We start from the raw sequence: 57,671 nt of genomic DNA on the forward strand, positions 1-57,671 counted from the left end.
TATTAATACTTTTGAAATAGCTGATGATTTCACTGATACCAAAGGAGACCGGCGGCTTTTCTTCATGTTCCAAAAACAATTTAAAACGGATACGAAACTCAGAATATCCGTCGCAATCCATTTTCTTGCAAAAACGCAGAACCGTGGTGGTGGAGACCCCGGCGGCATCCGCCAGCTCACGGATGGTCATGTACATCACTTTGTCGCCATTCTTGACGATGTAGTTATAGACCGTCAGTTCCAGTTCGTTTAACGCTGAAATGGCTTTGTGTGTGAACATGAGATGCCTGTTTTTTAATGGATTGCGAAAAGGATATCAGAGGTATTTTAACATCGTCACTTCGCAATCGACATGGCCGGTGTTCCCCATTGGTCCCTCAATATGCTGAAAACCCAGACGCTCATACAGCGCAATCGCCTGCGTCAGGCTGGCGGTTGTTTCCAGATAGCAGCGCCCAAAACCCTGTGTACGCGCGTGTTCAATCGCCTGTAATGCCAGCTTTTTCGCCAGCCCCTGTCCGCGCAGTGAAGGCATAAAATACATTTTCTGCAATTCGCATACATCGTCTTCGGCCCCTGAGAGTGGCGCTACGCCACCGCCTCCGGCAACGACACCATTCAGTTCGACTACCCAATACGCGCAGTGCGGTTGGCTGTAAGTCTCGTACAGATGATCCAGATTCGGATCGGCCACGGTATAACCTTTATCGGCGGTCAGGCCAAACTCGGCGGAAACACGACGGATCACGTTTGCGATCGCGGCATTATCTTCGGGGCGAATTGGCCGAACCAATACGCTGACAGGAAGGGGGGTCGTCATATTGCTCACTCAGTATCGAATAATAAGATAAATAAACAGAACGTTTTAATACCATCTAAGAATGGGTAGGTGCAACGTTGATGCCGGTTATCCGGTGTTTCTTATCCGGATAAACAGCAAAAAGGCCGCTTGTGCGGCCTTTGTTATTTCATCTGCCCGTCAAAATTACAGCGCAGCGATTGTCGCTTTCTGTTCTGCAATCTTGATTTTGGCTTCACCGCAGGCTGCCAGACGTTCGCGCTCTTTTGCGACAACGGCTTCCGGTGCACGCGCCACAAAACCTTCGTTAGACAGTTTGCCTTCGATAGACGCAATCTCGCCATCCAGCTTCGCCATCTCTTTGTCCAGACGCGCAAGCTCTGCATCTTTGTCAATCAGACCGGCCATCGGGATCAGCAATTCAGCACCTTCAACCAGTTTGGTGACAGACACAGGGCCTTTGTGGCCAGCAGGCAGAATGGTGATGGATTCCAGACGCGCCAGAGACTGAATGAAGCTCTGGTTCTGTTCCACACGACGCTGTGCATCGGCACTTGCGCCGCGGAGCAGCAGTTCCAGCGGCTTGGCCGGAGACAGGTTCATCTCGGCACGCACGTTACGGATAGCGATGATCGCCTGCTTGATCCACTCGAGATCGGCCAACGCCAGTTCGTCTGCTTTCGCTGCGTCAAATTCCGGGAACGGCTGCAGCATGATGGTTTCAGCTGTGATGCCTTTCAGGGATTTCACGCGCTGCCAGATGGTTTCGGTGATGAACGGAATAATCGGATGCGCAAGACGCAGCAGACCTTCCAGCACTTCAACCAGCGTATGACGGGTGCCGCGCAGTTGTGCTTCGCTGCCGCCGTTCATCACAGGTTTAGTCAGCTCCAGATACCAGTCGCAGAACTGGTTCCAGGTAAACTCATAAAGAATACCGGCGGCCAGATCGAAGCGGTAGCTGTCCATCGCTTCGCGGTACGCTTTCACCGTGCGGTTATATTCCGCGAGGATCCAGCGGTCAGCCAGAGACAGCTCAAGTTCGCCGCCGTTCAGGCCACAATCCTGGTCTTCTGTGTTCATCAGCACGAAGCGGCTGGCGTTCCACAGCTTGTTACAGAAGTTGCGGTAACCTTCCAGGCGTTTCATGTCCCAGTTGATGTCACGGCCGGTCGAAGCCAGCGCCGCCAGCGTGAAGCGCAGGGCGTCAGTGCCGTGTGGTTCGATGCCGTTCGGGAATTGCTTCTCGGTACGCTTGCGGATTTTCTCTGCCAGCTGTGGCTGCATCATGTTGCCGGTACGTTTTTCCAGCAGGTCTTCCAGGGAGATACCGTCGATCATATCCAGCGGATCGATAACGTTACCTTTGGACTTGGACATTTTCTGCCCTTCGTCGTCGCGGATAAGACCGGTCATGTAAACGGTGTGGAACGGAACCTGTGGCTTGCCGTCCTCATCTTTCACAAAGTGCATGGTCATCATGATCATGCGCGCGATCCAGAAGAAGATGATGTCGAAGCCGCTGACAACCACGCTTGACGGGTGGAAGGCTTTGAGATCAGGCGTCTGCTCAGGCCAGCCCAGCGTGGAGAATGTCCACAGGCCGGAAGAGAACCAGGTATCGAGCACGTCTTCATCCTGAGTCAGAACCACGTCTGCACCCAGATTATTTTCACTGCGTACTTCCGCTTCGTCGCGGCCAACAAATACGTTGCCTTCGGCGTCATACCACGCCGGAATGCGGTGTCCCCACCACAGCTGACGGGAAATACACCAGTCCTGAATGTCACGCATCCAGCTGAAATACATGTTTTCGTACTGTTTCGGTACGAACTGGATATCACCCTGTTCAACAGCTTCCACCGCGACTTTCGCCAGCGGTGCGGTACGGACGTACCATTGGTCGGTCAGCATGGGCTCAATAACCACGCCGCCACGGTCGCCGTAAGGAACGGTCAGGTCGTGAGGTTTGATTTCTTCCAGCAGGCCGGCTTCGTCAAACGCAGCAACCACGGCTTTACGTGCGGCAAAGCGCTCGAGGCCACGAAATTGCTCAGGGATATCGTTGCAGCATTCATCGCTTTCTTCGCCGTTGGTGTCGAACACTTCAGCGCTCTGGCGGATATCGCCATCGAAAGTCAGGATGTTGATCATCGGCAGGCCGTGACGTTTACCGACTTCGTAGTCGTTAAAGTCATGCGCAGGCGTGATCTTCACGCAACCGGTGCCTTTTTGCATATCGGCGTGTTCATCGGCCACGATAGGGATACGGCGGCCAACCAGCGGCAGAATGATGTCTTTGCCGATCAGATCTCTGTAACGCGGGTCTTCCGGGTTAACGGCCACGCCGGTATCGCCGAGGACGGTTTCCGGACGGGTGGTTGCAACAACCAGATAATCTTTGCCTTCAGCGGTTTTCGCGCCGTCAGCCAGCGGATAGCGCAGGTGCCACATGGAACCTTTGGATTCGCGGTTTTCAACTTCGAGGTCGGAAATCGCGGTGCGCAGTTTCGGATCCCAGTTCACCAGGCGTTTGCCACGGTAAATAAGATCTTCTTTGTACAGACGTACGAAGACTTCGCGCACGGCGTTGGACAGGCCTTCGTCCATGGTAAAGCGCTCACGCTCCCAGTCTACGGAATCGCCCAGACGGCGCATCTGACGGGTGATCGTGCCGCCGGATTCTGCTTTCCAGTCCCAGATTTTGTCGATAAACGCTTCACGGCCGTAGTCGTGACGGGTTTTGCCTTCTTCGGCTGCGATTTTACGCTCAACCACCATCTGCGTTGCGATGCCCGCATGGTCAGTCCCCGCCTGCCACAGAGTATTTTTACCCTGCATGCGCTGATAGCGGATCATGGCGTCCATGATGGTTTGCTGGAAAGCATGACCCATGTGCAAGCTGCCGGTAACGTTCGGCGGCGGGATCATGATGGCAAAGCTTTCTTTACTGGTATCACCATGTGGCTTGAAATAGCCCTGTTGTTCCCAGTGCTCGTAAAGCGGCTGCTCGATGTCTTGCGGGTTATATGTCTTATCCATTTCGCTTCGTATTTTCGTCGGTCGATGTGGTGACTGAGGGCGGCGTGGCCGTCGTCAAAGAGAAACCCACGCTGCGATAGGCTTTGTAGCGTTCGCGCGCAAGCTGTTTAAGGGAATCTTCGTAAGGAACGAAGTCTACCACTTCATGGAAAGCAGTAGCAAAATCTGCAAATTCAGGCAGGAGGCTTATCAGCAGGTCGCGTGGCGCATTGCCGCGCTTACCCGGCCAGCAAAGCTCCACCGGCGCACCAAATCTCGGGCCTTCGCCTGCCAGATTGTGCGGCACGAAGTGGTTTGGATCGCGCTTCCACAGCGCTTCATCCAGACGCTCGGCCTGTTTTTGATCTTCACAGGCCAGCAGAACACGTTTGCCCATCCGGTAACGTTCAGCGGCGACCTGACAGGCCAACGCTTCGTGTGAGCTGAGCTCGCCACTTGCATCCGGCGCATCGAGAAGAAAGAAGGTTGCCTGTTTCATGATGAGTTCACTGTGCTGCTGAGAAAAAACAGGGGCGCAACTGGGTGCGCCCGCCTGTGAAGGGCCTGAGGATGTTTCCAGACCCTGATTGGGGAATTATACCTTATTTAGCGAATGAATCATTCATCGCCATCAAGGCCAGCGCGGTTCAGCAGGAACTGCGCCAGAAGTGCGACCGGACGACCGGTTGCGCCTTTGTTTTTACCTGAACGCCATGCGGTACCGGCGATGTCCAGATGTGCCCAGCTGTATTTGCGGGTGAAGCGCGACAGGAAACAACCTGCGGTGATTGCACCACCCGGACGGCCACCGATGTTCGCCATATCAGCAAAATTGGAATCCAGCTGTTCCTGATATTCATCCGCCAGCGGCAGACGCCACGCGCGGTCACCGGCCTGTTCGGACGCGCCGATCAGTTCGTGTGCCAGCGGATTGTGGTTCGACAGCAGACCGGTGATGTGATGGCCAAGGGCAATCACGCAGGCGCCGGTCAGCGTGGCGACGTCAATCACCAGCTCAGGATCAAAACGTTCGACGTAAGTCAGCGCATCGCACAGCACCAGACGGCCTTCGGCATCGGTGTTGAGCACTTCAACGGTCTGGCCGGACATGGTCGTCAGAATATCGCCCGGACGGAACGCCTGTCCGCCTGGCATGTTTTCACAGCCCGCGAGCACGCCAATCACGTTGAGCGGCAGATTCAGTTCAGCCACCACACGCATCGCGCCGTAAACCGCTGCGGCACCGCACATGTCGTACTTCATTTCGTCCATATCAGCGGCTGGCTTAATGGAAATACCGCCGGAATCGAAGGTCAGACCTTTGCCGACGAGCACGATAGGCTTAGCGTCCGGATTAGGATTACCCTTATATTCCATAACTGACATCAATGATTCGTTCTTCGAACCCTGACCGACGGCCAGATACGCATTCATCCCCAGCTCTTTCATCTGCTGCTCACCAATAACGCGTGTGGTGATATTGGTGCTGAATGCATCGGCAAGCTGGCGTGCCTGCGACGCCAGATATGCGGCGTTACAGATGTTCGGTGGCATATTGCCGAGATCTTTTGCGGCTTTGATACCGGCAGAAACCGCCAGACCATGGGAAATTGCGCGCTCGCCGCTGGTCAGTTCACGGCGGGTCGGCACGTTGAAGACCATTTTACGCAGCGGACGGCGGGGTTCGGTTTTATTGCTTTTCAACTGATCGAAGGTGTAAAGCGATTCTTTGGAGGTCTCGACCGCCTGACGCACTTTCCAGTATGTATTGCGCCCTTTAACGTGCAGCTCGGTGAGGAAGCAAACGGCTTCCATAGAACCGGTGTCGTTCAGGGTGTTAATCGTTTTCTGGATCACCTGTTTGTACTGGCGCTCATCCAGCTCGCGTTCTTTGCCGCAACCAATCAGCAAAATGCGTTCTGAAAGGATATTCGGTACATGATGCAGCAACAGGGTCTGGCCCACTTTGCCTTCAAGTTCGCCACGGCGAAGCAGGGCGCTGATGTAGCCATCACTGATTTTATCGAGCTGCTCGGCAATCGGTGACAGGCGGCGAGGTTCGAAAACGCCGACTACAATACAGGCACTGCGTTGTTTTTCCGGGCTACCGCTTTTTACGCTGAACTCCATGCACTCTCCTGAATCTTAAAGACAAGGGCGGGAGGTACGGCTAGAATGAGTCGCCGGAGACACTCTCCCGTCATTGTGTTAACGACCTGTGTTAACCTTAAACGGCGTTAGTTTTTATTTTGGCGGCTATAAGCAAGTTCCTATAGGACACCCCAATTCTCGGTGTTGTAATACTATTTTAGCTGCGAAGGCTGCCATATGATGAGAATAAATGACGGATTAGCGATGAAACTAGCGATTTTCCTTCAAAAAGACAAGTTTTCACAGGCGTATTAAGCGTGATCATCATTAGATATCTGGTTAGGGAAACCTTCAAGAGCCAATTTGCCATTCTGTTCATTTTGCTTCTCATCTTCTTCTGTCAGAAGCTGGTCAGAGTGCTTGGAGCGGCGGTCGATGGCGATATCCCAACAAATTTAGTTCTCTCTCTTCTGGGGCTTGGCGTTCCGGAAATGGCGCAGCTTATTCTGCCGCTCAGCCTGTTCCTCGGTTTGCTGATGACGCTGGGTAAACTCTACACTGACAGCGAAATTACGGTCATGCACGCCTGCGGCCTGGGAAAACGCTCTCTGGTTATCGCCGCACTGGTTCTCGCGCTGTTTACGTCAATCTTTGCCGGGGCGAATGCCATCTGGCTCAGCCCGTGGTCATCTAAGCATCAGGACGAAGTGCTGGCGGAAGCGAAGGCTAACCCGAGTATGGCGGCGATGGTTGAAGGCCAGTTCCAGCAGGCCCAAAATGGCAACGCGGTTCTTTTTGTTGGCAGCGTGAAAGGCAAAGAATTCCATAACGTATTTCTGGCGCAGTTGCGCCCGAATGGCAACCAGCGTCCTTCTGTTGTTGTCGCTGATAAAGGCCACATGTTGCAGCGTGCTGATGGTTCCCAGCAGGTGATCCTCGATAGAGGCACCCGTTATGAAGGCACTGCGTTATTGCGTGATTTTCGCGTGACGGACTTCACCGATTATCTGGCAGTGATCGGGCATCAGACGGTACAGCTTGATCCCAATCAGTCTGATCAGATGACCATGACGCAACTCTGGCATTCTAACGAACCTGAGGCGCGGGCAGAGCTGAACTGGCGTTTAACGTTGATCGTCTCCGTCTTTATTATGGCACTGCTGGTGGTTCCGCTCAGTGTGGTGAACCCGCGACAGGGTCGTGTGCTCAGCATGTTGCCAGCGATTTTGCTGTATCTGATTTTCTTCCTGCTACAAACCTCCCTGCGTTCCAACGGTGCGAAAGGCAAGTTGGATCCGATGGTCTGGATGTGGGGGACGAACCTGCTCTATTTCGCACTGGCATTGGTGCTTAATGCATGGGATACCTTGCCGGTCCGTAAGGTTCGCGCGCGTCTGAGAGGAGTTGCCTGATGTTTGGCGTATTAGACCGTTACATTGGTCGCACTATCTTCAATACCATCATGATGACGTTGTTCATGCTGGTATCACTCTCCGGCATCATCAAATTTGTCGACCAGTTGCGTAAAGTCGGGCAGGGCGGGTATTCTGCCGCAGGTGCAGGGTTATACACTTTGCTGAGCGTGCCGAAGGATATTGAGATCTTCTTTCCGATGGCGGCACTTTTGGGTGCATTGCTTGGTTTGGGTACGCTGGCAACCCGCAGTGAGCTGGTGGTCATGCAGGCTTCCGGCTTTACCCGTATGCAGATCGCCGCTTCAGTGATGAAGACGGCAATCCCGCTGGTGCTTCTGACGATGGCGATTGGTGAATGGGTTGCCCCGCAGGGCGAACAGATGGCCCGTAACTATCGTGCGCAGCAGATGTACGGCGGTTCGCTGCTTTCCACACAAAACGGTTTGTGGGCGAAAGACGGCCACGACTTCATCTACATTGAACGCGTGGCGGGCGAGAAAGAGCTGACGGGCGTCAACATCTACCATTTCAATCAGGATAATAAGCTGCAGTCCGTCCGTTACGCTTCCTCTGCCACCTTTGATGGCGGTGAGTGGAAGCTCTCTCAGGTGGATGAATCTGACCTGACGGACAATCTGCAGATCACGGGTTCGCAGACCCTGACGGGTGTGTGGAAAACCAATCTGACGCCGGACAAACTGGGCGTTGTGGCCCTCGACCCGGACGCGTTATCGATAAGCGGTCTGCATAATTACGTGAAGTATCTGAAGCAGAGCGGCCAGGAAGCAAAACGGTACCAGCTGAACATGTGGAGTAAAATCTTCTCTCCATTATCAGTTGCGGTAATGATGCTGATGGCGCTGTCATTCATTTTCGGGCCTTTGCGAAGCGTCCCAATGGGGGGGCGCGTGGTGACGGGTATTTGCTTCGGCTTCCTGTTCTACGTGCTCGATCAGATATTCGGCCCGTTAAGCCTGGTATATAACATTCCGCCGATCCTGGGCGCGTTGTTGCCAAGCGGGCTGTTCTTCGTCATCAGTATGTTCTTACTGCTGAGAAAGCGTTAACTCACTGAAACAGATAAATAAAAAGCAGGCAATGCCTGCTTTTTTTACGTCGGCAATCTGGCCTTTCGCCATCAGATTTCGTTATTGCGCACCAGATCGGCGACAAGGTCATTCACGCCGTCACTCATGTTTTTGAACTTGGTCAGCTCAGATCGGGTGACAACAATAAACACACCCACACCACGCTGTGGCACCATTGCGACATACGTAATAAAACCACCGCCGCCGCCGGTTTTCTGGATGATGCGTGGCAGTAACGGTGTCGGAGCCATTGTCACCCAGCCCATTCCCAGCGAATCCGCCATGCCCGGAACGTCCATCCCTTTCAGCGAGACTAAATCCGTGCGCTTGTAATACATTTTCTGCGCCATATCGGCAGTGCTGGTGCGTTGCCCAAGGAACTGGCGCATCCAGCGGCCCATATCGGCAGGCGTGGAATAAATCCCGCCGCTGCCGGCTGCCGCAGTGGTGTTAAGGCACGGGCTTGGCCGCAACCCTTCCATCAGGCGCGAGCACTGGCTGGCGTTGGGGGTCAGTGTGGTATCGACCATTCCCAGCGGCTGGGTTATCTGATCGCGTAGCAACTGTGTATATGGCTGATTAGCGGCTTTTGATAGTGCATCGGAAAGCAGGTCAAACGCCAGATTGGAGTAAGACGCCCTGGCTCCCGGCGGCACAGTCAGTTTGGCGATGCTCAGCCAGCTCCAGCGGTCACTTTTGGTCGGCCAGGTGAAGACCGCGCGATGTGCTGCACCGCCGGGTTGTTCACGCGGCAGGCCGCTGGTGTGCGTTGCCAGATTTAGCAGGGTGATCGGATTCGTGCCGCTGTAAGAAGGAACCCGCGCACCGGCTGGCGCATATTTACGCAACGGATCGTTAATGCTGACTTTGCCCTGCTGCGCCATTTTGACCAGCACTTCGCTGGTGATGAGTTTGGTCAGCGAGGCTATGCGGACTACGGAGTCTTCACGCGGGCGCACATCAGACCCTGGTTTGGTCTCCCCAAAGCTGCGGAAAACCTGCTGATTATTATCAACGACCACCAGCGCCATTCCCATTGCACCGCTGCCGTAAAAGATGTGTTCTGCATGGTCATCCACGACCTGCGACGCCAGACGCGCAGTGGGCTGCGCGTGGCTCCATAAAGGCGCACCGGCGAAAGCCAGCGCGAGGAGCGAAAGTGAGAGTTTTTTCAACAAACCGGTATCCATAACAGGGCAAGATCTATTCGTGATTTGTATACTAATGCGAAGTTTAAAAATCGGCATTGGAAAAACGAGCACAAACCGAAGATTTTTGTCAGCAAAATCCCGCCGCCCTGCGGCTGATGTCTGTTTTTTCAACACTTAAACCGGACAACGCCGGATAACTATTGCGTGACCGGCTGGGCTGGGTATAATGCCCACGTTTTCCGCATACTACTTTCAGTGCCGAAGTGGCGAAATCGGTAGACGCAGTTGATTCAAAATCAACCATCGAAAGATGTGCCGGTTCGATTCCGGCCTTCGGCACCAATAGTATGAAAATCAAGTCACCCACGGGTGGCTTTTTTTATGCCTTAAATTCGGTATTTACATACGTTTCTTTTATTAACTCCCTCAAAATCATCTGCTGCAACTAACTGATGCTGGTGTTTTCGATTCAATAATGCTTTTCAACATCGGAATAGCCAAGCTAACCCTCGGAGAAATGGTGTTTTTTTGAAATGTCTAACTCATTAATCCAATGTGGATCCGTGTTAGATGCCAAAATCGTAATTGTGAGCTTGGTTCCGGTAATCAAGGGTTTTACACTATGAGGTCTTAAAAGAGCATGTAACTAAGTTATTAACCGAGTAATGAGGTTAAGTTTAAGGGCAGGAGCCATGACAAGTCGTCCCCAAATGATTATCAACGTATTGCAGGCTAATCCTGGTAAGCAGTTCTCAGCTCGCCAACTGGCACAAAAAATCATCGAAACATATGCTGATGAGCTGGCTGAAAAACGAAAAAATACACGTTTTGCCTGTGATGAGGATTTCCTATGCCAAATGGCCGCTGAGATTGGCGCTGATTTGCCTCGGGCTAAATCCAAAAGCCTACAAGTAATGACACGGGACAAACCCCGACCACGATTATTCTATTGGGGAGGTGAACTTTCAGATAGCGTTCTGGAAAAACCGCTGGCTAATGTTCCCTCTGTGCCTTCGCCAGAAACAGCGCATTTCACTGAGCATGCCCTTTACCCGCTTTTGATTGAGTACCTTTCAGAGGAAGAGGAACTGCTTTGCCGCCGTATCGATGAAAAGCGCTCAAGCAACAACAAAGGCCTTGGTGCAAACCACTGGCTTTATCCTGATATTGTTGCATTGCAACCTCTCGATAAAGGCTGGGATAGCGTTGTGCAAAACTGTGTACGGTATAGCGAAGGGCGTTTAACCCGTCTGTGGTCGTTTGAAGTAAAACGCCAGCTAAACCGTAGCAATGTTCGGGAATGTTTCTTCCAGGCAGTGAGTAATTCCAGTTGGGCTCACTTTGGTTATCTGGTTGCCACCGAGATTAACGAAGACAAACAGCGTGGTGTAGAAAGAGAGCTGCAGATGCTGTGTGCATTGCACGGTATCGGCGTGATCCTGCTTAACCCGCATGATCCGAGTAATAGCCAGACTCTGATCCCAGCGCGCGAGCGAACCAGTATTGACTGGCAATCCGTCAACCGCCTGGTGGTCGAGAATACGGATTTTAAAGAGTTTATCGATCTGGTGTCTGATTATCACCAGACAGGTAAAATACATAAGGCGTTGTGGAATCGATAAGTTGATTCAGTTTATCCAAGGTAAATAAAGAAGCATAAGGTGTTGCCGACAAATGACGCGGTGCATAAAGTGATTTAAATTGCGATCCAGTCGGCATCGAAAAAATGGAGTATGCCGATCCAGAACTGGTGATGAGTCGTTTTATTATTGAGCCTGGCGGCCGCTTTAACGGCCACCATTAACTAATAGATCGGTAGTTGCAAAGAGTGAACACCAGATTGCCATTTTGATAACCCCCCACGCTGAGAGTTATTCCAATATTTCACCTGGTAAGCCGACAACATCACTGTCGCTTAAGAAATCATCTGTTTGTGCAAAAATAAACTGTTTTAAAAACTGTTCAATACGAACATTCAGTTTAAACAGAGGGATGGTTACGCCGTCTTGTTTTTCGAAATAGATCTTGGCTTTCACTTTATCTACCGAATCTTTTAACGCGTCGAAGCGACCAAAGTCATTGAGATTCTTATCCTTAACACTATCAGACATTAATGCCACGAGCAGTCCTTTATCTAAACCAAGAGCATTAACAACTGCGTTTAATTGTGCATTTTCAGCGTTATCTTTGTAGGTGTTGATGTAGTCTCTGAAAGTATGGCCTTCAATTAACTGCGCATCGCCGCGCTGCAAGTCGTGCAAGAAGAGTTTGGCGTACTTTTGCTCGTTTTGGGTGAGCGATGCAAACGACTTGTGTAGCTCATTTAATGTGATTTCAATGCTCGCAGCGTCCTGGTGTTGGTTCAGCTCTTTTAAAAATTTATCAAAGCGGCTGTTCATATAGTCGGCATCGATTTTGCCGGTATCTATTTCAGTTAAATAACCACTGATATCAAAAGGCACATCGTCGCCACCTTCGCCACCGCCATCACTTTTACCGACCAACTCTTTATAGCGCAGGACCAGGCTCAGGTAAGTTTGTTCATCTATAGCCAGCGTTACCTCATGTTCTACATCATTCTCAGTAAAGGAATATACCAACTCTTCCCAATGCAAACCTTGTACTTTAGCCGCTTCCAGATGCTGGCTAAAGGTGTTAAATAATTTGGCGAATTGAGCACAGGCTTCTATATCGTCTGGCAGCTTTTCAAAGTTCTCAACACCCGTACTGACAAACAGCTCGGTAATTTCTACGACTAATTCATTCATGGCTTTTAGATTGCTTTCTAACCTATCAACAAATAAGCCGATAGGTCTGTCGCCGGAATAGAGTTTTACCGCGTCATTGATATGCTGCTCCATGGTGTGTGGGTAGCGGTAATAACGAATGATACCGTGAGGTTTGTCCGGGCCAAATAAGCGATTGGTGCGTGAGAACGCCTGAATAATGTTTTGGTATCTAATCACCTTGTCTAAATACAAGGTATTAAGCCATTTAGAGTCAAAGCCCGTAAGCATTTGATCCACCACGATCAGTAAATCTAATTGCTTTGAAGGCTCGGTATGAATGCGCTCGTAGGGCTTTTTATGGGCAAGGCGTGCCGCCAAATCTTTTTTGAAGGCCGCATGGCGGGCAAAATCAAAATCCTGGCCGTAACGCTTATTGTAGTCGTCCATAATCTCGTCCAGACCATCACCTTTAAAGGTGGGGCCACGGTCACCGCTGCCATCGTTATCAATGTTCGGGTCAAACAGGGCTGATACTTTAAGTTCAGGTTTCGCAGCTTTTAAATGACGGTAATAGTCAATGGCTTCGGCAATGCTGTTAGTGGCAAAAATAGCGTGGAATTTATTGCCCTGGCTGAGTACATCCCATTTATGCAGAATATCTTCCACCACCTTGGCTTGGTGAGTTTCGCTTAAATATTGGCTTTTCGGCACATGGTCTTCAATGCCTTTGTGGTACTTGCCTGTGCCGTCTTTATGACCAGCCATAGGTACATCTTTCATAAAGTGGTTAAACTTTTTCTTTTTGGCCGGGTTATCCATGGCCTCCATCACCGTGTTGGCTTTGGCTTGTTCTAACGCCACCGCTTGTCTTAGGTCACTGTCTCTAAAAGTAGGCACTTTGTAAGGGTCAAAACCGAGTACGTTGCCATCGCGTATGCCATCGGCAATGCTATAGCGGTGCAGCTCGTTGCCAAATACGGTACTGGTGGTATTGCCGTTTTTTTCGTTTTCTTCTTGAATGGGCGTACCGGTAAAACCAAAAAATAAGGCGCGCGGAAAGGTATGTTTAATGATAATCAGCATATCGCCAAAGGTAGAGCGGTGTGCCTCATCGACAATAAACACCAAACGCTTAGCGCGAATTTTTTCAATATCCGCAGAGTTTGTGGCCGTGCCTTGATCGTCCGCTGTTTCAAAAATATTACTCATTTTTTGAATAGAGCTAACAATTAACGTCTCGGCGGGGGCGGTGCTTTTTAATTTGGTAATGAGTACGTGCGTATTTTCGGTGGCTTGAACGTCTTCACCATCACCAGCAAAATTGCGATATTCCGCGAGCGACTGGGTGCCCAGCTCAATTCTGTCCATTAGAAAAATCACTTTATCGGCATCTTTGGATTGTGCAATCAATTGCGCCGATTTAAAGCTGGTCATGGTTTTACCCGAACCCGTGGTATGCCATACGTAACCTCCAAGGCGGTCGGGATTATTGGCCATGCTACCCAGTTGTTGCCAGTTGGTTTTGGCCACTTTGTCAGATATCGCATTGGCGGCGTAATACTGATAACTGCGCATGACCTTAAGTACGCCGTCGGTATCGTCGGCGACGGTATAAAAGCCAATCAACTGGTGCGCCATAGGGATAGAAAGCAAGGTAGAGGCAATGTCTTTCCAGTGGTTCATGGGCTCGTTATTAAAATCGGCCCAGTTAAATTGATAGTCGGGGTTAAACTTGCCGTCTAACCCGGGGTTGGCAAAGTATTTGGCCTCGTTGGGCTCCATGGCCACAAACACCTGAATGAGAGAAAACAGGCCGCTAAATACACCCTCTTTGCTGTACTTTTCAATTTGGTTTACTGCCTGGCTAACCGGAATGCCGCTGCGCTTTAGCTCTGCATGGATTACCGGCATCCCGTTAATCAGTAGCAGCACATCCCCGCGTCTGTCGTTACGCAAAGGGCTGCCGCGTTCAAATTTGGGTTGCTGCACAATTTGGTAACGGCTTTGGCCTGCGGCGATTTCCTGGCGGTCGTATATTTTTAGGCTGACTTCTTTGCCCATATGCAAGGTATCGGCTGGGTTGTCGCGCTTAATCGCTACAGTTTTACCGTTAATTAAACCGTTGAGCTTGAGCGGGGTTTTAAGTTCTTTGATTTGCTCAATAATTTGCTGCATTTCAGTCGCGGTAAGCGGGACATCGTTTAAACGGTCCCGCTGGCGATTGTTTTCAAACAAAATGTTTGCCCAGTTTTGCAGTAAATCGGCTTCGGTTTTATTTTTGAGTATTTCCGGCTCCCAACCTTTGTTGGTGAGTACCTCAATAAAGGCCTGCTCAAACTGCGCTTCAGTTGTAAAGGTGGTCATGATAGCACTCCCTGTTAGACAAACATTTTACTTAAGCAGGCCTGCTTGATGTTATTGAGTTTGGTAATTTGTTGTTGGTGTTGATTGATCAGGTTGTCGAGTTTTTCGAAGTAGTTTCCGATGGCGGTTTGTTCTTTAAAACTGGGAATCATGATTTTAAATTTCTCAACATCGCCTTTAGATATTGATGGAATATTTGCTGCCTGCTGAAAATCAGTAAACAAATGCTGTATACGCTTAATTGAAAAATACACAAAAATAGTGTGATACTCTGACTTTTCATTAATCTCAATAGAGTAACAGCTATTTCCAGCCCAAAATCTAGTTTTTTGATAGTTCACAAAACCTGCGTTTGCACCTCTAGCACTAACTAATATTTTGTCACCTTCATTATTGTAATCGTCGTAATGCCCCGTAAAAGACTTCCCACCGTTGAAGACTGGATAAGGACTATTAGGATTTTGTCTCGTTTGTTTAACGAATTCACCTATTGTCGTTTTTGCAATATCACCAACCTGAACCGCCTCCCACTCTCCACTAAACCCTTTAAAGCGGATTTCTGGTATGGTTTCACCTTGTTTGGGGAACATCTTTTCCAGCATGGCTTTTTTAATGCTGTTGAGCTTGTCATGCTTTTGTTGGTGTTGGTTGATTAGCGCGTCTATCTTTTGGAAGTAGTTGCCGATGGCAGTTTGTTCTAATTCATTGGTTGCATAAACTGGCACATTATTAATTGCGATCTTCGATAGACTTGGTACCCCTGTAGATTCATTATGTTTTTTCCATTCAATTTTTTGAAAAAGACAAAATAAAAAATCCAGATTGAAACCAGGTAAAGGCACTGCATAAAAAAGAGTATCTACTGTCCAAAAGGGGGCTCGTAAAATACAAGGTTTATCAATAGTTCCTTTTCTACCAATTCCGATAGCATCTTCATCATTTGACAACGCACTATCTACACTAAGCATATAGCCGCCTGTTCCATAAACGGGTATGTTGCCTTTACCTAAATGCTTGTAGTCTTTTCCGCTTCGAACATCAATAACACTGGATAAAGCGACCTCATACCACTTCCCACTAAAATTTTTGATACGAATCTCTGGCACCTTGTTATCCACACTCATCTTATTCACCCTTCAATAAGTTGGTGAGTTCAGACAAGCCCTGTAAATCAAAATCATTACCTGTGAGCTCGCTCATCATCTGCGCCAGTTCTTGCTCGGTGGTTTTGATCTCATTGGCCACTTGCGAATAGGTGACGGCGTATTTATCAGCAAGGGCTTGTACCTGGCTGGTAAGTTGGCTAATCACGGCGTTTGGCATGGCGGAGAGTTCGGTGCTTAATGGCGCAATCCATTTAAAGTGCAGCAGGTTGTTCACTTGCTCATCGTTTAATGCTTGGATTGTCATTTTGGTTTTTAAGTGCAGGGCAGTGGCGGCATCTTTGACCGTTTTTTTCAGGGCTTTTTCTTCATCGATTAATTTGTTCGCACGAATGATTTTGGCTTCATAGCTTTCTTCAGCAAATTTAACTTTGCTGTCTTTTTGTTCTTTCAGGAAGACTTTGGCCGCCTTACCAACTTCGGCATTGGCAAAGCCGTCTTGGCTTTCTTTGACCGTATCTTGTTCTTTTTCTTCTTCAGTCAGGGATTCTAAAATTTCTTCCAGCGTGCTGGCGATTTCTGCCAGGCGGTTTTCTTTAGCTGCCAGGGCTTGTAAGTCATCACTTAGGTAAGTTTGTTGCACTAAATCGAAGGGCAATATGTGGCCTTTCCAACCATCTTGCACTTCGGTGTCTTTGCCGTCTTTCTTCTTGATGACGATATTAGGGTCAACTTGTCTGGTGGCGGCAAAGCCTTCGGTTTGCATCATTTCTAAATCGGCATTGATGATTTGCCATTGATTGTTTAGAAATTGATAGGCTTGATATTTGTCGATTAAGGCAATGGGGGCTAAGCGAGTAAATAGCTCGGCACTCAATGCCGACTCTTGTTGGTTACGCTTTACGCTTTGCCAGTTTTGTATTAATTGGGTGTTCAGGTGGTCATCAAAGCCATTAAAGGCCTGGTTGTAGGCACTGATAAACGCTAACACTAGCGGGTGCCCACTGATGCTTGCGTTAACGTCTTGTTTGGCAATAGCCAGCTCACTGTAAGCGGCGGATTTTGGCGTAAACAGAGTGTCGTGCAATGGCGGGAAAGCTTGCCAAAAATTGTCTAACTCGGCAATTTCGCTGTTGGGAATACCGCCGAGCATGGTGGCGTGTAAATCCCAGATTTGTGCCGCTGCAGAGGAATCCACATAGCGCGGTATATTGAGATTGTAGCCGTTGTCGACCAGGGTTTGTTTGCTCACCAGCCGCGAGAACGTGTCGATATTTTCGCGGTTAATCACCGCATCAGTAATGCGCTTGATGTCACTGGCTTGTAGTTTGTTGCTTTTGCCTTCTTTCATAAAGTGCTTGGAGGCATCTACCACCAATACATCGGTGTTTTGGCGTTTTTGTTTGAGCACTAAAATCACCGTGGGAATGCCGGTGCCAAAAAAGATATTGGCCGGTAAACCGATCACAGTATCAATGTGATTCTGCTCAATGAGCTGCTCACGAATTTTACCTTCTTCACCGCCACGGAACAGGACACCATGCGGCAGTACGATAGCCATAATGCCATCGGGTTTTAGGTGGTAGAGGTCGTGCAGTAAAAAAGCAAAATCGGCTTTGGTTTTAGGTGCCAGGCCAAAACGCGAATAGCGTGGATCGCTGCCCTTAAAGCTGGGGTCCCAGTTTTGTGAGTAAGGCGGGTTGGACACTACGGCATCGACATGTAAGGCGTAGTATGAGCCCTGAGGATCGCTGTCATCAAAATACGGCCAATCCTCTTCGAGGGTGTCGCCATTGCGGGTTTTAATATTGCTGGTTTTGATACCGCGCATGATGAGGTTCATACGGGTCAGGTTGTAGGTGTTGGCTTTTAACTCTTGTGCGTAATAAGTGATGCTGTCTTTGTTTTTAGCGTATTTTTCGAACGCTTCACCGATATTGATCAGCAACGAACCAGAGCCGGAGGTAGGGTCGTAAATTTTGATGGTATCTTTGTGTTTTAACTCGTGGGCGATGATGTTCGACATGAGTACCGAGACTTCATGAGGCGTGTAAAACTCACCGGCTTTTTTACCCGCATTGGCTGCAAATTTCTCAAGCAGGTATTCGTAAATGTAGCCCAGTACGTCATACCCCTGATTACCATTCATGGGGATACTTTTGATCAGGTGTAGCAAGTCGCTGATGGCTTTGGTGCGTTTGCCCGCACTTTCCCCCAGCTTGCTCAAACCTGTTTCTAATGTGGTAAAAATGCCTTCAAACAGTTTTTTGTAGGTTGGCGAAATCAAACGGCTAAAGGCCGAGAGCGCATCTCGCACGTTAGATTCATCAAATTCGGATGTTGGATCAACCCATGTAGAAAACAGATTGTTGTAGGCAATAAAATAACCCAGGTTGCCTTGCACGTATTTAACGTTTTCGGCGTCATCTTCATTGAGGGCTTTGATGTCTTCGGAGGTCATACCTTGTCTGGTGACAAACTGCACCAGCTGGTCGCTTAGATACTTGTAGAAGATAAAGCCGAGTATGTAATCTTTGTATTCGTTGGCTTCAATTTTAGAACGCATCTGGTTGGCGGATTCCCAGATTTTTGCTGCAAGCTGCTGTTTATTCACTATGAGTCCTGTTAAAGCAATTCTTTTTCGAAAAGGGCTATTTTAGGATTTTGATTGTACGTTCGATAGGGGCTTCTTGCTAGTGGGGAGTCTTGACCATATCCTGAGAAATTACACTTCTGCTAAGCCGTGTTGTAGCATTTTTCAAAAGAACCTCACGTATCCATTCACTTTTCAATCTTCTGAAGAAACGCTCTATCGGACTATCCCACCAGTTTCTGCGTTGGGTCGTACTGTGTTTTATCCGGTAACACCACAGCAACTAATGAAACTGCCTGCTTGTGTAGTGGCATAGCCTGATCAATGCTGAACATCAGCTCTGGTGGCCTGCCGAGGTTTCCAAAAGCCGTTTCAAATATCCTAGACGTCAACCTGTCGTAGGGCGAGAACGATATTGCCCAGCCTCCGGCTTTCTGGTGAGCAGGTCAAGAACCGCAGCATGCTATTCGCGATAAAGTGAATCGCCTCTATAACCTGACTTTTGATAAAAATCATGTTGGTTCAGGCTAAAATATAATCCTACTTGTAGGTACAGTGTTTTTCTAAGAATAACCAAGTTTGCGCCATCTATAGCATGCTTATTATGAACTTGCTAATGTTAATGAGTCGGAGTTTCATTGTTTTTTTGAAGAAATTCGGGATAGAGTTTCATCACGAAATTTATCTATTTTTGAAAAGCATCGTTGATGCAACAGATGAATTATTGTCTAATCTTCATCGGAAAGAAAATTCCATGCCCTATAAAGAGTTACAGGAGAAATTATGAACCCCAGGTTACTATTTGCTTTTGCAATATTCCTAGGATCATATTTACCTTTAAGTACTATTTTACTGGTGCAAGATATAGATGATAAGAAAAAAAATGGTGGTCTTTGCTGGGACTTCCTTACATCTGCTACATGCAGTATCCCACTTCAGAAGCCATTTCTTTCAATCGGTTTTTTTCTTGTCTGTCTGACGTGTTTTTTAGTATCTTGGATTGCATTAAAATTTGCTGGTTCTGAGGGGCAAAAGATAAAAATCATAGATTCTAAATACTGTCCTTCTGATTTAATGAATTATGTTCTTCCTTATATTGTTTCATTTATGAGTATAGATTATTTACAAACCAACAAGTTTTTGGGGTTTATTATATTCCTCCTCTGGCTTTTTTGGTTGTCATATAAATCTGGACAGATAATATTGAACCCAGTGCTTATGGTATTTAACTGGAAAATGTATGAAGTCACGTATCGATTTCCAGGAAGTCAGGATGTATTTTCTGGCGTTGTTTTATCCAGTCTAAGTATTGATCCGAACTCTGACTATGAGTACGAAACTGTACAGTCTGTCATTGTAATTGATAAAGGATGAGAATTATGCTTGAAACACTCAAGAACTTTAATATTCAAGAAGCAGAACTATCAGTTTGGATTTTTAAGAAGAGGGTTTCTGAAGGGAATCCAATATTCACAGGGAAATGGATTACTGTTGATCAAAGGTTGAAGCAAGAACTTATAGGCTTTATCGACGATGAGAGAGAAAACTATACTGAAGTAGTTAATTATTCTTTATTAGCTCAAAATAATGAAAATAGCCTTATGCAAATAGGTACGGGAGAAACGTCAGCGGTCTCAGTGGCAGTTGTCTCTGCGAACCAAACACCTGAAAAGAAAGTCACTGACATTAAAGAGCTTTCAAACTGTGAGTTCTATTCAGTAAAATTAGTCATAGAAGATGTTGTTCTACATTGTGTTAAAAAGACTGATTCATCTTGGAGCACTAAAAAAAGCAAAGGATTTAAGAATATTGTTTACAAAAATAACAAGCTTTCTATTGATGATACGCCTAAATTTAATATTTCTAGGGATTTTGATTTTTTTGTTTTGGAAGAGAATGTTTTTATTAAGAACAAAAAAATATTTGAGTCAGTTCTTAGCTATAAAAATGCACACATTTCTGATTTCGGTGAATTAGTGGATGAGGCCGAATTCAGTCAAGCTTTTACTGATGCGGAACCTTTGAAAAGATATGTTGGTAATAATGCCATGCAGTTAAGACGTGCCTCTGCGATTAAACAAAAGGGTTATTATAAAAACCCTGACTTTATGAGGAGTCTACAGGGTAATGCAAATCGCCTTAGACTTAATTTGCAATTTGATGCAAATGGAAAGATCATTGTGAATGATGAGTGTTGTGCGGATATCTTTCAGGCATTACTCGATCATCGACTACAATCCCACTTTGCTGCTCATATTTATGATGTGCCAAATGCTTCGATGGTTAGTTAAAGTCAATTTTTATTTATATAAATATATATTTTGGGATGGTGAAATTATCCATCCCATATATTTATAACTTAATTATTCTTAAGTCTTTCTTCAGGCGTTTGCCACTTTATCAAGCGCTCAATCGCTGACGTACCCGACAAGAATTGCCGTGCAAGTGAAAGCCGTTCGAGAACACTCTGTGAGCACACCCATTCCAGCTCCCCTCACTTTTTGATATTTCCAGGTTTTCAGCTGTAAGCATCCTGGCAGAAACAAAATTCACAATTTGATTATTAGTAACGGCACATGCCTGAAAGCCTTCAGGCTACTTTATCAGTCAAATAATTGCGGCCTTCTTTTTTGATTCAGGGGAGAAAAGTTTGGTGCAGCATCAATCACCGACTGCATATCTTCCCGGTTCCCGGCATTGTCCTGAAGCGTGCTGACTGAGAAGGGGTTGCCATGTAATTGCGCACGAAGGTTATCCCAACGTTGGTTGAGAACTTGCCAGTTCTGCTCGTCGTAAGTGCCTTTGAAGATCACCGGCATAAAATCTATGGTCGGTAATTCATCGCCGCGTTTACCCGCGCTCAGTGCTTCCTCAAGCTTTTTCTGCCAGAGGCTGTTCAACCGATCGACCCGGCCAATCTGTTGCTCTGCCACGCCAGGGTTCCATTCCGGATGCAGCATGATTACCGTTCTGCAGGCCAGGTGCAGGTTCAGTCCCTCTCTGGCGACCAGCGACTGAGCGACCAGAACAGAAGGGCGGCTGTGCTGGCGGTTGAAGGCCAGATTAATCAGGTTGCGGCTGGCTGCCGAGGTTTGTCCGTTCATCAGGCGCGCATAGTCACTCTCGCGACGGCTGTATTCTTCATTGAGCCAGCCCACAACGGTTTGCCAGCGTTGCTCCGCAAATTGACTCTCCCCGTCAACTTCTTCGTCACTGTCGGGGTTATCCCGGTCACGCGTGGCATTAACGATATCGGTAAAGACGTCTGCCAGGCGCGCAGGGGATCGCCGTTCTTCAGCGGTTCCGGTCAGCGAATAAATGGCCCTGGCAACGACGATCAAATCTTCATTATCATCGCGACGGGAGGCTCGTTGCTTAAAGACGTTAAACAGTGTTTTCACACTGTGGCTTTCGCAGGCCGATAATCCCTCATCAAGCCGTGAAATCAGGCTATTACGAAATGCGACACGGCTGTTATCAAGCTCTTTATATTGACTGGCAAGCTGTGCATTGATGGCCTCCTGGCTGGCCTCGCCGTCATATAATTGGCGCCAGGCACATTGAACGGCCTGCCACTCGGATGCAGGCAGCTGTTCATGTGGCCAGTAATCCTGTTTTGACTCCAGCGTTCGCAGCATTTCCCGTGCATTAAGTAACTTCACCAGTGCGGCCATCGGTCGGGTAAACCGGCCAAAAACCAACACTTTTTCATCGCGAGAGCAAACTTCCTCCACGGCTTCAACCGCAGCCAGGATCGCAGGATGGGTAAAGAGGGGTGTTTCTTCATCCGTGCTCAGAATGGGAGTGAGCAGGCTCTGCCACCATTTAGCACGTTGCAGGCGCTTATCCGGGCGCGTGTTGGTTTCTGGTTCAGTGACGTCCCGCTGCTCCGCTTCGGGCGTCGTCGTCGCGCCTTCTTCCGGAGTATTCAACAGCGTGGCGATACCATGACCGTTGCCAACCGTCAGTCGCAGTCGTTGCGCTGCGCTGTCTTCGTGCATCCGGGAAACAAACGAGAGCGCTTCGGCGGCGCAAATCGCCTGTATCCAGTTCATCGGCAGTGCGAAGGTATCCACCACGATCTCTTTTTTACGACGATAGGGACGCGTTGAGTGCTGATGGAATTTCTGCACAGACTCGTCTTCACGTTTGTCACGACGTAACAGATACGGGGAAAGTGCCTGCTCAAACGCAGCGGAAGCCTGGTAATACTTCTGTTGTGACAGGCTGCTGGCATAGTTTTCCCTGATGTCTGCGACGGCGGCCTGGTAATGTTCTATAGCCTGAATAGCTTCGGGAGAACTGACCTCAATCCGAGCCAGCATTTGTGCCCATTGCTGGCTGTCGAGTTCAATGGGCGTGGCGCTGACGGCCAGTCGTCGGGTTTCACTCGCAGGCTGAATGATATTTTCCAGCAAGCGATTCAGGCTGCTGCTTTGTCCCCGGCTTTTGTGCGCTTCATCGACGATAACAAGTTCAAACGTCCCGAGCCCAAGGCCCACACTGGTTTCAAGCTGTTCGCGTTGTGTTGAATACACACCAAAATCTTTATCCGACAGGGCTTTATCCCAGTCGATTTTACGCGTCAGCGATTTGATCTGTTTTCTGGCTGGATGTACGGCGGGCAGACGACGTATCGCTGCGCTGATTTTTTTAGCCGCAAGCTTGAGGTAAGGCTCGGTTAATGAAGGGCAATCACACCTTTCAGACCACTGCCAGCAGAGTTCCGGGAGTAATCCCCAGCGCCACGGATGACTATTTTCGCCCAACCGCCAGTTAGCCATAGCGTGGGAAACAATCAGACAATCTTCCTCAAACCAGGAGGCGGGCGGCGTCTCCGTTCCCCAGGCACTCATATATTGCCTGAGGCTAAGCAGCGGTGCTGAAGGGGTGACCCCTGCCGTTTTCAGCTCCTCGCGCCAGTTGGCCGCCAGCCCACCCGGAATCAAAACGGCGACTCGGCCGCCTGCCGCAATAACGCAGCGGGAAAGCACCGCGGCGATGCGGGTTTTTCCCATACCCACTTCGTCTGCCAGGATAATGCCATGATGTTCAATGCGATCGGCAATCGCCAGCAAGGCGGCTTTTTGCCCGGCATTAAGCGCTACCTGTTCCTGCGCAACCCGTTCGCGCAGTAACTTAGTAACGACAGGCCAGCCCTGAAAGTTATTCTTCATTTACGCTCCCCTGAAATGGTCCAGTGAATCAACACCCCATGCTTGTTCAATACGCATCAGCATCTGCAGATAATCCTGTCCTTTATCGCTCTGATCGTCCTCGGCGTACTCCGGCCGGAAAGGGGCTTCTCTCAGCGGGCTGAGTGGATTGATACCAAGATCAATAAAGCGGCTGATATCGCCGTTGTCGCTTGCCTGAATCAGCGCCTGCTCGAGGCTGCGGCACCAGTAAAGCCACTGGCTTTCAGGAAGCGTGGTCTGACGCCCGGCAATACCTTCGATTAACGCCATTACCTGCCTGACCGGTTGTGAGGAGACCGGCTGGTCGTCAGAATTTACCGCAAAAGAACCGGCGGCTGAGGTTGCCGACATGCTGGTTGTTTCGGCGAAATCCACGTCGGGTGTGTGAGGAAACCGGGAGAGCTGCCAAAGCACCTCTTCCAGATCGAGCGGCCGCAAAGGCGTTGCCGCAATGCGGCCAAGCGCATCAATAACGGGGATTTTTGCACTCTGCGCCCCGTTATCTGACGGCCAGGTAATGTCCACCCAGCGCGGCATTTCGCCCTGCCATAGAAAACCCTGCAAAACCAGGGCACAGGAAGTTCCGCCAGTTGCGAGAACGGTGATGTGATCCCCGGGAAATCCGGGGTAATGAAGGGTACCCTGACCGTCTGCAAGTGGGGTCCATTTGAGCCAGGTTATGGACGGTGCAAATTGGGGAGCGCGTTCCTCCATCTCCTGTCCCGCCTGAATGGGCGTTTGCAGAGCATCACAATCAATCTCTGACTGGATGGGTAGCAGCCATGTCAGGGTTTCTTCGGGTGCCTGGTTCCCTGCAGGGGTTCTCGCCAGCCGTTCCGGTGAAAAGAACACACCGGCTTCCAGGTTGCCCGTGCCGGTTTTCATTCGCTGCATAAAGCCAGGTCCGGTAAGGTTTCCGGAGCCCATATAAAGCCAGCACTGGGTCAGCGTGTCGCTGACATTGCGGTAGTTAGCACTGAATATAAATTTGGCATGCAGGGTGCGTTCAGTTTTTGCCAACTGAGAGGGGGGTCTGACAGTGATATGTTGCTCTCTGAGCGTTGCCACATTACTGGCAACCGCCTGACAAGCCTCAGGATTAACATAGAGATCAATTTCCGGTTTTTTTGTTAATAAATTGTCGTCCTGTAAAAGCTGGACAATTTTTTGTGGCACCAATGGTTTATCGCCTTTTCCCCCTTCATAGAAACCGGATCCCATCGCAAGATAATTTCTCTTTCCAGCGACATCAGGCTGTTCCAGCCAGGATTTCAACTGATTAAAGAGTGACCTTTTACGGTTGTCGACCAGACGGGGTTTGCCGCGGGCATATTGTCGGCATAGGTTGAGCCAGGCGCTGACATCCAACCGCGCCAGTCCTCCGGTCGTTAGCCGGTCGTTTATTTCTAATGACAATAGGCTGGTGTCACACCAGGAGGCGATCTCCTCAAATAAATTTTGCGCGGCACGAAAATCCGCACAACTTTGTTGAATATCCCCGGTGACGTTATCCAGCGCATCACTGGAGAGATCCAGACACCAGACCAAATCAAGGCTTTCCGTCAGTGTCTCTTTTGTCCAGTTTCCGGTGCTGACGACCAGCCGTAATCGCCATGCATCTTCCGGTTGGTCAGGCTTAAATCCCAGGAGAGCGACTTTCGCATGAAGTAAATTCAACGGTGGTGCTGACTTCATCTGGCAATGTAATACGCCGGGGACATCAACGGTGGTGATGGGTTTATTTCCGGCATCAAGAAAGAGAGCCAGTTTTATCTGCCCGTGATGAGCCCGCGTAGCCTGATTAAGGCAGCTAAAGCGATCCACTGCATTTTCCAGAAAGTCATCCGTTGCTGAATAACCACACAGCCAGCCAAAATGCCCCTTATAACCCTCAGGTGCATCAAAATAGTCGGCCAGGGAAGGGGGCAGTTTTGAGAAATCAGCCATTATTCATCGCCTTTTTAAGCCAGTCCGCCAGTTTTCCATGTAGATCAAGGTTGAGCAGGAACAGGTTGTGGATCCGCCACGATATTTCTGCAGGCCAGAAATCAGAGGCTCCTGCGGCATGTTGTTCTTCATCCTCGGTGTTCTGAGCGGACTGAGAGACCCCGCTATTAAAGGCCGGGCCCGGTTCAATCAGGTCGCCCTTTAGCTTGAGAATATGACCGTCACGGCTGACCAGTGCGCGCAATAGCGCCACAGGTTCCAGGGTACATTCGCTGCAAAACTGGTTTGCAGCTGCATCACTGTGCTGCAGATCCAAAAACGCTTGCGCGTAAAGCCTCAGCTTTTCAGCCGCGTCACCGATCGCCAGTGGAATTTCCTGATGCAAGGAGAGAACAGGGCCAGGACCACGCTGAGACATGTCATATTCGAGAAGATCCAGCAATCCCAGTGCCGCGTTTTGTGCTTTAAAGAAACAGGCACCTGCCTGCAAATCGTGCCAGTGAACGGATGAAATTTCGTCAGGGCGATCTTTCCAGCTCAATGGTTCAGGCGGGGACTGGCGCAGGCGATCCATCCAGAGCAGGGCGTCCCTGCGACGCTTGCTATCCTCGTCGTTGCCGGCATTTTCCAGCTGATTTCGTATCAGCAAACAGGCATCTTGCGATAAGGGGATTAATGGCGAATTGATGGTTTTTGGCGGCTTTCTGTCAGGTGAGCTGATCCATTTTTTCAGCTCAGCCATTTGCGGCGCTTCAAGCCTGACAAGTTGTTCGCCCGCCTGGCTACACTGAAAGGCGTTAAAGTTACGCTGAGCGTGAACAAATCCCAGGGCGGGCAGTGCTTCAATCGTACTCATGCGCATCGGTATGGTGACGTAGAAAGCGCGCCTTCTGGCGGCGCTGAAGGTCAAACTGTTAAATTTTAATGCGCGGATCTTTCGGATGCCACGCAGGCGACGATCCCCGTTCTTCCCCTCATCCTCCTGAAAGCCCTGCCAGCAGCAAAGCGCTTCAATGGCATTTGCGGCTTCGATATTGCTGACGTCCTTACCCATCTGGCAGGCTATCGCCACACCCTGTAACGCCATCATCAGCTGGCGCCCAAACCAGACGCCGCCCAAACCCGGCACAGCCCGATGATGGAAGCGTGCAACAATTTCGCTAAGTTGCAAGGTGCGCGTTCTTCTGACGGAAGGGACGGTTGCAGGTGCGCAAAGACCCCAGGTAATGTTGTTCAGACTCATTCTGTGGCATTCCCTTCCACAACCGGCTGCCGTTGAACGTTACTGACGGCTTCCCCAAAGGCGGCTAAAAACCACTTCAGCATGGCGCTGTCTACTACTGTGGCAGAGAATTCCAGGCGTTGATTGCCTATTTCCCGATGGGTTTGATCCAACGAAAGCGGTGATTCAATCAGATGGAATCCGGCGGTGCGGTCAATTTCAAACGTCAGATATACCTGATGACCCTCACCAAAGCCGAAGCGACCATCATCATCATACTTTTTCAGGTTAAATTCGGCGGGGCGCACAAAAGTGAATGTGCTGATGCTGGCTGCCAGAATACGATTTAGCGCCAGACTCCGTTCGTTGTTATACCCTTCAAAGCGGCAGACCAGATACAGGCGGGGGCCCTGCTGGGCCAGGCCCAGCGGCATCACCGAGTTTTCACTCTCTTTACCACTCGCATTACGGTAGGTGATCTTCAGCCAGCGGTTGAGATAGAGCGCTTCGCTTACCGATTCAAAAATACCTTCTGCTATAGGTGGCGGCAGCAAAGGCTGGCTGGTTGCCACGACCCTGACCTTGTCCGGCCACTCTGCTTCGAGCCGGCCGGTTGCGCTGTCGTGGAGATTACGATGAGCCTGAGTAAAAAAGCCCGTCATTGATCTTATCAACCGGCTGGGCAGAATCGGCTTAAGGTGTGCCTCGGCCATGGCCAGAATCAGAGATTCCTGCGGCGTTAGCATGGGAAGGGAAACGCCTTTTGATCCCTCTAGCCAGCGATATCCATAGGGGCGACTGCGTAAGTCGCACTCAATATCAAAATGAGTGCAGAGCATTTCCAGATGACGCTGGATGGTGCGTAAATCGCGCTCAATTCCCGCATGAAGTAGTTGTTCATGCAATTCTTTGGCGGTGGTTTTCCTGCCGCGCGGAATTCGTCGTAATAACTCAAGAGCGAGCAGTGTTGTTTCTATTGTTTCTGGTCGTTTGGCCATGATTTATTCCCTTTTCGGTCCACACGAAACTGATTAATGCATAAACCCAATTGCGACATCTTCTCGTTTTTTTACACGGCATTCCGCTTTCAAAGCGTTCACAAATGCGTTCGCGGATGTCAGTGGTTTAAATGTATGTTGGCGTGATACGACGAAAAAATCCCCAGGCGTCAGCAATGACAATCTCGCTAGTTCATTGATAGCCGAAGGTGAAGGTTCTCCGAGTTTCAGTTGTTTGCAATAAAGATTCAGCAGCGCAACTGCCTGATCATCGGCCATAAAATTAAAACGAACTTTCAGGTCGAAACGGCGTAATGCCGCTGCATCCAGCACATCGAACCGGTTCGTTGTGGTAATGAAAATCCCGTCGAAATGTTCCATCTGGCTGAGCATTTCATTGACGCAGCTGACCTCCCAACTTTGCCGGCACTCTTCCCGTGCGGTGAGAAAACTGTCCACCTCATCAATGAGCAGCACGGCGTTATCCCGCCAGGCCTGCTCAAAAGCCGCAGCAATATTCTGCTCGCTTTCACCGACATACCGGCCGAAAAGCTGCGATGCTTTTTTTTCAATCACAGGGAGCTTCAACTGTTCGGCCAGCCAGTAAGCCCAGGCGGTTTTACCTGTACCCGGGGGGCCATAAAGACAAAAGCGGGCTGAATCAGCGGGCGACAAGGTAGCGGCAATTTCACCCAGCGGGCAGTCACTGTTAATGAATGCCATGTCATAAAATCCAGGTGATTTGACTTTAGTTTTTAGCTTTATCGGCAAATGTCCCTGTGCCTTTAGAGTGCTGTTAATTAAAAACATTAAATAGTGAGCATGCTTCTCTTCATCCAGTTTATCTTTGAGGGAGTGCAAAATGGTTCCGGCCCGTTTTACAACGGCAGGGGCCAGATATGGGATGTTGGCAAGTTGTGAAATGTCATTATTCGAGAGTGTTGCACCACAAGCCTCAAGCAGAATAGTTTCCCGCTGTGCCCGGGGAGGGGCGGTTAATTCTAAAACGATATCAAACCGGCGGATGTAAGCAGGGTCCATTTCGCGGATCTCATTAGAGACCCACAGGGTAGGAACCCTGTTTTCTTCAAGCAGGCGGTTAACCCACGCTTTTGGCACGGGCTGGGGGAGGGTTGTCAGCGATCCCGGGCATTCATTAAAAACGTCTTCCGCTTCGTCGAGCAGGATGAGTGTTTTTTCCCCGCCAAAAAATCGTTGCGCCGCCCGCCATGCGCGCAGGCGACGGCTGCCACCGATGGGCCTCGCGGCTTCATTTTCGCTGGTAACTTCATAAATCTCGCTGTTTAACTCTTCGGCCAGCAGCCGGCAGAGCTGGCTTTTACCCGTTCCCGGTTGCCCATAAATCAGGATATTCACACCGACGCGGCTGGATTGAAAAGCATAATGAAGCCACTGCCTCATCATATTGACTGCCGGAATATGCTGGTAATCTTCTAATTTGAGATGTGCAGGTTCGCACCGGGAAATCATCCCCCCCAGTAGCCTGGCTGGATCGGTTTCACCCGCAGACAGACGCTCAGAAAATGTCGGAGAAAATGGCTCGAGCTTATTGCGTAACGTATAAGCGCCATTAGTTTCCAGATTCACGAGACCGGTTTTTGTTAATACACTCAACGGCCCTAATGCGAAGCGGACATCGTCCTCCGTGAGATCCAGTATTGCAGCCAGAGCCCTGTAAACTCTGGCTGAAGTCATTGCGCCAAGGTAATCAGCGGCATCATCTAGCAGTTGCTCCTGATGAAGCTGCAAAGTGAATTCCAGAATTAAGCTTTCAGCCGGGCTGAGCCCAATTCGTCGGGCCAGGCTCTCTAATGCTTGTTGAAATTCAGAAGGTTTCGCCATCGGGGTTTGCCGTTCAAGCTCCGCATGACGCAAACGCAATACCCCCAGTATCGACTGCTGTAACTGATGATTGAACTCCTCATCTTCATATTTTGTCAGATTAAGATATCCGGCCAGAGGCTGATTATTGAATCCATGCTGAGTCATGAACTGTTTATGCGCACCTAGCCGGAAAAAAAGACGTAATATCCACAGTTGCAGAGTGTTATCACGTTCGCATGATTGAATAAGTTCAGCTGTTTGAGTATTTTTCATTTTATCCCTCCTAAAAATCTTATTTTCTCCATGAGCGTGACAAGTTGTGTCGCAATGTATTTTCATTGGTTTTATTTAATTCATGAACATGGTGCGACACACTCTGTCACAGGCTCGTGTTATAGCAGGAGAGTGATAAAGAGGAGTGATAAAATATAATTTCACTGGCTTATTCTCTGTGGAATTAAATCTGGTATGACTTTTATTTCATAATAATAAAATTACTCAATATGGCACGCATCTCCTGGTATATCGTCACAGCGGAAAGCGATCCGCTGTGCGGCAGGGGGAAAATGCTGTTTTCCCATGCAGGATATCGCTGGCTGTATCAGTTCATCGGATAAGCTGTAATTTTCTTTCCTCTGGTCAGGCCCTGATTAGCCTGTTCATTTAATTCAAACAATACCGGGAGCAGGTGCGCTGAGGCTTTCAGATAGGCGCTGACCTGCCGGATCCCTTCTGGCGGTAATATCTCGCAGTTTTCTAACCCTTCGCTTAAGCATAACAAACCCTGGCATAACCCTCCGGCAGACTCTGACGTCAGGGCGATGAGATCGTAAAGCTGAGCTTCTTCAAAATGACTGAAATCCAGCCCGGCAATGAGTGAGCAAAAAGTGGTAATTGAGTTCTCGGTGAAAGCAGTGTTGTTATCGGTATCGGTCATGAAGAGCATTCCATTGTCAGTGAGTCGAGGCCCCCATTACTGGCGGGGTGATTGCCGCTGCCAGATGACTTTATGCCAGTTCGTGAATCAAAGAAATAACCTGTTTTTATTTACAGTGGTTTGTTGTCAGAACTGGAATGCGTCTCGCAATTTTACCTAAGGTGCCCGGTGTTTTACCTGATAGAAAGTGATTAATAAGATAAAAAATGAAATTGGTTAATTAGTAACACGCTTTACGGAATATTATTCTGAGGCCGGTAAATTGCCCCGGATCCTAAATAATGAAACCGGATGTTTGTCACGTAATGTAATTGTCACGCTGGTGTGATTTACTTATTGATGCTATTTTTGAGAGCTAATTGTTATAAAATATTTCAAATAATTCGGCGTGCAAATTTACAATTGATTGCATTATCACCATAGTGATAGGTATTTAATCAATAATACATAAAGTATTTCACTGAGTTACATTTTGGAGTATTTTTGTTTAGTCCTTGGGCTAAATATATTTTTCTCTTATAGGGAACTTTCTTAATTTTCACTTTGTCGCCCGTCATACCTATGTTAATTATTTATACGCGGCGCAAGACCGCACACACATCACATAAATAATAAAGACAGGGTAATAATGAGCAATTTAAAAGCGTCAATGTTAATTGGCGGTGTCGTGCTGTCGGCATTATCGGCAGGCGCGCACGCCGAGATTACTGTTTTAGATAAAAATCCTCAGAGCAACTCTTTGCTCGCGCCGTTAAGTTTACAAGTCGGTGGTAGCATCCGTCCGGAGTGGATTTTCAATAACGGCGAAGAGCCGGGTTATTATAAGAATGGCCATGACGGCGGCACGCGTTTCCGTTTCCGTGGTGATTATAAACTGACGCAAGACACCTCCATCATCGCTTACTACGAGCTGGGTGTGGACATGGCGCACCTGCTGGGCATGGACGGACACTATGAAGAAGGCTCACGCCGCGATACTCAGCGTCAGTTATATGCCGGGTTTAAAGACGACCGTTACGGCACATTAACCTACGGCCACCAGTACGGGATTTATTATTCCGTCGTCGGGATTAAAAGCGACGTCTGGGATAACGATGGTCACGCAGGCGGTACGGGCATTGGTATTAACGGTAACTACGATGGTGCCAATAAACCTAAAAACAGTATTAAATATACCAATGACTTTGGTCCTCTGACGTTATATGCAAACTATTTGCTGCCGGAAGACGAAATTCAGGCGGGTGAAGGTCAGCATTACCGTCGCAATAATGGTGGTGGTTTAGGTTTCGATTATAAGCTTACCAAGGATTTAGTCTGGAGTGCGGCATACAGCCTGACCGATGCGACGGTTAAAGATAGTCAATACAATGAAAAAGATTATCACCAGCAGTTGTCTGGTACTGCATTAACCTGGCAGCCAAATAACTGGTACATCGTGGGTACCGGCAGTTATTACAAAGATTTCGTGCCAAGCACGCGCACAAATCCGGTTGATCACTACTTTGCCGGCAGCGGTTACGGTGTGGAAGGTTTTGTCGGTTATACCTTTAATATCGATAAGCCATTCCTGAAATCTATTCAACCTTACGTTGCAGCCGATTCCCTGCAACTGAAAGGCGGCGAAGATTTCCATGCAAACCACACCTATTTCGGTGCGGGCACCACGATCGGTTACGGCCTGTCAGTTTATGTAGAACGCACACTGGCGCATTCTACCGACGGCGAACCGGATCAGACCTGGGTTACCGTGTTCTACGATTTCTAATTACCGATTGCCTCGTGTTTTCAATTGCCAGCGCCGAAATGCGCTGGCTTTTTTATGCCCTGAACCTCAGCGTTATGCCGCCAGCGTTGCTTCCTCTGCGACGATGTCATCATCGGTAAACGGCAGTTCCAATGCCAGATTCAGCACCTCTAATCGCTCACAGAGAATAAAGCCCAGTAAGTCTTTGGCCTGCACGTTATCCAGCGTCACGATGGCATAAGCCAGTGCACGGCATTGATCGACGATCTCTTCGAGTTCCAGCTGTGTATTGTCATAAAGATCAGACATGGGCTGCCTCCGGTGCGGAGGTGTTGAGCAGAGCGGTAGTATAAAATTCCATTTCGGTGACTCCAGAAAATAGTGAGTTTGCTACCACTGGAGACGCTAAACCCATGGTGGTAGCTCAAACAGCGTTAGCGTTACCGGTTTTCTGGATCCGGTGCTTTCGAAAAAGCCACTGCCTGAGCCACCATAATTTGGGTGAGTGCAGACCGTACCACATTTACCCTATTTTCATAGAGTTGGCGGTACCAGAAAATGACAGAACGCTAATTCTGACTGCGGGTTTTGCCGCAGTGAGGAGAGACTACATCATGGGGATTTATACAGTAAGAGGAATTTTTAGGCAGTTTTCGTTCTTGCGAGATGTCTTGGAAAAACATGAAATCTCGCTATTTGTTGCATTATTCAGCAACGGATGGAAACGACTCTTCGTCAATGAGGAGTAAGTCATTTTCAATATCGAAAGGAATCGCACTAAGTTTAAGCGTGTCACTAAATGAAAATGGGGGCAGCGGCCTCTTGAAAGAAGAGGTTAAAGGATAAACCAAAAACATATGTCCCTGGCCATTTAGATACTTGTGCCCATAAGCGAATAGCTGATAAAAATCGCTTTGGCTGAGACCGTATTTACTTGCTCTATCATCACTATTTAAGCGTTTCCATTTTGTATCCAATAGCCATTTTTCACCCTCAAACTCGATGAAAATATCCGGTTCAAGGCGAAATATCGGGGACTCCAGCTGTGAGCAAAGGTATTTGTTTTTTATCGGAGCATAGAGAATTGCGTCACTTTGAAGATTTTTTCTAAGCCACTTAACAACGTAGCGTTCGAAAAGTTTTTCCATTGGGTAAAGCAAGCTAATGCCTCTCCATTCGCCTAAGATCGACGTCGGCATATGCTCACCTAACACTAGCTCACACCATGGTTTAACATCTTTATAGTCATTCATTAGGCGATCATTACGCCATGCGCTGAGATCTCTATTTATTGCTGAACTCGTTGGCACTTCGTTCAATAGTGAAAGTAAATCCTGACTCAAGCGCCACGTGGTCGATTGTCTAGTTGTTTTAGATACACGTAATAAAGCTAATTTCAAAAGGCGGTTTTCTGCACGATCAAAAGTAAATATGTCGTGACGGATTTGAAATTTATGCTGTTGGCTTGGAGATTGTCTCATTTGAGCTGAGAAATTAATCTGCCCTTTAAGGTAAAACTGTTCCTCATCTATCCGCTGGTAATGAGCACGTAATCCTCTTTTAATCAGCGAATTAAAGGAATCTACAAACCTCTCCATTACCCACTCAGTAAGTGGTGCATTAAAAATCTCCAACGAGGTTTCACCAACTTGGCGAGTAGGAAGATCGAAAGATGCTTCAATCATTTTACGTAGGAGCTTTCTCGCCTTATAAATGCAGTCTTCATCCATAAAGCTTTTAGGTAAAATTTCAATACGCGTTCCACAAGGGGTTTCGATTACACCCACGTAATTATCGAGCTTTAACCATGCTCGGTCTTCGACTTGTAACAAGGCTGTACCGGTATTAAACGAAGATGCGAGTTTACATAAATAGTCAAAAGCACTTGACGGTATTTGGGCGCGATCTAGAGTTGATACAATACTAGATGTCGTTAGCCTGGCAAATTCTCTAACGGTAATGGCTAGCATTATTCGCCACTCTCTTGTAAAAGTGTTTCACTTTCTTTTGCTGGCGCAAGATTAACATCAATAATGCCGAGATAACTTTCAACGTGAGAGAAATTCAATTCATTAATTTTATAGACATTCCCCTTCATCGGTTCAGTGACATCTGGGCCAAATAGTGAGTCGTCCCATTGCGAAGGGGAAATAAAGCAAAAATTATTCTTCTTGCGGTGATCATTGAGGATCCAACGAATTTTTTGCCAGTCTTCAAAGAAGTATTCTTGCAAGAGAGGAATTATTTGGTCACGAAAAATAGAGGCTAAATGTGTAAGTGTTGGTTTTTTCTTTAAAGGTAAAAAGTAAGCATGGCCTAAGCAATGATCAGCATTAAGCAGTACTTCAATACGACTGTTCATTGTTCTTAGAATTGTGCCGATATTAATACCTTCAATGCTAATTTCATCGAGTAAATCAGGATTCGGCGGGGTTTCTCGAAAAATAAACCTGCGCCTTAACGCAATATCCAAACCGGAAAGAGAACGGTCTGCAGTGTTCATTGTGCCGATAATATAAACATTATTGGGAACACTAAATTCTTCCTTTGAATACGGAAGTTTAGTGACAAGTTCTTCTTCTTCCCCCTTCCTTTTAGAAACTTCGATTAAAGTAATCAGCTCACCAAAAATGCGAGAAACATTTCCTCTGTTGATTTCATCTATGATTAAAACAAAGGGTTGTGAAGGTTTTTTTGCTGCGTTTATGCAAATGCTTTTAAAAATACCAGGTTCAACGTGATACTCCAGTTGTTTCGCTTCCCCAATTGATGGTCTTAGCCCTTCAACAAAGTCTTCATAAGTAAAACTTTGATGAAAGGTAACAAAACTAATATACCCATTCTCTCTAAGATTTTCAAAATGCGTTTTTTGAGCGACTCTATCATCTCGATTTAATTCTAAAAATTTCTCATCCAGGATGTTAAGTGCTGTACCAATAGTTGCATAAGTTTTACCCGTGCCCGGAGGGCCAAAGAGAATTTGATTCAACATTGGGGTATCCTCCAAGGGCTTGATTATCTGAATATCTTTACTCTCTTTTTTAAGCTCTAAAGTGAGTTGGTAATTTTGAAGTACTTTACCTAAATCGCTGTAGAGTTGAGTATCAAATGACGGTGAGCCAACTACCTTAGAAATATTTTCATAAACTGCTGCTACATAAGATGAACCATAGCGTTTTATGGTAAATCCTTTTTCTTTCATATGTGCAGATACAGTTCCGTTTTTTATTATTTCTTCATGCCAATTATTTTTAGGATGATTGGTTTCACTCACGCCATAGCTCAGAACTAGATAATCGTGTGCTTTGTAATAAAGGAAAACTGGATAAATGCCATTTGAAACTTCCTGCCCTTTACCCAGAAACGCTATCCAAGGTACTTCCGCTTGGTTGCCCTGCCCGAAACTTACTTTCAATTTAAAAGAGCAAACCAGATCAGAATAAAGATCCTTGATTTTCAAGCTTCCAGTTTTGGCTTGTTCAATAAATTTTCGGACTTCTTCTGCAAAATTAATTTCTTTTAGCGCTTCTTCAAAATTTGTGCTCATTTAGTGGCACCACAGTTTAAGTCAGCATAGTGCTGAGTAATTTATCGTAATGCCTACCAATTTACATGTACCACTTACGTCATTTCAATGTTTTAGGCGCATTTCTGCGCCTTACCATCGTAAGAATTACCCCCTAAAACATCGCCCCCATCTCCAACTGCCCCATCAGCAACGCATTGTCACTGTAGTCCACGGGGACGGCGACGACGGCGGGGCCTTGTACGTCCATCGCGGCGCGGAGGGTGCTTTCCAGGGTTTCGGCGGAGGTGACGGAGAAACCTTTCGCGCCGAACGCGTCAGCGTAGGCTTTGAAATCTATCGGGCCGAACTGGATGCCGGAGGTGCGTTGATATTTTTTCTCCTCCTGGATGGCGACCATGTTGTAAGCCTCATCGACCCAGATGATGTGCAGCAAATTCACGCCCAGCCGGACGGCGGTTTCCAGTTCCATGCTTGACTGCATAAAACCGCCGTCGCCGGAAACGGACACCACTTTGCGGCCGGGATTGACCAGCGCGGCGCCAATCGCCCACGGCAACGCGACGCCCATGGTCTGCTGGCCGTTGGAGATCAGCACCTGACGCGCGCGGAAGCTGTAAAGGTAACGGGCGATCCAGATGTGGAAACTGCCCATGTCAACGCATAACGTGACGTCGCTGTTGACGATGTCCTGCATCGCGCGCACCAGGCGCAGCGGGTGGATGGCGAACTGGTTCAGGCTCCGGCCTTTTTGATCCAGCAGCTCGCGTTGCTGGCGGCGGTCTTCCAGGATCGCGATGGACGACGTGCTCAGCACAAAATGCTGCTGGATTTGTTCCGTCAGCAGGTCGAGCGTGTCGGCGATGTCGCCCACCAGCTCGACATCCGGCAGGTATTCGCTGTCCGTTTCGGCGGGCATCACGTCGATATGCACCAGCTCGGCATTTTCGTTATACCACTGCGCCGGTTCGTACTCGACCGGGCTGTAGCCGATGGTGATCACTAAATCGGCATTGCGCAGCAGGCGGTCACCGGCCTGATTATTGAACAAACCCACGCGCCCGGCGAACCGGTGGAACGATGCCTGATCGATAACCCCGGCGGCCTGATAGGTGCTGGTGACCGGCAAATCACTTTTATGCAGCAGCCGGCGGATGGCCTCGGCGTTACGCGGCTGGCTGGCCATCAGGCCGAGCAGCAATACCGGGTTTTTGGCCTGTTTTAACAGACGCGCGACCTGCAAAATGGCGTCGTGCGGCGCGCTGCCCAGCACGGGGGGCTGCGATGTCAGCAGTTTGCCGCTGGCGGGGTCATTGACGATATCCATCGGCAGGCTGATGAACGCCGCGCCCGGACGCCCGAACTCGGCGGCGCGAAAGCCGTTTGCCAGCACTTCGGCCAGCGCGGAAGACGAGGTCACTTCCGCAGAATATTTGGTTACCGGGCGGAACATCGCGACGGTGTCCATCGTCTGGTGAACCTGCTTTACATGGTCGGCACGTTTTACCGCACCACCGAGAGCAACCAGCGGATCGCCTTCTGATGTCGCCGTGGCGACGCCGGTGATGAGGTTCGAGCAGCCGGGGCCGGACGTCACCAGCGCGACGCCCGCTTTGCCGGTCAGGCGGCCGACGGCACCGGCCATAAAGGCGGCGTTGGCTTCGTGGCGGACAGGAATAGTGGTGATGGTGGAGTCGATCAGCGAATCAAATACGCGGTCGATTTTCGCGCCGGGAATGCCGAATACGTGTTTTACGCCCTGCGCTTCAAGCTGAGCGACCACCAGATCTGCACCGCATTTCCATTCAATTTTAGGGTCTGAGTTTTTCATGGTGTTTTCCTTTTACCTGCGGGCGGTTAACTCTCAACAGACTGAATAGCATCGTTTAAATCGTCGGGATTTAAATTAGCGTGCAGGAAGTCGCTGTCCTGCGGGAAGTCGATCAGCAGCTTTTCAACGGTGCCGAAGGTCAGCACGCCGCTCTCAACCTGATAATCCAGAACGTGGCCGCCACTGCTGCGTTCCTGATTGATAAAATGCTCGTGATAACCCGCTACATTGATGCCCTGCATATACGCCGGAGTCAGGAATCCAATCAGCACGCCCTGGCTGTGCTCGATGTGAAAGGTCGGCTGGGCTTCGATGGCTTCCAGCATCGGCTTATACGGACGCTGTTGTTCCGGCACGGTACGCGTCTCAACGCGGCTAAACTCACCGTCGATGCGCAGTGCGCAGAAGGTGTTTTGGCTGGCAACGGCGCGGTCTATCACATTGTGGATCTGCTCGCGGGAATGCGGTTTGCTGATGGCATATTCATTAGTCGGGTTAAAGAATGTCATTACCGCGAACGGGGTTTTTTGTTCCGGACGGGCGCGTCGTGCACTGCCATCGCCGCGCAACTGGAAGATATTGCTGTTAAAAGCAATCAGCTCTCCGTCGAGATGGTTGAAGGTTCCGAGGCCAAAATCGCCGTGCTCCAGCAGGTCGGCCATGGTGGTTTCGCCTTCATACACGCCGCTCAGCAGCGCACTCATCAGCGATGACTGATACAGAACGCGGTCTGGATGCTGTTGTTTAAACACCGATGCACTGCGGGCGAGTTCCGCGACGCAGGAGCAGGAATCAGAATGGTTTTTCATGCAGGGATCTCCGGTCGAATCGTTAACTTTTCTAACTAAAGGTTGACGCGATTCAGCCTGAAGTTCCAATATGAGGAGGTGTTCACTTTGAGACGTTTTTGATATGGAACTTCGTCATCTGCGCTATTTTGTCGCGGTAGCAGAGACGGGCCACTTCACCCGTGCTGCCGAACAACTGGGGATTTCCCAGCCTCCTCTGAGCCAGCAAATCCAGCGGCTCGAACATGAAATCGGAACCCCTTTACTCAAACGACTCACCCGCAGTGTGGAACTGACCGAGGCCGGGAAAGTGCTGTACGGCGATGCCCTGACCATTATCAAACTCACCGACGCCGCCCTTGAGCGAACCCGCGCCGTGGCGCGCGGCATGAACGGAACGCTGCGAATTGGCTTTGCCACATCAACGGCGTTTAACCCGCAGGTTTTTGCGCTGTTACATCGTTTTAGGGATAAATATCCGGGTATGGTGCTTGAACCGCAGGAAAAGGATATGGCAGGGCTGATGACTGCCATGGGCGAGGGCGCAATGGACGCCGCGTTTATCCGTCTGCCTTGCGAACGCAGCAAAGACTTCAGTTTCAAGGTGCTGGATATTGAAGAAATGATGGTGGCGTTACCGAAAAAGCATCCGCTCAGCCAGGGTAAAGAGGTCCGGCTGGCGGCGCTGCGTCACGATACGATGATTACCTTCCCGCGGGATTTATCGCCGGGGTTGTACGACGCGGTGACGCAAGCGTGTGAAGAAGCCGGATTTACGCCGCGCTACGGGCAGCAATGCCCGCAAATTACGTCGGCGCTGAGCATGGTGGCGACAGGGTTTGGTTATGCGCTGGTGCCGGCGTCACTGAGTAAGATTGACGAAACGAATGTGCGCTGCCTGCCCCTGGCAGGGCAGACGTTAACGACGCAGATAGCGCTGGCCTGGCGACGAACGGATAACTGCAAGGCCGCGCTGCATCTGGTGGGATTACTCTAAATTACACCACAATAATCACAGAGACCCGGCGGTTCTGTGCGCGTCCGGCCTGCGTTTTATTGCTGGCAACCGGCTGGCTCTGGCCTAATCCACGCGTCTGGATATTGGCGCGTGGCATTCCGGCGTCGGCAAAGGCGGCGGCGACAGTATTGGCGCGGCGCAGCGACAGATCTTTGTTGTAGCTGGCATCACCGTAATTGTCGGTGTGACCATCGAGGTTCACTTTATTCAGGCCGACATGCAGCAGTTCGCCCGCCAGTTTTTCCACTGACTGCTTACTTTCGGTGGAAAGTTTATCCTGATTATTGCCAAACAAAACTTTGGCATCCAGCCCTAACTCCCAACCGGCATCGGTCTGCGTAAAGCCATTCTTTTGCAAGACTGTAATTTGTTCAGGCGTTAATCCTGCGACCGGTTTAGCCTGGCAGGCAGCCAGCAACAGGATGCAAAACCCCATCGCGGCAAACTGATACCAACGTTTGAAAAGACCGGCGTTGAAATGATTATGCGGGTTCATAGCTAATAGCTCCTTTTAGTCTTTTATCACGGCAGGCAGCGGCATTCCGGTAGAAACATGCCAGCAGCTGCCGGAGATTTTTTTCGAGCGGAACATGGCCTCGTCAGCCTTTTCCAGCAGTTCTTTCGCGCTGTTGGCTTGTGAAGGCGATAACGCAATGCCAATGCTGAGTGAAACATCCAGCGTCTTATTGTTGAGTAATATGATCGGTGTTTTCATGATCTCAACAATACGTTCGGCAAAGGCCACGGCTTCTGCGGTAGAGATCATCGGTTCGAGCAGTACGGCAAATTCATCGCCGCCCAGACGGGCCAGCACATCACCCTGACGCAGCGTTTTCGCCAGCCGTTCACCAATCACCATCAGCACCCTGTCCCCGGCTGCATGGCCGAGAGAATCGTTGATATCTTTAAAGTTATCGACATCAATAAACAGCAGAGCAAGGGACAGTGGAGGACGCATTGGGTTGAAGCATTGATTCAGCGTATCAATAAAGAACGCGCGATTATGCAGACCAGTCAATCCATCGTGCAACGCTTTTTGTGTCAGCGAGACGTTCTCGTTTCGCATGTGATTTTCCCAGGCTTCCAGCTCGGTCAGCAGGCTGTTGAAGTCCTGGCTCAGCGTGTGTAACTCGACAATCGGGGCAGAAGGTACGCGCAGATAAAATGAGCGGCTGGCGGTGACTTCATGGGTGACGCGTGTGATATGGCCGAGTGCATCCACGATGCCTTTTTGCATCCGTCGGGAAAAATACAGCGCAACCAGCGCGGTCAGGATCAGGCAACCCAACAGGCTGAGTATGGTTTCCAGCAAAAAGCCAATCAGGCTGCTTCCGTTACCGGCGAGCCAGACGGTGCCGATCAGTGAACCGGAGTGGATCACCGGAAGGGTAATCGGCTCCGGAAACGCGACATGCCCGACGAGCTGGCCGAGTTTGTCCCAGTTGCTGTTCACCGGGCGCTGCCACTCGGTAAACGTTGCGCCCGCAGGGGTCAGAATTTTCGCCTGGATGAAATCGCCTCTTTTGGCGATAAATTCCAGTGAGTCATGCGCCGCCGAGGGATCGTTAAACACCAGTGCGGCTTCCGTTGTGTAACTGATAGCACGCGCCGTCAGTTCAAGATTGCTTTGGGCGTGAGAGCGCAAAGCGATCAACGCCAGCAGGGTCAGCAAAAAACCCGCCAGACCAATGGCAGTTAAAATCACAATCACATGGATTCTGTTCAGCGCTGCGCTCAACGTCGGGCGCTGGCGGGGCTGTTCTACGTCAGGAACAGGAATTTTATTTTCCATGGTCACTCCTTTTCCCTGGCAAGTTGTAATACAGCAGGATTAACCCGCACGCCGCTTCGGGACAGCGTGTCCAGATTCAGTTTGAAACTGGTATGAAGGGGGGTGATCACCAGACAAAATGCGTTCAGCAGTGCGCAGGCATCATCCTGTTCACCAATAGTTAAAATCGCATGGCCTTCCAGCCGCTGGTGTAAATCAGTTTGCTGATCCACCGTCGTGCTGCCGGAGTAAATCGCATCACATTGTGAAGTGAGCAGCGGGCTGTCTAATGGAAGGGTCATGACTTTTAGCGATCTGCCGGTAAATGCGCTGCCATCGGGCGTTAACTGCGCGGAATATTTCACCGGAGGGATGATGCAAAGGGTTAAAGCCGAAGAAGCGGTCCCGGCTGGCCAGCGTGAATAGCTGAGGATGCCGTTAACGGTTTGAGCAACCGCCTCATCAGTCGGTGCATCACCGGTCTGCGCGACGCTTTGGGTCAGAGGCGTGGTCAGAAGCAACATCAGCAGCACGAAACCATACGCGGCCTTAAAAAAACGGCGTACGTGGGTATTCAGTGACTGGCAAAAAGGTGATCGGGCTTTTCCCATTGTGTCGCTCTGTGTTTCTTCCGTTGAAATTATTTCACCGGAATAAGAATAACTTTATCGGCAATACTTCTGAAAGCGTCAATGAAATTTTTTTCATCTTGTAACCACGCCAGCTTTGTTTCGATTTTTTTACACAAAGTCAGCAAAACTGCGCACCCTGAAGGGGCGTTAATGAATTTGTTATTTGTTTTGTTTGTTTTTTGAACAGTCATGGCGATGTTGGTAGCCCATAAAAAATACGAATTGATGATATTTCAATCGTTATTTAAATAATAATCACGGTGATAACAAAATAGGACAAAAATAGATGTTGCTGTAATGCCAGTTTGATGAATTTAAATTAGAGGAAATGTTAATGGTTTGGAATTTAAAGGAATATTAGGCGGTGTTTTCCGGGTATTCGTGACCATGATCTCAAAGCTATGCTATTAACCAGATTTTTATGCTGCTGATAGGTATCATACCCGCATTAATGGTATGTTTTAGCCGTCAGGATGGTTTTTTCGATGACGGGTGCAGTAAAAAAACATCAACCATACCTGGGAAAAACGGAATTATTTATATAATTAAGTACAGAGGAATCATGGATAATACAACAATCGGGACGCTGTCTAAAAAATCGGTAAGTTCCTGGCGTAAAACTGACACCATGTGGATGTTAGGTCTCTACGGAACGGCAATTGGTGCAGGCGTTTTATTTCTTCCTATTAATGCAGGGATTGGCGGTTTAATTCCTTTAATCATTATGGCAATTCTTGCCTTCCCAATGACTTTTTTCGCTCATCGCGGATTAACGCGCTTTGTATTATCCGGTAAGAATGCGGGTGAAGATATTACGGAAGTCGTTGAGGAACACTTTGGTATTTCAGCCGGTAAGTTAATTACCCTGCTTTATTTTTTCGCTATTTATCCCATCCTTTTAGTTTACAGCGTGGCGATTACCAATACCGTTGAGAGTTTTATTACTCATCAGATGCATATGAATGCACCCCCGCGCGCGTTACTGTCATTGATACTGATCCTTGGCTTAATGACACTGGTGCATTTCGGGCAGGACATGATCGTGAAAGCGATGAGCATTCTGGTCTTCCCGTTTGTTGCGGTGCTGATGGCGCTGGCGCTGTACCTGATCCCTAACTGGAATACGTCAGTGTTTGAAAACGTGTCTATGTCCGGCAACGGCGTGGGTCACGGCATGCTGATGACGTTGTGGCTGGTCATTCCGGTGATGGTGTTCTCCTTCAACCATTCCCCGATCATCTCCTCTTTTGCTGTTGCAAAGCGCAAAGAATACGGCGAAGACGCAGAGAAAAAATGTTCCCGCATTCTGGCATTTAGCCACATCATGATGGTGCTGACGGTGATGTTCTTCGTCTTCAGCTGCGTCCTGAGCCTGTCTCCGGAAAACCTGATGGAAGCTAAAGCACAGAACGTTTCAATTCTGTCTTATTTAGCCAATCATTTCTCTAACCCGGTGATTGCTTATATCGCGCCATTTATTGCCTTTATCGCAATTACCAAATCCTTCCTTGGCCATTATCTGGGCGCGCGTGAAGGTTTCAACGGTATGGTGATTAAATCACTGCGCAGTAAAGGAAAAACAATTGCCCTGCCAGCGCTGAACCGTTATACCGGCATCTTCATGTTATTAACTACCTGGTTAGTGGCAACGCTGAATCCAAGTATTTTAGGAATGATTGAAACGCTGGGCGGCCCGATTATTGCGATGTTGTTATTCCTGATGCCAATGTATGCCATCCGCAAAGTCCCTGCGATGAAAAAATACAGCGGCCATATCAGTAACGTGTTTGTGGTGATTATGGGTCTGATTGCCATGTCTGCGATTGTCTTTAGCCTGATCGGTTAATTTATTAAATATAGATACAAAGGAGTGGGAATATCCCGCTCCTTTCTCTTCTGTTTATTATTTTATTCCGCCCGTCATATCATTTACATGGAGTGTTCACCATGATCAGCGTCTTCGATATTTTCAAAATCGGTATTGGCCCTTCCAGTTCGCATACTGTTGGCCCGATGAAAGCCGGGAAAATATTTACTGATGAACTTATTGCTTCAGGTCATATTTCCCGAACCACCCGCGTGGTGGTCGATGTTTACGGGTCTTTATCGTTGACCGGTAAAGGCCACCATACCGATCTGGCTATTATCATGGGCCTGGCGGGCAACATGCCAGATGATGTGGATATCGATGCGATCCCCGGTTTTATACAGCAGGTGGAAACTTCCGGTCGTCTCATGCTGGGGAAAGGGGCGAAAGAAGTGGATTTTCCGGCCGGTTCTGGCATGAATTTCCACACCAGTAATCTGCCGCTGCATGAAAACGGCATGTCCATCAGCGCGTTTAACGGCGATGATTTGCTGTATACCCAAACCTATTACTCCATTGGCGGCGGTTTTATTGTCGAAGCCAGCAAATTTGGCATGCAGGATGAAAACCCGGTAGTGCGCCCGTATCCGTTCCGTTCTGCCAGTGACTTGCAAAAACATTGTACGGAAACCGGCCTGTCGTTGTCGGCGCTGATGCTGAAAAACGAACTGGCGGGGCATACCCGTAACGAAATCAGCGATCACTTTGCGGCCATCTGGAATGTGATGAGCGAAGGGATCACCCGCGGTATTCATACGGAAGGGCTATTGCCCGGGCCGATGAAAATCAACCGTCGTGCGGCGGCTTTGCGTCGCATTCTGGTGACGCAGGATAAAAATAACGTCGATCCGATGGGCGTCGTTGACTGGATCAACATGTACGCGATGGCAGTGAATGAAGAAAATGCCGCAGGTGGCCGCGTGGTGACTGCGCCGACCAATGGCGCATGCGGGATTATTCCGGCCGTGCTGACGTACTACGATCAGTTCATCCGCCCGATCAGTCCCGATTCCTACAGCCGTTTCTTCCTCGCGTCGGGTGCCGTCGGCATCCTGTTCAAAATGAATGCGTCGATTTCCGGTGCCGAAGTCGGTTGTCAGGGCGAAGTCGGCGTGGCCTGTTCCATGGCGGCGGCGGGTCTGACCGAGCTTCTGGGTGGCAGCACCGCGCAGGTCTTTATGGCGGCAGAAATCGCGATGGAACACCATCTCGGGCTGACCTGCGATCCGCTGGCCGGACAGGTTCAGGTGCCGTGCATTGAGCGAAATGCGATTTCAGCGGTGAAAGCCGTTAACGCCTCGCGCATGGCGCTGCGCCGCACCAGCGAGCCGCGCGTTTGCCTCGATAAAGTCATCGAAACCATGTACGAAACCGGCAAAGACATGAACTCGAAGTACCGTGAAACCTCAACTGGCGGTCTGGCGATTAAAGTTTTAGCTTGTAACTAAATACCTGTCGCCCTTCGCACTGCCTCTGCGTTGGCTGCCTTCTTTCACCCCGGTCACTGACCCATGTCAGCTCCCGGGGATTCAATCAGTTGCTGCCTTGATGCAATCCGAACGGCTTAAGGTATTTCCCGGCTTTACCTCATTTCTGAAAAGGCGGGAAACCGCCTTTCCCGCTCCCTTCGCGCATTTTCCCTGTGTTATGTTTTTGGTTATCTATACTTTTTCATTACCTCTACACACCTGGAAAACAGTTAAAAGGAAAAGCTCTGCATGTCTAAATTTTTTATGAATGACCGCAAGACTCTGATTAACGATGTGATCGAAGGGGTGATCCTGACCTCTCCCTACAAAAATCTGGCGAAGCTGGACGTTGATCCGGCAATCCGCGTGGTCGTGCGTCGCGACTGGGATAAGAAAAAAGTCGCGCTCATTTCCGGCGGCGGTTCCGGACATGAACCGGCGCACGTTGGTTTTGTCGGTAAAGGGATGCTGACGGCGGCGGTGTGCGGTGAAGTGTTTGCTTCCCCGAGCGTTGATGCGGTACTCAACGCCATTGTTGCGGTGACCGGGAAATCGGGCTGCCTGCTGATTGTCAAAAACTACACCGGCGACCGCCTCAACTTTGGTCTGGCAGCAGAAAAAGCCAAAAGCATGGGATACAACGTCGAACTGGTGATGGTGTCTGATGACATTTCCCTGCCGGATAACAAACAGCCGCGCGGCATCGCGGGCACGGCGCTGGTCCACAAGATTGCCGGTTATGCGGCTGAACAGGGCAAATCCCTGAAAGAAGTGACCAAAATTGCCCAACAGGCCATTGATGCGACAGCCAGTATCGGCGTCGCGGCAGCCGGTTGTAACCTGCCCGGTGGCGGGGAGGATGAAGAAGAACAGCGCATCGAGTCCGGTCACGTTGAGCTGGGTTTGGGCATTCACGGCGAGCCGGGCGTGTCGACCATGAAAACCCAGAACAGCAAAAAAGTGATTGATACGCTGGTTGGAAAGCTTCAGGAACATGTGAAGAAAAGCGACAAACTTGCGGTGCTGGTTAACAACCTCGGTGGCGTTTCGCCGCTGGAGATGAATCAGCTGACCAAAGAGCTGGTGCATTCCGCGCTCGGCGGTTCAATCCGTTATCTGATTGGCCCGGCGTCACTGGTCAGCGCGCTGGATATGAAAGGTTTCTCGCTTTCGGTGATTGCGCTGAAAGGTGGCATCGAAGAAGCATTACTGGCAGAGGTTGAAGCGTCCGGCTGGCAGCCGCTGGTGAAACTGGAAAAACTGGCGACCAAAAAAGGTAAGAAGATCAGCGAGAAGAAAGTCGCGAAAGCCTCGTCTAACGCCGCGGTTGGCAAAATTGTCGAAACCATCACGCAGACGCTTTCTGACCTCGAAGATGAACTGAATAAGCTGGATGCGAAAGTGGGCGACGGCGATACCGGTTCAACGTTTGCCAGCGGCGCGCGGGATATTCAGAAACAGAACAAAGGTAAAAAACTGCCGCTTAACAATGTGGCCGATCTTCTCGGCGTCATCGGCGATCGTCTGGCCGTGGTGATGGGCGGATCCAGTGGCGTACTGATGTCGATCTTCTTTACGGCGGCGGGAAAAAAAGTGGCGGAAGGCGAGAAGTTGCCGAAAGCGCTGCTGTTTGGCCTGGAGCGGATGAAACATTATGGCGGCGCCGATCTTGGCGATCGCACCATGATCGACGCGCTGCAACCTGCGCTGGAAGCATTAGGCAAAAAAGATGCGCTGAAAGGCGCCGCCAAAGCTGCGGCCAAAGGCGCAAAAGACACCGCCAGCATGAAGAAAGCCAATGCCGGTCGCTCTTCATATCTCAGCAGCAACAACCTGAAAGGCGTGAAAGATCCGGGCGCGGTCGCCGTCGAAAAAGTGTTCGAGGCACTGGCGAAGAAATAACGTTGCCATTGCGTTGAGAAGTCATAAAAACGAAAGGCCTGCGGGGAAACCGGCAGGCTTTTTTATGGTCATTATTGTGACCTTTAAGTGGCTATTTATAACGTTAGGAACATTCAGGTGTCCCTTATAAAAAACAGTTGTGACTGGTTTTAAGGTGATAATAATGACCTTTACGTGCTATAACTGTTCATTAAGGTCTCTTTAATGTCCCCTAAGTGAAGTGAGTGAAAAATGGCGAAAGTAAACTTTTACGCGATGACGGATACAGCGATTGCCAGTGAAATCGGGAAGCGTCTTGAACAGGTTCGTCTGGAAGCCAATATCCCTCAGCGCGTTATCCTTGAAGAGTTGGGTATCTCAAAAGGAAGCTACCGCAATGCACTGAAAGGAAAAGCTAAATTTGAAGTGATCATCGGAATCTTGCGCATACTGGGTAAGCTGGAAAATTTGGAAAATTTCCTGCCCCCGACACCCTTTAGCCCAATCGAGTTGCTGAAGTTAGAAGGAAAAAAAAGGCAACGCGCGGTGGCTAAAAAGTCGAACAAAACATCTGAAAATGGAGATTTAGGATGGTGAATCACTCCGTTGCCCGCGTCGAAATGTGGGGAGAACTGGTTGGCGCGTTGTCATACGACGTCGCATCTGGCCTGTGTGCTTTTCAGTTCGATGAAAGGTGGATCCGGCGAGGCATTGAAATCAGCCCGGTAAAAATGCCTCTTTCTTCTCAGGTTTATCAATTTCAGGCATTGGCTCGTGAAACCTACAAAGGTTTGCCCGGCGCATTTGCGGATACTTTACCCGATGACTTTGGGAATGCGGTTATTGATGACTGGCTGGCGAGAACCGGAAAAGATAAGGCGAGTTTTTCCGCGCTTGAGCGGCTGCTTTATACCGGGATCCGTGGCATGGGTGCGCTGGAATATCTTCCTGTCATTGAACGTGAATTAAATGAAGCCGACAGGCTGGATCTCAACAGCCTGGTTGCGATGGCGCAATCGGTGGTAAACCAACGGGCAGGGCTCGATGAGCAGCTAAATGATGACGCAGATAATGACGCGTTTACCCACATTTTGCAGGTCGGAACCTCTGCGGGCGGTGCCCGGCCAAAAGCAGTTATTGGCATCAACAAAGATCGTTCTGAAATCCGTAGCGGTCAGGTCAAACTCCCCGAAGGTTTTGAACACTATTTGCTGAAATTTGACGGTGTTGTCGAATCTTCACAGTCGAAAGAGACTTTCGGTGATCCTCAGGGATTTGGGCGTATGGAGTTTGCTTATTATCTTATGGCAAAAGCGGCCGGGATTGCGATGTCGGATTGTGAGTTGCTGCCTGACGGGGAGCGTGCGCATTTTATGACGAAACGCTTCGACAGGGACGGCAACCGTAAAATTCATTATCAGTCGCTTTGCGCAATGGATCATGCGGATTATAAGCAGCCGGGTCATTACAGCTACGAGCAATTGTTCTCACTCATGCGGGTGCTGCGTCAAAGCAAAAGTGATGCTTTAGAGTTGTATCGTCGGATGGTATTTAACATCGTCGCCCGAAATCATGATGACCACACAAAGAACTTCGGTTTTATTTTGAATGAAGATTTTCAATGGAAACTTGCTCCGGCTTTTGACATCGCTTACAGCTACAAACCGGGTTCGCCATGGGTGAATTCCCATCAGTTATCGCTGAATGGCAAGCGTGATCATTTTACGCGTGAGGATCTCCTGATCCCCGCCGCTTCTTTCAAGAAAGAAGCCAATCTGATTATTGATGAAGTCATCGAGGTTGTGAGTCAGTGGCCTGAATTCGCTAAAACAGCGGGTGTTTTTCCGGCATTTACCGCTGAAATTCAGAAAAACTTACGACTCAAAATATAGTTTCCGCATTTGAACGATGAAGGCCTGTCGGTTCCACGCAGGCCTTTTTTACACCCAAAACAAAACTGATCTAAATCAAAACTGATCTAAATCAAAACTGAGTGATTTGCCCGCCCGTCGAAATTTTAGCCCCCGTATAATTTGCGGCCAATTATTTGCCGTCGAACGAAGAACCTCACATGCCAATCAGCCTGATCCAACCCGATCGCACATTGTTTTCTTACCCTCGCTACTGGGCCGAATGCTACGGCACAGCGCCGTTTTTCCCGATGACCCGGGCGGAAATGGATGAACTTGGCTGGGACAGTTGCGATGTGATCGTGGTGACCGGCGATGCGTATGTCGACCACCCGAGTTTCGGGATGGCGATCATCGGCCGCATGCTGGAAGCGCAGGGGTTCCGCGTGGGGATCATCGCGCAGCCGGACTGGACCAATAAAGACGATTTTATGCGGCTCGGGAAGCCGAATCTGTTTTACGGCGTGACCGCCGGAAATATGGATTCGATGATCAACCGTTACACCGCTGACCGGAAATTGCGCCACGACGATGCGTACACGCCGGACAATGTCGGCGGCAAACGCCCCGATCGCGCGACGCTGGTGTACACGCAGCGCTGCAAAGAAGCCTACAGCGATGTGCCGGTTTTGCTCGGCGGTATCGAAGCCAGTTTGCGGCGTATCGCGCATTACGATTACTGGTCCGATACCGTGCGCCGTTCGGTGCTGGTGGATTCCAAAGCTGACATGCTGATTTACGGCAACGGCGAACGGCCGCTGGTGGAAGTGGCGCACCGGCTGGCGGCGGGGGAGCCGATTGCAGATATTCACGACGTGCGAAATACCGCCGTGATGCGCAAAACTGCATTGATTGGCTGGAGCGGGGTGGATTCCACGCGGCTAGATAAGCCCGGCAAAATTGAGCCAATCATGAACCCGTATGGCGAGGATTTGCCCTGCTCAGAAGGGGAACTTCCTGACCCGGACGCGCCGCAGCCGATTACCGTTCGGGCGCCGAAACCGAAGCCGTGGGAGAAAACCTACGTTCTGCTGCCGTCGTTCGAAAAAGTGAAGGGTGACAAAGTGCTGTACGCACACACCTCGCGGATTCTGCACCACGAAACCAATCCGGGCTGTGCGCGGGCGCTGATGCAAAAACACGGCGATCGCTATGTGTGGATTAATCCCCCGGCGATCCCGTTGTCCACGGAAGAAATGGATGAAGTGTTTGGCCTGCCGTTCCAGCGCGTGCCACATCCTTCTTACGGAAAATCCACGATCCCTGCGTATGACATGATTCGTTTTTCGATCAACATCATGCGTGGTTGCTACGGCGGTTGCGCGTTTTGTTCGATCACCGAACATGAAGGGCGGATCATTCAGAGCCGTTCGGAAGAGTCGATCGTGCGTGAAATCGAAGAGATCCGCGACAGCGTGCCCGGATTTACCGGCGTGATTTCCGATCTTGGTGGCCCGACGGCGAACATGTATATGTTGCGCTGCCAGTCGCCAAAAGCAGAGCAAAGCTGCCGCCGCGCGTCCTGCGTTTATCCTGAAATCTGTACGCACATGGACACCAACCATGAGCCGACCATCAATCTTTACCGCCGCACGCGCAGCCTGAAAGGCATCAAGAAAATCCTGATCGCCTCCGGCGTGCGTTACGATCTGGCGGTGGAAGATCCGCGTTATATCAAGGAGCTGGCCGAACATCACGTAGGCGGTTATCTGAAAATTGCGCCGGAGCACACCGAAACCGGGCCGTTGTCGAAAATGATGAAACCGGGAATGGGCAGTTATTACCGGTTCAAGGAGCTGTTCGACAGCTATTCCAAACAGGCCGGAAAAGAGCAGTATCTGATCCCGTATTTCATCTCCGCCCATCCGGGGACACGCACGGAAGATATGATCAATCTGGCGCTGTGGCTGAAGAAGAACCGCTTCCGGCTGGATCAGGTGCAGAACTTCTATCCGTCACCGCTCGCCAGCGCGACTACCATGTATTACAGCGGCAAAAATCCGCTCGGCAAGGTGGATTACAAAAGTGAGGACGTGGTGGTGCCGAAAGGCGATCGTCAGCGCCGGTTGCATAAAGCGTTGCTGCGCTATCACGATCCGGTGAACTGGCCGGTGATACGCGAAGCGCTGACAGCGATGGGCATGCGCCGCCTGATCGGCATCCGGCCGGATTGCCTGGTGCCGCCGGACGGCTTTGATCCGAAATTTACGCCATCACGTTCCGGGAAAGACAAACCGGCTGCGACGCGTTTCACCGGATCCAAAGCGCAAAATCCGGCGACAGGAAAAGGCAAACCTACAGAATTCCGTGCAGGTAAAAAACCGGCGGCGGCCAGACCGGCTCAGGGTAAAAACGGTCAGTCCACCGCGCAGGGAAAAAGCGGGGAACAGCGGGTTAATCGAGGTAAAAGACCGGCTTAAGATCGCTGCTGATCGGGCTGTTATCGGCATTGGCAGGCATCACGTCTGCCATATGTTTCCACCATTGCTGGCAGATTTCTGTCTTCGCCACGGCGTTCCATCTTTCTTCTGATTCAATCTCCACATACCCGAACAGCAAATTGCGTTTTTCATCCAGAAAAATGCTGTAGTGGTGAGCGCCGTGCGCCTTCAGGGTCTCCGCCAGTTCAGGCCAGATCGGCGAATGCCGCCGCTGATATTCCGCATGCGCATTCGGGTTGACCTGCATAACGAAGGATTTACGGATCATTTAAATTCTCCTGGTTTGGTTTTCTCCTCCCCTGCAAAGGGGGGGAGAAAAGAAGTCACATCGCTTTCATGTAAAGCTCGCGGACTTCTTCGCGCGTTGCGGTTCTCGGATTGCACGGCGCGCAAGGGTCAGCCAGCGCTTTGTCGAGCCAGCCTTCGACATCCGCTTCAACAATGCCTAATGCTTTGAATCCGGAAGGGATCCCCACTCTCGCCGACAAATCACGGATCGCTTTAATCGCCGCCACGCTGGCCTGCGTTTCGCTGATACCCTGCGTATTCACACCCATGGCGCGTGCGATATCCGCAAAACGGTGAGGTGCGGAAGCGCGGTTAAATTCTTCCACGACCGGCAGCAGAATGGCATTGCAGACGCCGTGCGGCAGGTTGTGCGTTGCGCCCGGCTGATGCGCCAGCGCATGCACCAACCCCAGCCCGGCGCTGTTAAATGCCATTCCGGCCAGATATTGTCCCTGCGCCATTTTCTCACGCGCTTCAAGATTATCGCCATGATCCACCGCTTCCGGCAGCCATCGGGTAATGGTTGAGATTGCCGCCAGCGCCGTCGGATCGGTCAGCGGATGTGCGCCGACAGAAACATAAGCTTCGATGGCGTGCGTCAGGGCGTCCATCCCGGTGGCCGCGGTGACGTCAGCGGGGATCTTCAGCATAATTGACGGATCGTCTACCGCGATATCCGGGATCAGATTCGCATCAATGATGACTTCTTTTACCTGACGCTGGCTGTCGATGATCACCGCGTTACTGGTGAGTTCCGCAGCCGTACCGGCGGTGGTGTTGACCGCCACCAGAAATACGCCCGGTTTAGTCACTTTGCCGACGCCTGAATAAATCGTCACCGGCCCCGGATTGGCCGTCAGAATTTTGATGCCTTTAGCGGTATCAATCGGGCTGCCGCCGCCGAAACCAATCAGGTAATCACAGTGATTTTCCTGATACTGGCGGAAACCTTCGTCGACGTGCGCGGAAGTCGGATTGGGCACCACGCCGCCGTATAACGCATACGGCAGTCCGGCTGTTTTCAGTGCGGAGAACAGGCCATCGAGCAGACCTAACTCGACCAGCTGACCGTCTGTGACGATCAGCGCTTTGCCTGGTTGTTTTGTCGCCAGCATCGCAACCATATCGCTGATCGCGCCCTGGCCGTGGAGGCTGATTTTTGGTAAAGCCAGCATGAAACTCATAAAAGTCCCTCTCATATTTTATTTAAAATCAATATCCTGACCGCGCGGCTCCTGATCTGCGCCGGTCCCGGCGACAGGAAACTTTCCGTAGTTTCTGTGCCGGGTTTTTAATAGGCTGGAGCCTTGATTGCCGGTTCAGGCTTTTAAAGCGGCCTCAAAAGGTGTGACGTCGAAACGCTTAGCCAGCGCAATCAGCTCGTCGGTTTGGATCGTCTGTTTCATCCCACCCATCGAAATCACTTTCACCAGGATTTCCGCTGATTTTTCAGCGGTGTCGATCAGACCAAAGGCGTCATCGAGCGTCGGGCCGCAGCCGAAGATCCCGTGGAAGGCCCACAGCACCAGGCTGTGATGTTGCATCCGGTCGGAGGTGGCTGCGCCAATGCCGTCGGTGCCCGGCACCATCCACGGCACGATGCCGACGCCGTCCGGGAACACCACCAGGCATTCGGTGCTGCATTCCCACAGCTTACGGGTGATTTTCGCGCTGTCGGGTTCGAGCACGTAGGTCAGTGCGATCAGGTTGGTGGCGTGGCAGTGCATGATCACGCGATCCTGCCCGTGAGTGACGCGTTTACGCACGGCGTGAGATTGCAGATGCGATGCCAGTTCAGACGTCGGCAGGCCGCCCGCAGTCAGGCCCCAGAGGATTTTGTAGCTGGTGCCCTTGTCATCGAGCTGGATCACGGTCAGCGCTTCGGAAGGCGCGAGCTGCACGTTGCGGAAAAATTTGCCGGAGCCGGTCACAATGAAATATTCATTGGCCAGATCCGGCGCGTGCTGGGTCAGTTCAACCTGACGCGGCTGGGCATAAAAATCGTTTTTGTACGGTGCCACGTCTTCCGGCAGCAGACGCATACTGACGTTGCCGCCGTTGCGCTCGTCCCAACCTTTCAGCCACATATCGGTGGTCGCTTTGACCATGCCCTGTACAAACCACGCGCTAAATAATGTCTTCATCGGTTATTTCCTGCAGATAAGGTGAATGCTTTTAAGCCATAAATTCTCAGATAATCAGCGTTTTGCCAGCACGCTGGTTTCGTAATGACGAACGGTATCCAGCCACTGACCGCCGACCGGTACGTCGTGACGCTGGCAATACATGTCCCAGACGGCCTGCCACGGCAGCGATTTTTGTTCTTCCAGCAGGGCCAGGCGGGCGGTGTAATCACCTTCGACTTCCAGCTTTTTCAGCAGGTCAGTCGGTTCCAGCAGCGCTTTCAATAAGGCTTTTTTCATGTTGCGCGTGCCGATAACCCAGGCGGCAATGCGGTTGATGGAGGCGTCGAAGAAATCCAGCCCGATGTGCACGCGGCTGAACAGGTTATGGCGCACGATTTCGCTGGCGATGGCCTGCGTTTCGTCGTCCAGCAGCACCACGTGGTCGCTGTCCCAGCGCACCGGACGGCTGACGTGCAGCAGCAGGCGCGGCACATACAACATGGCGGCCGAGATTTTGTCGGAGATCACTTCTGTCGGATGGAAATGCCCGGCATCGAGGCACAACGCGGTGCCACGGCTGGCGGCGTAACCCAGATAGAATTCGTTGGAGCCGACGGTGTAGCTTTCAGAGCCGATGCCGAACAGTTTGCTTTCGACAGCGTCGATGTGTTCGGTGATATCAAACTTCTCGGCAATCACTTCGTCGAGCGCACTCATCAGGCGCTGGCGCGGTGCCAGACGATCCACGGTGACATCTTTCATGCCGTCCGGAACCCAGATGTTCATGACGGAAGGCGTGCCCAGCGCACGGCCAAAGGAGGCGGAAACGCGGCGGCTGGCCTGACAATGTTCAATCCAGAACTGGCGGATTTCCGGATTGGCGCTGGAGAGCGTGAAGCCGTCTGCACTCATCGGATGCGAGAAACAGGACGGGTTAAAATCCAGCCCCAGTTTGTTTTTCTTCGCCCAGTCGACCCAGCCGGTGAAATGCTTCGGTTCGATTTCATTGCGCGGAACCGGTTTATCGGATTCCAGATAAATAGCATGCAGATTCAGACGATTAGGGCCGGGAATCATTGAGATCGCCAGTTCTAAATCCGCCCGCAACTGCTGTGCATTTCGCGCTTTGCCCGGATAATTACCGGTGGCCTGAATACCGCCGGTCAGCCCGCCTTCCGGATTTTCAAAACCTGCGACGTCATCCCCCTGCCAGCAATGAATGGAAACCGGCAGGGTATCGAGTTGTTTGATTGCGGCTTCGGCATCAATGCCCAACTGGGCAAAACGTTCTTTGGCAAGCGTCCATGCGTTGTCGATAGATGAAGTCATACTGCGAGCTCCTCATTGGCGTGACAGAGCGCCTGGAAACGGCGCCAGTGAATTGAGAGATCCTCGTGAATACGGGGAATGTAATGGCGTTGCTCAAAGTTCGTCGCCACAATGCGACGAAATTCGGCGGCATTTTTTACGGCATCAAGGGCCATCAGCTGGCAGCCGATATTGCCGAGCGTTGAAGCTTCTACCGGGCCTGCGCTGACGCTGAGCTGGCAGACATCGGCACAAAGCTGGTTCAGGAACTGGTTCTGGCTGCCACCGCCGACGATGTGAATATCTTCCAGCGGCATACCTTGTAAATCAGCAAGTTGTAATGCAATTTTGCGGTACTGCATGGCAAGGCTATCGAAAATACAGCGCGCCAGTTCAGCCGGTGACTCCGGAACAGGTTCGCCAGCCTGCCGGCAGGCCTCGCGAATGGCATCGACCATTGAAGGTGGGTTAATAAAGCGGTCTTCGTTCGGGTTAATCAGATAAGTGAACGGTGTGATGTTTTTGGCCAGCGTGATTAATGAAGGTAAATCCTGAATGTTCAGTTCGCGACAGACCCGCTGAAACAGCCACATGCCCATGATATTTCGCAACACCCGATAGCTGCCGTTAATGCCGCCTTCATTGGTGATGTTGTCGCGCAAAGCCTGCTGATGATTGAATGCTTTGGGGCTTTCTATGCCCATCAGCGACCAGGTACCGGAGCTGAGATAGGCGCTGCGTGAACCGGTCAGCGGGGCAGCAACTACCGCACTGGCGGTATCATGCGTCGCCACGCTGAACACCGGCACACTGCGGCCACGCGGGCTTTTCCACATGCCCGGTGAGTTCCCCGGTTGCGTGGGTTTTTGTAACCAGTGGCGGGGAACTCCCGCCAGTTGCAGTAAATCTTCATCCCAGTCGCCGGTGGCGAGATTGAGCATTTGCGTAGTGCTGGCGTTGGTATACTCGCAATTGAGCTTGCCGGTGAGACGGTATAGGAAGTAATCCGGGATCATCAGCAAATGCGCGACGTTACTGATGGCCTCGGGTTGCTGCTCAGTCAGCGCCCGCAGCTGATACAGCGTATTGAACGGCATGAACTGGATGCCGGTTTTTTGATAAATATGCTCGCGGCCAAACAGATGCTCCATCCGCGACATCACGCCGTCGGTACGGTTGTCGCGATACGCGACCGGTAAACCGACGCGCTGCCCCTGATCATCAAGCAGGACGAAATCCACCCCCCAGGTGTCAATACCGATACCATCAAGCTGAACGCCGGAAGCATCAAGGCGGTTCAGCCCTTCGAGAATGTGTTTCTCCAGCGCATCGAGATCCCAGGTTTCGTGACCGTCAACGTGCGTCAGGTTATTAGGAAAACGGTGAATTTCTTTTAGCGTCAGCGTCGCAGCCGGGTTTGGATCCTGGCGGGTAAACGTCGCCAGCATCACCCGGCCGCTGGAAGCACCGAGGTCAATAGCGGCAAGATGGTGAGTTCTCATAGCGGCCATTCCTTATTGAATATAGGGCCAGTGTAGGGGAGGCATTCCGGAGGCACCTTCCGGTGATTGCCACCGGCTTTGGCGCGATGGCAGCATTAAAAAGGTAGATGCGAGGCAGATCACAGATCGCTACAAAGCAGAGACAGACGGGGTTTTGCGACGTGCAGGAAACACGGGATATATGATTGTGATCTTCGCCGCAGATCAGGATCACGACCAGGGCAATCTTAAAAAAATGACCGTTTATGACGTTTTTAACGCCGTAGTTTGAAGGTAAGAACGCAGCGCTAAGGGTAGGGTTGTTTTCTGAAGCATTAAGATTTTCTGAACCGGAGGCAATAGATGACGTTACTGAAGGGTGATGATTATTTTGCGGCACCTGAGCTGACTGTGACGGTTGAGCGGCGTCTTCCGCAAGACGTATTCCCGGAGCACTACCATGATTTCCACGAGATTATGTTGGTGGAAAGCGGGTCGGGCGTGCACATATTTAATGACAATCCTTATACCCTGACTACCGGGACGGTGTGTTTTGTGCGCGCCAGCGATCACCATCTGTTTGAAAATGTGGATAATCTTCGGCTGACTAACGTGCTTTTTCGTTCGCCGAAAGCCTTTCGCTTTATTCAGGATGTTGGCCATTTTCTGCCGCAGGACCACCATTATCAGTCGCAAATCCACTGGCAGCTCAGCCCGTGCGTGCAGCATCAGGTTCAGAATTGTATTTCACAGCTGGAAGCGCTGCCCGCCAGCGTGGAAATGGAAAATATCGCCACGCGCGAAAGCCTGTTTTTACAGTTGCTGATACTGCTCTACCAGGACTGTTTCCAGCCACAATTGCGAGATACATCGGAAAACAAGGTTAACCAACTTTTGCAATGGCTCCAGTCACATTACAGTGAGGACGTTAACTGGACCGAAGCGGCAGAACGCTTCTCGCTGGCGCTGCGAACGCTGCACCGGCAGATGAAGCATTCCACCGGCATGACGCCGCAGCGTTATCTCAACCGTTTGCGATTGTTAGAAGCGCGCCGGCGTTTGCATCATAGCGATCAAAGCATTACGGAT

At 50.1% G+C, this 57,671-nt stretch carries 42 protein-coding genes and 1 tRNA gene (2 of these 43 running past the window's edge); 15 read left to right on the plus strand and 28 right to left on the minus strand.

Annotation, left to right across the window (positions count from 1 at the left end):
• The 5 genes from CWS43_RS01080 to pepA form a co-directional block, all read right to left on the minus strand.
• Positions 1-280, minus strand: the 5' portion of a protein-coding gene (locus tag CWS43_RS01080; protein ID WP_101075025.1) for a MurR/RpiR family transcriptional regulator. The gene continues 461 nt to the left of window position 1, outside the view; 280 of the gene's 741 nt are visible here — the first part of the coding sequence; it begins with the start codon at positions 278-280; the stop codon falls past the left edge of the window.
• A gap of 36 nt (positions 281-316) precedes the next feature.
• A complete protein-coding gene (locus tag CWS43_RS01085) occupies positions 317-820 on the minus strand; it encodes a GNAT family N-acetyltransferase (protein ID WP_101075026.1) in 504 nt (167 codons plus the stop codon).
• 165 nt (positions 821-985) lie between these two features.
• On the minus strand, positions 986-3,841 hold the full coding sequence (locus tag CWS43_RS01090; protein ID WP_101075027.1) for a valine--tRNA ligase: 2,856 nt from the start codon (positions 3,839-3,841) through the stop codon (positions 986-988).
• Positions 3,834-4,319: a DNA polymerase III subunit chi gene (locus tag CWS43_RS01095; protein WP_101075028.1), complete on the minus strand. Its 486-nt coding sequence runs from the start codon at positions 4,317-4,319 to the stop codon at positions 3,834-3,836. Before CWS43_RS01095 ends, CWS43_RS01090 begins: the two co-directional genes overlap by 8 nt.
• 119 nt (positions 4,320-4,438) lie before the next feature.
• Positions 4,439-5,950, minus strand: a complete 1,512-nt coding sequence (gene pepA, locus CWS43_RS01100) for a leucyl aminopeptidase (RefSeq protein WP_101075029.1) — start codon at positions 5,948-5,950, stop codon at positions 4,439-4,441.
• Positions 5,951-6,228: 278 nt separating this feature from the next.
• On the opposite strand from pepA, the gene lptF reads away from it, so the two are divergent.
• Both lptF and lptG read left to right on the plus strand, forming a co-directional pair.
• Entirely contained in the window at positions 6,229-7,323 is a 1,095-nt protein-coding gene (lptF, locus tag CWS43_RS01110) for an LPS export ABC transporter permease LptF (protein ID WP_101075031.1), read from the plus strand.
• Positions 7,323-8,393, plus strand: coding sequence for an LPS export ABC transporter permease LptG (gene lptG, locus CWS43_RS01115; RefSeq protein ID WP_101075032.1), 1,071 nt, complete (start codon positions 7,323-7,325; stop codon positions 8,391-8,393). Before lptF ends, lptG begins: the two co-directional genes overlap by 1 nt.
• 71 nt (positions 8,394-8,464) lie before the next feature.
• On the opposite strand, the gene ampH is transcribed toward lptG, so the two are convergent.
• Positions 8,465-9,604 (minus strand): D-alanyl-D-alanine-carboxypeptidase/endopeptidase AmpH, encoded by a 1,140-nt coding sequence (gene ampH, locus CWS43_RS01120; protein WP_101075033.1) that lies wholly within the window; start codon positions 9,602-9,604, stop codon positions 8,465-8,467.
• A gap of 218 nt (positions 9,605-9,822) precedes the next feature.
• Here ampH and CWS43_RS01125 point away from each other — a divergent pair.
• Both CWS43_RS01125 and CWS43_RS01130 read left to right on the plus strand, forming a co-directional pair.
• Positions 9,823-9,907, plus strand: a tRNA-Leu gene (locus tag CWS43_RS01125).
• Between the two features lie 350 nt (positions 9,908-10,257).
• Complete coding sequence (locus CWS43_RS01130; protein WP_101075034.1) at positions 10,258-11,187, plus strand: COG2958 family protein; 930 nt, start codon at positions 10,258-10,260, stop codon at positions 11,185-11,187.
• 249 nt (positions 11,188-11,436) lie between these two features.
• Here CWS43_RS01130 and CWS43_RS01135 read toward each other — a convergent pair whose 3' ends face one another.
• From CWS43_RS01135 to CWS43_RS01145, 3 genes are read right to left on the minus strand one after another with little or no spacing between them, the layout of a single operon-like run.
• Positions 11,437-14,658: an HsdR family type I site-specific deoxyribonuclease gene (locus CWS43_RS01135; protein ID WP_101075035.1), complete on the minus strand. Its 3,222-nt coding sequence runs from the start codon at positions 14,656-14,658 to the stop codon at positions 11,437-11,439.
• Between the two features lie 14 nt (positions 14,659-14,672).
• Entirely contained in the window at positions 14,673-15,782 is a 1,110-nt protein-coding gene (locus CWS43_RS01140; protein WP_101075036.1) for a restriction endonuclease subunit S, read from the minus strand.
• 1 nt (position 15,783) lies between these two features.
• A complete protein-coding gene (locus CWS43_RS01145; protein ID WP_101075037.1) occupies positions 15,784-18,375 on the minus strand; it encodes a type I restriction-modification system subunit M in 2,592 nt (863 codons plus the stop codon).
• A 762-nt stretch (positions 18,376-19,137) separates the two neighbouring features.
• On the opposite strand from CWS43_RS01145, the gene CWS43_RS01155 reads away from it, so the two are divergent.
• Complete coding sequence (locus tag CWS43_RS01155; RefSeq protein ID WP_101075039.1) at positions 19,138-19,728, plus strand: hypothetical protein; 591 nt, start codon at positions 19,138-19,140, stop codon at positions 19,726-19,728.
• 5 nt (positions 19,729-19,733) lie between these two features.
• Positions 19,734-20,645 (plus strand): Kiwa anti-phage protein KwaB-like domain-containing protein, encoded by a 912-nt coding sequence (locus tag CWS43_RS01160; protein WP_157825341.1) that lies wholly within the window; start codon positions 19,734-19,736, stop codon positions 20,643-20,645.
• A 312-nt stretch (positions 20,646-20,957) separates the two neighbouring features.
• On the opposite strand, the gene CWS43_RS01165 is transcribed toward CWS43_RS01160, so the two are convergent.
• From CWS43_RS01165 to CWS43_RS01190, 6 genes are all read right to left on the minus strand, one after another.
• Complete coding sequence (locus CWS43_RS01165) at positions 20,958-23,531, minus strand: SNF2-related protein (protein WP_101075041.1); 2,574 nt, start codon at positions 23,529-23,531, stop codon at positions 20,958-20,960.
• Positions 23,532-25,499, minus strand: coding sequence for a hypothetical protein (locus CWS43_RS01170; RefSeq protein ID WP_232776602.1), 1,968 nt, complete (start codon positions 25,497-25,499; stop codon positions 23,532-23,534). It lies immediately after the preceding gene.
• Positions 25,492-26,742, minus strand: coding sequence for a hypothetical protein (locus tag CWS43_RS01175; RefSeq protein ID WP_232776603.1), 1,251 nt, complete (start codon positions 26,740-26,742; stop codon positions 25,492-25,494). The genes CWS43_RS01170 and CWS43_RS01175 overlap by 8 nt, the downstream gene beginning before the upstream one ends.
• Positions 26,739-27,719 (minus strand): YafY family protein, encoded by a 981-nt coding sequence (locus CWS43_RS01180; protein ID WP_101075042.1) that lies wholly within the window; start codon positions 27,717-27,719, stop codon positions 26,739-26,741. Before CWS43_RS01180 ends, CWS43_RS01175 begins: the two co-directional genes overlap by 4 nt.
• Before the next feature lie 33 nt (positions 27,720-27,752).
• Positions 27,753-29,837: an ATP-binding protein gene (locus tag CWS43_RS01185; protein ID WP_101075043.1), complete on the minus strand. Its 2,085-nt coding sequence runs from the start codon at positions 29,835-29,837 to the stop codon at positions 27,753-27,755.
• 328 nt (positions 29,838-30,165) lie between these two features.
• Positions 30,166-30,501, minus strand: coding sequence for a hypothetical protein (locus tag CWS43_RS01190; protein WP_101075044.1), 336 nt, complete (start codon positions 30,499-30,501; stop codon positions 30,166-30,168).
• Between the two features lie 628 nt (positions 30,502-31,129).
• Here CWS43_RS01190 and CWS43_RS01195 point away from each other — a divergent pair.
• The gene (locus CWS43_RS01195) at positions 31,130-32,266 is read left to right on the plus strand and encodes a porin (protein ID WP_101075045.1); all 1,137 of its coding nucleotides are present in this window, start codon (positions 31,130-31,132) and stop codon (positions 32,264-32,266) included.
• 72 nt (positions 32,267-32,338) lie between these two features.
• Here CWS43_RS01195 and CWS43_RS01200 read toward each other — a convergent pair whose 3' ends face one another.
• From CWS43_RS01200 to budA, 5 genes are all read right to left on the minus strand, one after another.
• Positions 32,339-32,554 carry a hypothetical protein gene (locus CWS43_RS01200; RefSeq protein WP_101075046.1) on the minus strand — a complete coding sequence of 72 codons (216 nt, stop codon included), beginning with the start codon at positions 32,552-32,554 and terminating at the stop codon, positions 32,339-32,341.
• A gap of 395 nt (positions 32,555-32,949) precedes the next feature.
• Positions 32,950-34,215, minus strand: coding sequence for an McrC family protein (locus CWS43_RS01205; RefSeq protein ID WP_101075047.1), 1,266 nt, complete (start codon positions 34,213-34,215; stop codon positions 32,950-32,952).
• Entirely contained in the window at positions 34,215-35,792 is a 1,578-nt protein-coding gene (locus CWS43_RS01210) for an MrcB family domain-containing protein (protein ID WP_101075048.1), read from the minus strand. The genes CWS43_RS01205 and CWS43_RS01210 overlap by 1 nt, the downstream gene beginning before the upstream one ends.
• Positions 35,793-35,925: 133 nt before the next feature.
• Complete coding sequence (gene alsS / locus CWS43_RS01215) at positions 35,926-37,602, minus strand: acetolactate synthase AlsS (protein ID WP_101075049.1); 1,677 nt, start codon at positions 37,600-37,602, stop codon at positions 35,926-35,928.
• A 26-nt stretch (positions 37,603-37,628) separates the two neighbouring features.
• Positions 37,629-38,411, minus strand: coding sequence for an acetolactate decarboxylase (gene budA / locus CWS43_RS01220; RefSeq protein ID WP_101075050.1), 783 nt, complete (start codon positions 38,409-38,411; stop codon positions 37,629-37,631).
• Between the two features lie 103 nt (positions 38,412-38,514).
• Between budA and CWS43_RS01225 the strand changes: the two genes are divergently transcribed.
• Positions 38,515-39,387 (plus strand): LysR family transcriptional regulator, encoded by an 873-nt coding sequence (locus CWS43_RS01225; protein WP_101075051.1) that lies wholly within the window; start codon positions 38,515-38,517, stop codon positions 39,385-39,387.
• Between the two features lies 1 nt (position 39,388).
• On the opposite strand, the gene CWS43_RS01230 is transcribed toward CWS43_RS01225, so the two are convergent.
• The 3 genes from CWS43_RS01230 to CWS43_RS01240 are packed head-to-tail and all read right to left on the minus strand — an operon-like array spanning position 39,389 to position 41,790.
• A complete protein-coding gene (locus CWS43_RS01230; RefSeq protein ID WP_101075052.1) occupies positions 39,389-39,904 on the minus strand; it encodes an OmpA family protein in 516 nt (171 codons plus the stop codon).
• 15 nt (positions 39,905-39,919) lie between these two features.
• Complete coding sequence (locus CWS43_RS01235) at positions 39,920-41,200, minus strand: diguanylate cyclase domain-containing protein (protein WP_101075053.1); 1,281 nt, start codon at positions 41,198-41,200, stop codon at positions 39,920-39,922.
• 2 nt (positions 41,201-41,202) lie between these two features.
• Complete coding sequence (locus CWS43_RS01240; protein WP_232776605.1) at positions 41,203-41,790, minus strand: YfiR family protein; 588 nt, start codon at positions 41,788-41,790, stop codon at positions 41,203-41,205.
• 583 nt (positions 41,791-42,373) lie between these two features.
• On the opposite strand from CWS43_RS01240, the gene CWS43_RS01245 reads away from it, so the two are divergent.
• From CWS43_RS01245 to CWS43_RS01270, 6 genes are all read left to right on the plus strand, one after another.
• Positions 42,374-43,657, plus strand: coding sequence for an HAAAP family serine/threonine permease (locus CWS43_RS01245; protein ID WP_101075054.1), 1,284 nt, complete (start codon positions 42,374-42,376; stop codon positions 43,655-43,657).
• Between the two features lie 101 nt (positions 43,658-43,758).
• On the plus strand, positions 43,759-45,126 hold the full coding sequence (locus CWS43_RS01250) for an L-serine ammonia-lyase (RefSeq protein ID WP_101075055.1): 1,368 nt from the start codon (positions 43,759-43,761) through the stop codon (positions 45,124-45,126).
• Positions 45,127-45,396: 270 nt separating this feature from the next.
• Positions 45,397-47,049 (plus strand): dihydroxyacetone kinase subunit DhaK, encoded by a 1,653-nt coding sequence (locus CWS43_RS01255; protein WP_101075056.1) that lies wholly within the window; start codon positions 45,397-45,399, stop codon positions 47,047-47,049.
• Positions 47,050-47,280: 231 nt separating this feature from the next.
• Positions 47,281-47,625, plus strand: coding sequence for an XRE family transcriptional regulator (locus CWS43_RS01260; RefSeq protein ID WP_101075057.1), 345 nt, complete (start codon positions 47,281-47,283; stop codon positions 47,623-47,625).
• On the plus strand, positions 47,619-48,920 hold the full coding sequence (locus tag CWS43_RS01265; RefSeq protein ID WP_101075058.1) for a type II toxin-antitoxin system HipA family toxin: 1,302 nt from the start codon (positions 47,619-47,621) through the stop codon (positions 48,918-48,920). Before CWS43_RS01260 ends, CWS43_RS01265 begins: the two co-directional genes overlap by 7 nt.
• 179 nt (positions 48,921-49,099) lie before the next feature.
• Positions 49,100-51,358: a YgiQ family radical SAM protein gene (locus tag CWS43_RS01270; RefSeq protein ID WP_101075059.1), complete on the plus strand. Its 2,259-nt coding sequence runs from the start codon at positions 49,100-49,102 to the stop codon at positions 51,356-51,358.
• Here the strand turns inward: CWS43_RS01270 and rhaM are convergent.
• From rhaM to rhaB, 5 genes are all read right to left on the minus strand, one after another.
• Positions 51,333-51,647: an L-rhamnose mutarotase gene (gene rhaM / locus CWS43_RS01275; protein WP_101075060.1), complete on the minus strand. Its 315-nt coding sequence runs from the start codon at positions 51,645-51,647 to the stop codon at positions 51,333-51,335. The two genes, CWS43_RS01270 and rhaM, sit on opposite strands and share 26 nt — an antisense overlap.
• A gap of 55 nt (positions 51,648-51,702) precedes the next feature.
• Complete coding sequence (gene fucO, locus CWS43_RS01280) at positions 51,703-52,851, minus strand: lactaldehyde reductase (RefSeq protein WP_101075061.1); 1,149 nt, start codon at positions 52,849-52,851, stop codon at positions 51,703-51,705.
• A 135-nt stretch (positions 52,852-52,986) separates the two neighbouring features.
• Positions 52,987-53,811 (minus strand): rhamnulose-1-phosphate aldolase, encoded by an 825-nt coding sequence (rhaD, locus tag CWS43_RS01285; protein ID WP_101075062.1) that lies wholly within the window; start codon positions 53,809-53,811, stop codon positions 52,987-52,989.
• A gap of 54 nt (positions 53,812-53,865) precedes the next feature.
• Positions 53,866-55,122, minus strand: a complete 1,257-nt coding sequence (locus CWS43_RS01290; RefSeq protein WP_101075063.1) for an L-rhamnose isomerase — start codon at positions 55,120-55,122, stop codon at positions 53,866-53,868.
• On the minus strand, positions 55,119-56,603 hold the full coding sequence (rhaB, locus tag CWS43_RS01295; protein ID WP_101075064.1) for a rhamnulokinase: 1,485 nt from the start codon (positions 56,601-56,603) through the stop codon (positions 55,119-55,121). Before rhaB ends, CWS43_RS01290 begins: the two co-directional genes overlap by 4 nt.
• 342 nt (positions 56,604-56,945) lie before the next feature.
• Here rhaB and rhaS point away from each other — a divergent pair, with 342 nt between their 5' ends.
• On the plus strand, positions 56,946-57,671 hold the 5' portion of the coding sequence (gene rhaS / locus CWS43_RS01300; RefSeq protein WP_101075065.1) for an HTH-type transcriptional activator RhaS. The gene runs 102 nt beyond the window's last position; the window shows 726 of its 828 coding nt (coding positions 1-726); its start codon is at positions 56,946-56,948; its stop codon lies beyond the right edge, outside the window.

Source organism: Rahnella sp. AA (assembly GCF_002834385.1).
Classification (GTDB): Bacteria; Pseudomonadota; Gammaproteobacteria; order Enterobacterales; family Enterobacteriaceae; genus Rahnella.

What these genes read in the sequence shown, in the direction of transcription:
- CWS43_RS01085 (WP_101075026.1), bottom strand. Translation starts at nt 820, where the DNA reads ATGACGACCCCCCTTCCTGTCAGCGTATTGGTTCGGCCAATTCGCCCC.
- CWS43_RS01090 (WP_101075027.1), bottom strand. Translation starts at nt 3,841, where the DNA reads ATGGATAAGACATATAACCCGCAAGACATCGAGCAGCCGCTTTACGAG.
- CWS43_RS01095 (WP_101075028.1), bottom strand. Translation starts at nt 4,319, where the DNA reads ATGAAACAGGCAACCTTCTTTCTTCTCGATGCGCCGGATGCAAGTGGC.
- pepA (WP_101075029.1), bottom strand. Translation starts at nt 5,950, where the DNA reads ATGGAGTTCAGCGTAAAAAGCGGTAGCCCGGAAAAACAACGCAGTGCC.
- lptG (WP_101075032.1), top strand. Translation starts at nt 7,323, where the DNA reads ATGTTTGGCGTATTAGACCGTTACATTGGTCGCACTATCTTCAATACC.
- ampH (WP_101075033.1), bottom strand. Translation starts at nt 9,604, where the DNA reads ATGGATACCGGTTTGTTGAAAAAACTCTCACTTTCGCTCCTCGCGCTG.
- CWS43_RS01130 (WP_101075034.1), top strand. Translation starts at nt 10,258, where the DNA reads ATGACAAGTCGTCCCCAAATGATTATCAACGTATTGCAGGCTAATCCT.
- CWS43_RS01135 (WP_101075035.1), bottom strand. Translation starts at nt 14,658, where the DNA reads ATGACCACCTTTACAACTGAAGCGCAGTTTGAGCAGGCCTTTATTGAG.
- CWS43_RS01140 (WP_101075036.1), bottom strand. Translation starts at nt 15,782, where the DNA reads ATGAGTGTGGATAACAAGGTGCCAGAGATTCGTATCAAAAATTTTAGT.
- CWS43_RS01155 (WP_101075039.1), top strand. Translation starts at nt 19,138, where the DNA reads ATGAACCCCAGGTTACTATTTGCTTTTGCAATATTCCTAGGATCATAT.
- CWS43_RS01160 (WP_157825341.1), top strand. Translation starts at nt 19,734, where the DNA reads ATGCTTGAAACACTCAAGAACTTTAATATTCAAGAAGCAGAACTATCA.
- CWS43_RS01165 (WP_101075041.1), bottom strand. Translation starts at nt 23,531, where the DNA reads ATGAAGAATAACTTTCAGGGCTGGCCTGTCGTTACTAAGTTACTGCGC.
- CWS43_RS01170 (WP_232776602.1), bottom strand. Translation starts at nt 25,499, where the DNA reads ATGGCTGATTTCTCAAAACTGCCCCCTTCCCTGGCCGACTATTTTGAT.
- CWS43_RS01175 (WP_232776603.1), bottom strand. Translation starts at nt 26,742, where the DNA reads ATGAGTCTGAACAACATTACCTGGGGTCTTTGCGCACCTGCAACCGTC.
- CWS43_RS01180 (WP_101075042.1), bottom strand. Translation starts at nt 27,719, where the DNA reads ATGGCCAAACGACCAGAAACAATAGAAACAACACTGCTCGCTCTTGAG.
- CWS43_RS01185 (WP_101075043.1), bottom strand. Translation starts at nt 29,837, where the DNA reads ATGAAAAATACTCAAACAGCTGAACTTATTCAATCATGCGAACGTGAT.
- CWS43_RS01190 (WP_101075044.1), bottom strand. Translation starts at nt 30,501, where the DNA reads ATGACCGATACCGATAACAACACTGCTTTCACCGAGAACTCAATTACC.
- CWS43_RS01195 (WP_101075045.1), top strand. Translation starts at nt 31,130, where the DNA reads ATGAGCAATTTAAAAGCGTCAATGTTAATTGGCGGTGTCGTGCTGTCG.
- CWS43_RS01200 (WP_101075046.1), bottom strand. Translation starts at nt 32,554, where the DNA reads ATGTCTGATCTTTATGACAATACACAGCTGGAACTCGAAGAGATCGTC.
- CWS43_RS01205 (WP_101075047.1), bottom strand. Translation starts at nt 34,215, where the DNA reads ATGCTAGCCATTACCGTTAGAGAATTTGCCAGGCTAACGACATCTAGT.
- CWS43_RS01210 (WP_101075048.1), bottom strand. Translation starts at nt 35,792, where the DNA reads ATGAGCACAAATTTTGAAGAAGCGCTAAAAGAAATTAATTTTGCAGAA.
- alsS (WP_101075049.1), bottom strand. Translation starts at nt 37,602, where the DNA reads ATGAAAAACTCAGACCCTAAAATTGAATGGAAATGCGGTGCAGATCTG.
- budA (WP_101075050.1), bottom strand. Translation starts at nt 38,411, where the DNA reads ATGAAAAACCATTCTGATTCCTGCTCCTGCGTCGCGGAACTCGCCCGC.
- CWS43_RS01225 (WP_101075051.1), top strand. Translation starts at nt 38,515, where the DNA reads ATGGAACTTCGTCATCTGCGCTATTTTGTCGCGGTAGCAGAGACGGGC.
- CWS43_RS01230 (WP_101075052.1), bottom strand. Translation starts at nt 39,904, where the DNA reads ATGAACCCGCATAATCATTTCAACGCCGGTCTTTTCAAACGTTGGTAT.
- CWS43_RS01235 (WP_101075053.1), bottom strand. Translation starts at nt 41,200, where the DNA reads ATGGAAAATAAAATTCCTGTTCCTGACGTAGAACAGCCCCGCCAGCGC.
- CWS43_RS01240 (WP_232776605.1), bottom strand. Translation starts at nt 41,790, where the DNA reads ATGGGAAAAGCCCGATCACCTTTTTGCCAGTCACTGAATACCCACGTA.
- CWS43_RS01245 (WP_101075054.1), top strand. Translation starts at nt 42,374, where the DNA reads ATGGATAATACAACAATCGGGACGCTGTCTAAAAAATCGGTAAGTTCC.
- CWS43_RS01250 (WP_101075055.1), top strand. Translation starts at nt 43,759, where the DNA reads ATGATCAGCGTCTTCGATATTTTCAAAATCGGTATTGGCCCTTCCAGT.
- CWS43_RS01255 (WP_101075056.1), top strand. Translation starts at nt 45,397, where the DNA reads ATGTCTAAATTTTTTATGAATGACCGCAAGACTCTGATTAACGATGTG.
- CWS43_RS01260 (WP_101075057.1), top strand. Translation starts at nt 47,281, where the DNA reads ATGGCGAAAGTAAACTTTTACGCGATGACGGATACAGCGATTGCCAGT.
- CWS43_RS01265 (WP_101075058.1), top strand. Translation starts at nt 47,619, where the DNA reads ATGGTGAATCACTCCGTTGCCCGCGTCGAAATGTGGGGAGAACTGGTT.
- CWS43_RS01270 (WP_101075059.1), top strand. Translation starts at nt 49,100, where the DNA reads ATGCCAATCAGCCTGATCCAACCCGATCGCACATTGTTTTCTTACCCT.
- rhaM (WP_101075060.1), bottom strand. Translation starts at nt 51,647, where the DNA reads ATGATCCGTAAATCCTTCGTTATGCAGGTCAACCCGAATGCGCATGCG.
- fucO (WP_101075061.1), bottom strand. Translation starts at nt 52,851, where the DNA reads ATGAGTTTCATGCTGGCTTTACCAAAAATCAGCCTCCACGGCCAGGGC.
- rhaD (WP_101075062.1), bottom strand. Translation starts at nt 53,811, where the DNA reads ATGAAGACATTATTTAGCGCGTGGTTTGTACAGGGCATGGTCAAAGCG.
- CWS43_RS01290 (WP_101075063.1), bottom strand. Translation starts at nt 55,122, where the DNA reads ATGACTTCATCTATCGACAACGCATGGACGCTTGCCAAAGAACGTTTT.
- rhaB (WP_101075064.1), bottom strand. Translation starts at nt 56,603, where the DNA reads ATGAGAACTCACCATCTTGCCGCTATTGACCTCGGTGCTTCCAGCGGC.